Raw genomic sequence first — 56,594 nt, forward strand, 5'->3', positions numbered from 1 at the left:
AAAATGCCTGTTTTTCTTCATCCAACGCCGCAAAAACCCGATTGGCACATTCTTTCATCATATGATGAAATCTGAAAGTCACACCATCTGCCAGACATTTCACAAAAGCATTCTGCTCAGTCAGAATATCCACCATGGCTCTTACTTCCTCATCTTCTGTAACAAAAACGGCCATTTCTGCCGAAAACTCGTCCGCAATCCCCATAACAGCCAGAAATTCCCGTTGCTTTGCAGAAAGCGGTTCAATCATCGCCCTGGTAAATGCCGCATAAATATCCGAAGCCCCATCCGGCAGCACGCCTCTCTCCAAAAATATCTGCAAATTCAGATAAACTGCTGAGAACCATCCCTCACTGGAATAAAAAAGTGTTTCTGTCTGTTTCTCAGACAGTTTTATTCCACAGCGCTTCACATAAACCGCAAGCTCTTTACGATTCAGTCGCAGCTGTTCTACACCAATCTGGTAAACTTTGCCGCCCAGACACAAAATATCTGCCGACGAAAGAAATTGATTTCTCCCTGCAACAATCAAATGGACATTTCCCGACAGTCGCCTGGCAAGCATACACAAAAAAGCAGATGCACGGCTATCCGTCAACAGATGAAAATCATCAATAAAAATGTAACAACTGCCCGTTTTCGACAATTCATGACACATATCCTCTATCAGCAATCCTGCTCCTGCAACATCCTCCGGACAGGCATAATCCTCCAGAAAATCAAAACCCGCCCGTTTAAAAGCCACCTGTACACTTTTCCAGAAAATAGCCAGATTGTCCGAATACACACTGATACGGATCAGACACAGTGCATCCATTTTTCCCTGTTCATCCAAAAACCAGTTGATGGCTGTTGTCTTTCCATATCCCATGGGAGCCACCACCGTTGTCAGCGCACAACAGGTAACCGGACGCAGACACGCCTTCAGCCGTTCTGATATATAAATTGTATTCAGATTCCATTTTTGTCTTGCCACTGCGCCGCCTCCCAATATATGTAAAAAAATCTCCGTTATGTACTGCTCTGATTATATTCCCTGCAATACATCTATCTTTTCTTTCAATACCTCTAAATCCTTATCTGATGATGCCGATTTTAATGCCTCAAAATACTTTTTGGCCGCCTGATACATTTTCACTTTCTTTTCACTGTACCATCAGAATTTTTTACTGCAATTTCCCCATACCTTGATGAATATACAAGAATTATAAATCAAAGAGAGGAGGGACACAACATTTTTCATAACTTGTTTGTGCCTTGAGCGAAGCGAAAGGAATGATAAGAACTATGTAATATAAGCAGATGATGTCCCTCAACATATCTAATTTCCTTTTTTCCAATTCAGTAGGAATTTTGTTTTTGATTCCGGTCTCCCAGATGTATACCGGTACTTCCATTCTTTTAATCGCGCTATACGGATACGGTACATTTAATGTTTTAGTTGCTCTAGTTTTTGAAGTTACGGTGCTTGAATGCTTGTCAGAACTGCTGCCGGAACTATCTTCCTCTTTTAATACACAAGAAACAATAATGATGCCAATCAATAAAATCCAGAACATTTTTATTCACCTTTTCCTTTTATAATCTATAGAACACCTGAACTGTAGGCGTATACACATAACCCGCTGAATTTTTCTTCTTAAAAATTTTTTCACCAAATGTATGTTCCACACCTGAATACATTAATTTATATTCAATTTGAAAACCATCCTTTTCCGCTTTTGCCTTAAAATCTTTCAAAAAACGTTCACCTAAAGAAGTCATTTTCGCAACATAATAATCTGTGAAAAGTCCCTTGTTTTTCCATTCAAAAGTATACTTCCCCGGAACCAGCATCCTTGGAATTTCCGCTGCATATCCTTTAGAAATTCCTTTATTTGCTGAGTCTTCTACTGTACATATAAACTTAGCATATGTTTTATTTAATGTTTCTTCATAATCATCGACTTTCTCAGTTTTTGTTTTTTTATTCTGTGCTGCCATCTTTCTCATCTCATCTGCTTTTGTCATGATATACTCTCCTTTTTCTAAACACGTATCTGTAATAGCTTTGTTGTCTCTAATATATCATATTTCATACGTGGGAGTATTCCTGGAAAGCCTTATTTTCTCACTATGAGCTTTGCTCATTATCCGCGCAAACCTAAAAAGAGGCGAATTTTCACACTCGCCTCTCAGAACTAATCTAACTCATACTCTACTATTGTCTCCGGATGTTCACCGAACTCATCATACTTTGGCACAATTCCTCTGCACCCTTTATGTTGCACATCAACCATTCTTCCATTAGCATCATAGAACACCGCATTCTCCCAATGCATTTCAAAATTATTTCTGTTTTCAAAACCAAAACCACAATGTAATACAAGCAGATGATTTCCTTCATCATATATGATTTTCTTTGCCAAAATATCCGTCGCAATTTTATTGTTGATTCCGTTCTCCCAGATGTATACCGGTACTTCCATTCTTTTAATCGTGCTATACGGATACGGTACATTTAATGTTTTAGCTGCTTGAGCTTTTGAAGTTGTGGTGCTTGAACGCTTATTAGAACTGCTGCCGGAATTATCTTCCCCTTTTAATACACAATAAACAATAACGATACCAATTACTAAAATCCAGAACATTTTTCTCCTCCGTTTTCTAAAAATATATTTGCTTTGTTCTTTGTTGTCTCTAATATATCATATGGCATCAGCGGAGGTATTCCCGGAACGTCAAAAAAGCCGCCCAGTCAGCACTTCGCTGACCGGACGGCCTGTCTTATATCACTTCAAATTCAGTTTTACAGCACCTTCGACAGAAATTCCTTCAGTCTCGCATCCTTCGGATTGGCGAAGAATTCCTTCGGCTCTGCCTCTTCCTTGATGACACCTTCATCGATGAAGACGACTCTGGAAGCCACTTCTCTGGCAAATCCCATCTCATGGGTAACAACCACCATGGTCATGCCTTCCTCTGCCAACTGTTTCATCAGCTCCAGAACTTCTCCGACCATTTCAGGGTCCAGGGCAGATGTCGGTTCGTCGAAAAGAATCACATCCGGATTCATGGCCAGGGCACGGACAATGGCAATTCGCTGTTTCTGACCACCGGACAGTGTTGAAGGATAGACATTCGCCTTATCTTCCAGCCCGATACGTTTCAGCAGATTCATGGCCTGTTCTCTGGCTTCTTTCTTAATCTGCTCCTTGGTGGTTGTCACAGGAATCTGTTCTTTCTTGCCAAATGCCGCCAGACGATTATGACGTTTGGCTTTCTTCAGTTCCTGACAACGGGTATAAACAGGTGCCAGCATAATATTCTCAAGAACGGTTTTGTTGTTGAAAAGATTGAAGTGCTGGAATACCATGCCCATCTTTCTTCGGTGAATATTGATATCGACCTTCATATCTGCAATATCCACCCCGTTGAAAATGATCTGTCCCGATGTAGGGTCTTCCATACAGTTCAGGCAGCGGAGAAATGTACTCTTACCGGAACCTGATGGTCCGATGATCGCTACAATATCGCCTTTATTGATGGTCATGTTGATGCCCTTTAAAACTTCGACACTGCCAAAGCTTTTCTTAAGATTAATTACGTCTATCACTCTTCTTCAGGCTCCTTTCCATCAATTTGATTAATAATGAAATAATCAGCACAAGAACGATATAAATCAATGCCATGACAAGATATGGAACCATAAATTCATAGCTGTTGCTGCCGATATAGTTAAATGCTACATAAAGGTCGGCCGCACCGACAAAACTGACAACAGATGTCTCCTTGATCAGGGAAATGAATTCATTGCCCAGTGTCGGGAGAATATTTTTGACTGCCTGTGGGATAACAATTTTGATCATACTCGTACCAAAACTTAAACCCACTGCACGTCCGGCTTCCATCTGTCCCGGATCTACAGACTGAATACCGCTTCGCATAATCTCAGATATGTAGGCTCCGCTGTTCAGACCAAAGACCATCATCGCCACCTGAACACCTGTAATCTTCAAACCGATAATCGGTAAAAGAACATAGTAGAAGACAAGGAGCTGAACAACCATAGGCGTACCGCGGAATAATGCAACATAAAAGCTGCAGATCGCATTCAGCACCTTCGGCAATGTTTTATATTTTGGGAGTACACGGACAGTGGCAATGATCGTACCGATAATAATACCGATGATCAGACCGGCAATGGCAATCATCAAGGTGTTCTGCAGACCCTGAAGCACCTTGTTGTAGCCATTCTGCTCCCAGAATATCTCTATAAACTTGTTAACTTTCTGATCAAAATTTCCCATAATGACTCTTCTTTATCCTTTCAGGCTCGTACAGCATAACAGATGGGTTGTAGGCCCATCTGTTATAAAAGATTACTGCATTGCGTTGATAGATGCTGTAATTGCTGCAGCAGGAGCAGCATCAATGATGACATACTTGATGTTGCCATTTAACATATCCTGAACAGCCAGGGAACCGCTCTTATAAGTTACACATTCAGCAGGAAGACCCGGGAAGTCCCAATCATCGCTGCCTTCAACGTAATACTGACCTGTTGTACCGGCCTGAACACCAATCTTGTCAGAGTTGCTTAATTCACCAAGTTTAGCTGCAACTTCATCAGCTGTCTTGCATTCGTCAAATGTTGTATCTGCACTTGGCACAATCAGTCTCTGGGATGCCTGATAATAAGAATCTGTGAAAGTTACATATTCCTGTCTTTCTTCGTTGATTGTCAGACCTGCCATAGCAATATCACATTTCTGCTGGCTGACAGATAAGCATACAGCGTCGAAATCCATGTTCTGGATAACAAGCTCTTTGCCAAGTTCATCTGCAAGAAGTTTGGCGATTTCCATATCAATACCATAGTACTGGTCACCCTTTGTGTATTCAAAAGGCTCGAAAGCTGCATTTGTAGCTACAACCAACTGGTCTTTGGAACTGTCAAGTTCTGCTGATTCAACAGCTTCAGGTTCACCATCACCGAAATATTTTGCACAGATGGCATCCAGTGTACCGTCATCTTTGATCTTCTGGATAAATGTGTTGGTCTGTTCAAGCAGTTCAGGCTGTGTTTTATCCACACCAAATGCATATTCTTCACTTGTCAGGTCCACATCGATAACCTTTGCTGTGTTGGCACTGCCTGCTGCAGTTTCTCCTGATGCGCCTGTTGTTTCATTCTTGCTGCTGGAACTGCCGCATGCTGCCAGTGAAAGGGTACATGCTGCAACCAGAAGAGCACTTAATACTTTTCTCATTTTCATTTTACTTATCCTCCTTAAAATTATCGTTGCTTCTCGGTGTATGTTTATTCATTATGAATGCATACTGACCTCTTACATATTTTATCATGTTTTTCGCAAAAAACTAGTCTAAATTCTGATTTTCCAGTACATGGGAAGGTGAATGGTTATATTCTTCCAGATATTCCTTGACATATTCCACATCTGTACGGCAATCCGCATAGATCGTGCCGTATTTCTGTCGTGTCTCATTTCCCTTGCCGGTAATCAGAAGAACGGTAGGCCGCTTGCACTCCATAATGGCTTTGTGGATAGCCACACCTCTGTCTTCGATAATCTCATACGGACAATTCTTCTGAGCCACATACTGGGCAATGTCCTCTGAAATCTGCTGTACAGGCTCCTTGCCGGGATCCTCAGCCACGAGATAAACCTTCTTGGAATATTCTCCGGCAATGAGACCAAGGTCCTTACGGCGGATATATGCCTTATAGCCCGGGCATCCGAAAATAGCCACGATATCATGATCCGGATATTCTTCTCTTGTGGAACCGAATAACTTCTCAAAGCTCAGTTTATTGTGGGCATAGTCCACAACCGCTGTCACGCGCTTGTCGGCACTTGTATACAGTTCCATACGGCCACTGGATCTTGCCCTGTGAAGACCGGACTTGATGTATTCAAGAGGAATGTTCAGCAGTGTCGCTGCAGCCACAACGGCAACGGCATTCTCCACATTGAATAAGCCCGGCATGGTCAGTGAAAATGTCTCATCAAACTTATCGCATTTCACAGAGAAAATGATTTCTCCATCTTCTTTGTGAATATTGTAGCCATAAAAATCCGCAGACGGATCCTTCAGACTGAATGTCTTGAAGCTGCCGGCATCCTCTGCAGCCTTTAAGGCACGCTCCACAAAATCCGCATCCAGATTGACAACTGCCTGTTTAGCCAGCGCAAACATCTTCATCTTAGATGAAATATAATCTTCAAAATCCTTATGCTCGATCGGACTGATATGGTCCTCTGAAATATTCAGATAAACCGCCACATCAAACTGCATATTATTCACACGGTCATACTTTAACGCCTGACTGGAAACTTCCATCTCCAGATAAGTAATACCACTGTCTACCGCATGGCGCATATGCTCATGTAATTCCACCGATTCCGGTGTTGTAATATGGGATTCCTGTCGAATCACACCATCGTATATGTCGATGGATGATAAAACAGCACTTTCTTTGCCCCCTGTGGCTGCCATATAATCATCCACAATGGCTTTCATATAATAAGCAGATGTGGATTTTCCCTTCGTACCGCCAAAACCGATGACCGTCAATTCCTGCCATGCTTTGTTGAAATACATCTCAGCAAGCGGCGGCATGGCTTTACGGATATCCTTCACAATCAGACACGGCACCTTGGTCTCTGTTTCATATTGTACTTCAGAAACATAAGCCACAGCACCTGCCCGGATCGCATTTTCCAGATACTGTTCTTTAAAGGCTGCACCTTTGCAGATGAAAAGGGTTCCCGGTGTCACTGCCCTTGAATCATACGTCAGATATGTAATGACCGTCTCATCCCTTCCCATCATTTCCGCCTCTGCCAGCATATCGACAGAAGACAGCAAATCTGCATATTCTTTTAATGTATAATTTTTCATACGTATTTCCTCCTTGCAATTAACTGCATACGTATAGGTTCAAATTCAAACATCTGTGCAAGTGAATGGTATAATTATTTCGAAAACGATGTACTAGCTATAGTACTTCTTATACTTTTCAAAATGACTCAGATGGGTTTTGATCATACGGGCCAGTCTCGGCATACCGAGATCTCCCTTCATGAAGCTTGGATTCACGACTTTCTTCTCTTTGATCAGCTTTTTCATCTTTGCCTTCAGAGCAGGATCCTTGACATACTTAAAGGCAACGGCTTTTGGAACAACCATCCAGAGATGCTCTTCTTTGGCGTAACGCAGCGGCAGTTCCTTGCCGTAAACAAAGTCTTCCACAATATATTCTGCCACATTAAATCCGGAACCGGTCACATAATAATTGCTTCGGCCCTGTCTTGTATTGATTTCAAAGAACTTGAACTTGCCGTCTCTTCTGTCGTATTTGATATCGAAATTGGAAAATCCCACATAATGCAGTTCTTCGAGCAAATCTTTGACACGCATCATCAGTTCCTTATTCGGCTCTGTGATAATGACTGCATGATTGCCCAATCCGTGCGGTGTATGCTCTTCAAGAAGCACATGACCGAGGCACATCATTTTCACCTTGCCGTTGTGATCCGAATAGGATGTCAGCACACGCATATACTCATCATTACCCGGAATCATATCCTGAATGATCAGTTTGCCTGTATAACCGGCCCCGTAAATGTCATCCAGCACCTGATCCAGTTCCTTCTTATCTTTAATCGTGTACACCTTCTTCTGTGTATCAAAAGGATGCTCCCAGTACTGAATGCTGTCGGATGGCTTCAAGATCACAGGGAATGGGAAATTCATCTCAAAATCATGTCCCATCTCTTTGTTGTGAATAATGGTTCCCGGATAATCCACGCCATGTTTCTCACAAAGTTTATAGAATGTCTCTTTCTGCTGGAGACTGTTCATCAAATCAAAATCAATATATGGTGCAATGGTATTCTTCGGCAGTTCATTCTTATGCTTGCTGATCAATGCCACATAGCTGTCACCGCAGCCCACCAGAACAACGGTCTTGTCTGCATGCTTGGAGCAGAAGCTCTTCACTGTCTTCATAAAAACTTCATCTGTGTCAATCTTCGGGTTTGGTGTATATTCAATAATTCTGCTCTGGTAACTCGGACCTGTGGCAAACTTACCAAATGTATAGGATTTCACTTTATAACGTTCATAAAATGCACGGGCAACACTGTATGTATTGATGTCCCCGCCAAACAGCATCGGTATAAAATCTCTTTCTTTGAAATTCATTGCTAATCGCCTTTCTTTCTATTTACAGTACCTTTCATTATAACTTAACCCTTTTTCCCTGTCAACGGCTGTCAAACAGCCTGTTTCCCTTCGTTTCTCAGTTTCTGCTTATTGAAACGAAATCTTTCATATAATCTTATCTTTTGTTTAACCGATTATCAATTTTGACAATCGTATCCCTGATATCTGATTCATATTTCTCCATTTCAATCTCAACAGGAGAGGGTGCCTTTCTCTTTGCCGCCGAAACAAAAGGATTAAAAAACAGCAGAATACCTGCAGCCACACCAAAAGCATAAGCAGCCTCAAGAATCCCGGGCTGTGTCGGCACATGGCCCACAAACAGCTGATAAATCCGACCAAACACCCCCGCCACATCCACATCCTGATCATAAGTCATGATGGTAAAAGCCGAACCCGTCAGAATGATCAGACTCACGCATACCGTCTTCAAAATCGTCACCCACCACGGTGCCGTCTTTTTGCCTCCCCATTCAACAATCAACTGTTCCGCTCCCAGCAACACACACTGGCACTGGATACCTGCAAATTGCTTCCGGACCTGCACTGTGATTACTTCCACCAACATTAAAACAGAGATGACACTCCGCCCCGTCTCTTGAGGCTGCAGGCCTGTCACCGACATCTGTTTGACAAAATCTGCCACCTTCCTGTCCGTTCCCACAATTTCACATAGATCTCCCATAGTCAACGGCTGCACCTCAACTTCAATATAATCATCCGCCAGCAAGTAGATTACAACCTGTTTCTGAGTCTTTGCTGTCTCATCTCCTGTTGTTGATTCTGCTTTCATTGTCTCATCTCCTGTTTTCAACTCTGTTTTCATTGTCTCATCCTCTGTTTTCGCCTCTGCTTTTCAACATTTCTCCGATACCGGTTTCTTCGCCCTACCTCTTTAATGGATTCCACATCCGATAGTATCTCAAAAACAAACAGCACTATGCATCAGCAAATATACATCTTCATTTTTCTGAGTATCCGCTTCTCCAGCCTGGATACCTGTACCTGAGATACCCCCATCCTTTTTGCAATCTGTGACTGCGTCTGATCATAATAAAATCTGAGAACAATAATTTCTCTCTCCCTCTGATCCAGTGCAGACAATGAATCCGCCAGCATCATCCGATCCAGGGCCGCATCTCCCTCTCCGCTTCGGGCAGACAGTTTGTCCATCAATCGGATACTACTGCCGTCACCGTCATAGATTGTCTGCTGCAGCGATGCCACCTCCTGCCCTGAATTGACCGCCAGCAATACATCTTCCATAGACATCCCAACATCCTTCACGATTTCGCTGAGGGTCGGTTCCCTTCCCAGCTTTTCCAGCAACTGTTCTCTACTACGATTCACTGCCGCCCGATTATCTTTAATCGACCGACTGACCTTAATGGCACCATTATCCCTCATAAAACGACGAATTTCGCCGGCAATCATCGGTACAGCATAAGTCGAAAAACGCACATCATAACTCAGGTCAAAATAGTCAATGGCCTTCAGAAGCCCGATCATCCCTATCTGAAATAAATCTTCTTTCTCCACTCCTCTGGCCGTATATCGGCTGATAATATGTTTTACAAGCCCGATGTTCTCCTGTACCAGATAATTTCTGGCCTCCTTGTCCCCTGCCTGTGCCCTTTGAAGCTGCTCACGGACATCTGTCACCTGACGGACCTCTTTTTGCTGCGAAGAACTGCAGGCCTTTCAATCTTCTTCCTCATTTTCACCTTTGTCCCCTGTCCCGATGTCGATGTCACTTCCAGCTCATCCATAAACGCCTCCATAAATGTAAAGCCCATGCCGGCATGATTTGTTTCCGGACGCGATGTGTATAAAGGCTCCATGGCCAGTTTCACATCATCCATCCCGATTCCATCGTCCTCAATTTCAACTTCCAGCCATTCATCCTGAATTTCCGCTCTGATCTCTACGCTTCCGCCTTTACCGTCATAACCGTGTACGACTGCATTCGTGACGGCTTCCGAAACAGCTGTCTTAATATCTGACAATTCTTCCATCGTCGGATCCATTTTTGCTGAAAAAGCAGCCACCGTCACCCGTGCAAAATACTCATTTTCCGCAATGGCATTCATTGTCAGACGCATTTTATCTCTCATCCCCGGCTCCGCCTCCTTCCACTGCTGCCAAAAACTGCGCTTCATCTTCATAACACGGAATAATTTTATGCAGCCCAGCCATCCGGTAAATCCTCCGAACCCCGCTCTGCATGCGAATGATATAAACAGCACCGCCCCATGCCCTGATTTCCCGATAAAGTCCAATCATCATGCCTACACCGGCACTATCCATAAAGACTGTATCCGCCAGATCAAAAACCAACAGCCGGAAGCACTGCTGCCTGAGCAGCCCTTCCGTGTACCTGATAATTGTTTCCGCCTGAAAATGATCAATTTCCCGGCCGGGCACCACAAACAAAATGCTGCGGACAATACGATATTCCATAAAAATCTCCTCCCCATCTGAGGTTGGTGTCTATCCTTCATAAAACAATTTCGTTATTTATTTTTATTAAGGTACCTAACTATTGATTTTTTCAAAAATGTATTCTTGTTTCAATTTATAATTGTATAGGGATTTGCCACTAGTCTTTACCAACAGCAAGACCTCATACCAGCATAGGCCTTGCCGCATTTTCCACATGAATAAGAAAAAGCATGTCCTCCCTACAATTAGAAAGTCATGCTTTTCTTTTGTGTTTTCACTATTTATTTAGTCCTAAGACCTATTCTCAATCACAAGAAAATTATTCTCCGCTGCCGTCACCATTATCTGACAAACCATCGCCTGTATTGTCACCGGTGTTATCGCTGCTGTTATTGCCATTATCGCTGCTGTCACTGCTATTATCGCTACTGTCACTGCTATTATCGCTGCTGTCACTGCTATTATCGCTGCTGTCGGTGGTATCAGATGTATCTGAACTGCTGATGTCAACGGCATCGATGCTTGATGTGTCGCCCAACTGGTTCAGATATTTTCTTGCATCATCGATCAGATCTGAGTTTGGATAAGACTGAATCAAACGTTTATAATAGCCGGCTGCATTACCGGTATCGCCCAGCAGCTGATAGCTTCGTCCCATGTAGAACACAGCATAGGAATAGCTGTCGTCCATCCGCAGGACTTTAGTCATACCATCGATAGCTCCGACATAGTCTTTCTTATCAAAACTGTCCTTTCCGTTCGCATACAGCGTTTCCGTCACAGAACTCTTTGTTGCTTCCTTGATAATATTATAAATCTTCTTCTCCTGGGCATTCGTAATGGCTGCAGGTTCGATTTCAGCGATCAGCATACCTGCATCCTGAAGATTCTGCTGCAGATAATTGCTGGCAGCTTCTATCAGTTTCTGCTCACTGGCACCGGCATCATCCACTGTATTGCTGGCAGTTGTCTCATACTGAGCTAACTGGCTCTTCAGATCGGTAATCTGATTCTGCAGATCGTCAATATTCTTATTGCGCTCGGAAATCTGGGCACTGTATTCCACAACTGCCTGATTGTATTCAAATGCCTTGGTTTTGGTGATTGAAGGCACGATCAACAGCCAGATAACGGCCGCACCGATAACAATACCGATCAAAATGTTGATAAAAGACAAAAATCCTGTGTTGTAATCTGCATAATTCTGACCTGACCCTTCCTCTATAACGATAGGATTCGGGTCATTGATCTGCATAAATTCTTCCTTACGTCCATGCTGATTTTTCTCAGGTTTGCCATGAAGGCGGTTAACCTCCTTCAGATACCGCAGTGTGGTCATATTATTTCTGTCAACCTTGACTGCACGCATCAGTACCTTTCTGGCCGCCGCATACTGCTTTCTCTGCATATAAAGCAGCCCCAACAGCTGATAGGCCCGGATATATGTAGGGCTCATATTCACCACACGTTTCAGCTCAATGATCGCCAGATCCGCATTATTCTCCTGCATATAGCTCAGCGCCAGATTATACTTCTGGATCACCTTATTGGTAGCCTTTAACTTGGCCGGATTGTTCTGAATGGCTTGAATATAGTCAGCCGCAATATTGTTGCGCTCCTGAAAATGGACACTGATGACCCATTCACTGAGGGCTGCCACAATCTCTCCCATCTGATAATAAATCAGCCCCAGAAGATTACGTGCGTCTGTATTTCGTTTGTTATATTTCAATGACTGACTCAGTGATGTCACAGCACCGCTCAGATCTCGTACCTTTGCCTTGGCCAGTCCCTGGTTATAATGCCAGTTGGATGAATATATGATCTTCTTGGCCACCTTGTCCACATGACCGCAATGTGGGCATACATAGACATTTTCCAGGGGCATATTACACTTTATGCAATTCATCTGCTATCCCCCTAAAAGCGCTTGTTTCCTGATGCAATTTTAACTTCCTTCATCATATCCTCCAGGATGTCCGTTACATCCCGGAGATCATTCTTGTAAATCGCCTCTTCCGCCTGATCAATTTCAAGGCTTGGCTTAAATTTCTTCAATTCTTCTTCAAAATTAATCATCTGTCCGTCCTTCCTGCATCGTCTCTCCCTGTCGATGCACCATCTACCGCTGCAGTGCTTCGATCACACTGCCTGCCAGATACAGCGATCCCGCACAAATAAGTACCGCATTCGGATACTTCGCCGCCTGCTGCTCACTTGTGGTGATTGCTTCATTTATATTATATGAATGACCCACATATCCATGCCAGTTCTTTCTAAATATTGATGCAACTGTCTCAAGATCTGTCCGTCGATAATTCTCAATCTCAGTCACTGTCACGCCCTTCAGTTCAGGGATCGTGCAGAGAATTCGTATCATTTCCCCGTAATCCTTGTCACTGGCCACTGCAAAAAGCAGCCATACCGGTCTGCCCGCAAAACTAGCCGCAATGGACTCACGGAGTTTCCTGATGCCGCCTACATTGTGTGCGCCATCCACATAGACCCCCGGAAGCAGTTCTTCCAGTCTTCCCGGCCAGTGCATATGCGCCATGCCCTCCAGAAAAACACCATCTTCCGTCTGCTGCAGTTCTGAATCCTGCTTCTGCAGCTCCTTTACAGCCATCCATGCCAGAGAACCATTCATGGTCTGATAAACCGCCTCTGTCTGCACATGAATCCTGTAACTCTTATTATCATACCTATCCTGCAATAAAAAATCAATGTTTTTGCCCCGATTTAAGAGAATTTTAACCTGTTCCGGTTCAATCACTTTCAATGGGCAGTGTAAAATCGCCGCTCTCTTACGAATAACAGCCATCGCTTCCGGTTCACTGCCGTCACAAATGACCGGCACGCCTGATTTCAAAATGCCCGCCTTCTCCCCTGCAATTTCCGTCAGGGTTGAGCCAAGAATTTCCATATGATCATAGCTGATGGATGTAATGATGGTTAAAACAGGCTGCGCGATATGATTGGTGGCATCCAGTCTGCCACCAAGTCCGGTTTCAATGATACCATACTCAATCCCCTGTCTGCCAAACCAGAGCATTGCCATCAGATAAAGCCACTCAAAATACGTCGGATGCAGATGTCCTGCCTTTTCGCGCACTTTGACAACATGGAGCAATTCCTCAAAAATTTCAGTAAACGCTTCTTCCGATATATTCTGGCCATTAATCTTCATCCGTTCCGTTGTCGTGATCAGATGCGGTGACGTAAAGAGCCCCGTCTTCTTTCCTGCCATCCGGAGCATACTGTCCAAAAATGCACAGACAGATCCTTTTCCATTGGTTCCGGCCACATGGATATAAGCGAACTTTTTCTCCGGATGACCAAATAAGGCCAGTATCTCATCCACATTCTCTTCTGATTTCACTTTTGAAAAACGAGGAATCTGATTAATATATTCCTCTGCCTCTGCATAATTCATGCTTATCTCTCCCATCCTGCAAGATTCCCCCCTGACAAAAGTCGATGATGGCCTTGTCTGGGAGGAATCCGGGATAAAACATTGTTTAATTCAAGTAATCGTAAACTCTTATTTCAGTGCTGCCAGACGTTCCTGGATCTGCGCCAGCATCTGTGTATATTTCTCTAACTTATCTTTTTCTGCCTGCACCTTATCAGCAGGTGCTTTATCGACAAACTTCGGATTGGAAAGCATCCCCTGTGCTCTCTTGATCTCTTTGTTCATCTTATCTTCTTCTTTTGTCAGACGTTCAATCTCTTTGTCGATGTCCACAAGATCCGCAAACGGCATGTAAAGAGCTGCCTGATGGATCAGTACAGATACAGCATCTTCAGCGATACCTGTCTTATCAGACTGAACTGCAACTTCGCTGGCATAACCAAGTGTTGCAAAGAAAGCCTTGGAATTCTCGAAAATATTTCTGACTTCTTCAGATTCAGATACAACAAATACTTTGGCTTTTCTGCTTGGCGGAACATTCATGCCTGTACGGGTATTTCTGATACCGCGGACAGCTTCCTTGATCAGCTCAACGGCTTTCTCATCCTCTTCAAAGTTCCATTCATCCTTGTATTCAGGCCACTTGGAGATCATAATGGATTCTTCCTCATTCTGAACATTGCAGAAAATCTCTTCTGTGATGAACGGCATATACGGATGAAGCAGCTTCAGTGCATTGATCAGGACTGTCTTCAGTGTCCAGAGGGCTGCTGCCTTTGTCTTGTCTTCGTCATTGTAAAGTCTTGGCTTCACCATTTCAATGTACCAGTCGCAGAATTCTTCCCAGATGAAATCATAAATCTTGGATACGGCAATACCCAATTCATACTTATCGATGTTCTCTGTGACATCCTTCGTCAGACGGTTCATCTTGGAAAGAATCCACTTGTCAGCCTGTGTCAGATCTGCCAGTGATACACCATCGATGGAAATACCTTTCTCGGCTGCCTGCTCAAAATTCATGAGCATAAATCTGGAAGCATTCCATACTTTATTGGCAAAATTACGGCTGGATTCCACACGCTCCCAGTAGAAACGCATATCATTACCCGGTGCGTTGCCTGTGATCAGTGTCAGTCTCAGGGCATCAGCACCGTATTTGTCGATAACTTCCAGCGGATCGATACCATTGCCAAGAGATTTACTCATCTTACGGCCCTGTGAGTCTCTGACAAGACCATGGATCAGTACAGTGTGGAACGGTGCCTTACCTGTCTGTTCATAACCTGAAAATACCATACGGATAACCCAGAAGAAAATAATATCATAACCGGTAACAAGAACATCTGTCGGATAGAAGTAATCCAGTTCTTCTGTCTTTTCCGGCCAGCCAAGTGTTGAGAATGGCCATAATGCCGATGAGAACCATGTATCCAGTGTATCAGGATCCTGTGTGAAATGTGTGCATCCGCATTTCGGGCATACAGAAGGCATACCTTTGGATACTACGATCTCACCGCATTCATCACAGTAGTATGCAGGGATTCTGTGGCCCCACCAGAGCTGTCTGGAGATACACCAGTCACGGATATTCTCAAGCCAGTGAAGATAAGTCTTGCTGTAAGATTCAGGAACAAATTTCAATTCGCCTGTTTTGATTGCATTAATTGCAGGCTTTGCCATTTCTTCCATAGCAACAAACCACTGAGGTTTGATCATCGGCTCTACCGTTGTCTTACATCTGTCATGGGTACCAACCGCATGTGTAATATCTTCGATACCACAGAGATAGCCCTGTGCATCAAGATCTGCGACAATCTGCTTTCTTGCCTCATAACGGTCAAGGCCGGCATATTTGCCGCCAAGTTTGTTGATGGTACCATCATCATTCATCACATTGATCTCCGGCAGATTATGTCTCTTACCAACCTCAAAATCATTAGGGTCATGGGCTGGTGTAATCTTAACAGCACCTGTACCTTTATCCTTATCCGCATGTAAATCGCCTACAACAGGGATTTCTCTGCCAACAAGCGGAAGAATAACATTCTTGCCGATGAGATCCATATAACGCTCATCCTCCGGATGAACAGCAACCGCTGTATCGCCCAGTAATGTCTCAGGACGGGTTGTGGCAATTTCAATAAATCTTCCCGGCTCACCGGCTACCGGATACTTGATATGCCAGAAATGGCCGACCTGTTCTACATGTTCTACCTCTGCATCGGAAATCGATGTCTTGCAGACAGGACACCAGTTGATGATTCGGGAACCTTTGTAAATATAGCCTTTCTCATGCAGCTTGCAGAAAACTTCTTCTACAGCCTTAGAACAGCCTTCATCCATTGTAAAGCGCTCTCTGTCCCAGTCAGCGGAAGAGCCCAGTTTCTTCAACTGTTTGATAATACGGCCGCCGTACTCTTCCTTCCATTCCCATGCTTTCTCAAGGAAACCTTCACGTCCGAGTTCTTCTTTGCTGATACCTTCTTCTTTCAGCTTATTGATGATCTTGACCTCAGTTGCAATGCTGGCATGGTCTGTACCCGGCTGCCATAATGCTTCATAGCCCTGCATTCTCTTGCAACGAATCAGGATATCCTGCATCGTGTTGTCAAGGGCATGACCCATATGAAGCTGTCCTGTAATATTTGGAGGCGGCATCACAATCGTAAAAGGTTTCTTGCTTCTGTCTACCTCTGCATGAAAATACTTCTTCTGAAGCCAGCGGTCATAAATCTTCTCTTCAATGGCCGCAGGATTATAAGTTTTTTCCATTTCCATAATTTTAATCTCCTGTCTTCTTTGTAAAGTGACTGCAAGGCCACATGCAAGCATGGGCTTTGACTCATTATTCGCGTAAAAAAAGAGCCCTCACATCCAAAAAGGGCGAGAGCTCGCGGTACCACCTTTATTCACATATTCCAATGACACACATCCGTCATCGCCTCGATGCGCACAGCAATCTATCCGCTGTCTGATGCATGGCACTTCCATATGCCTTCAGAGCCTTTAACGGAGCCACCCGTTACAGCCTACTAAAACCGGTCGTCAACTCTTCGCCGCCTGTTCCTGTTCAGCCATCCTGTTCAAAAGCTACCTTCAATACACATTGCTCTAAGCGGTCTTCCAGCTGCCAAACCGCTCTCTCTGAAGAGATCCTGTATCTACTCCTCTTTCTCGCCACATTTTCTATTCTCTATATTATAATTACCACGAAAATTTGTCAAGCACGAATCTCAACAAACCGCGCGCCTGACACATTCTTTCTGTCTGAAAAAGCGGCTGTACCTCATCTGCACAGCCGCTTTTTCCTTCTCTAAATATAAATATTCATCTACCTTCCCGATCTCAGTTATCTGACACCTAAGAAAGCTGCTCCATTACCCATTCCAGATCTGAAGTTGTCTTCATTTTCTCAAGAACTTCTTCATCTTCCAGAACCTCACAGATCTTGGATAAAAGTTCCAGATGTTCATCACCGATTCCGGCAATACCAAATACAAGTTCTGCCTTCTCATCACCGAAATCCACACCTTCAGGATACTGCAGGAATACGATACCTGTCTTCTTAACCGTTTCCTTAGCCTGACTGGTACCATGCGGAATAGCAACACCCATACCCATATAAGTTGTCACCAGTTTTTCACGCTCCTGCATGGCATCTACATAAGTTTCATCTACATAACCAAGCTCTGCCAACAGTTCCCCTGCTGCCCGAATGGCTTCTTCTTTAGAAACCGGCTTCTGATTCAGACGGATTCCCTGCTTAACAAGAATCTGCGGCTTATCCGTTTCTGTTGCCTCAGTCTCATTTCCCGCTACTGCGACAGGAACATCTGATGCCGTTTCTGCTTTTTCACTCTCACTGCCGGCATGACATAACTGTTCATAAAGTGCATCCAGTGCCGGGTCTGCCAGGAAATTACCGATGGTCACAAGCTGCGCCTGCGGTGCGGATTTTCTGGCACGCTCTGCCAACGTGGTCTGAACAACGGCAACATCACAATCGGATGGAATATTATCCACTGAAGTATTGCTTACGTGAATTTGAGGACATACTTCTTTGAGACGATTTCTGAATTTCGTTGCTCCCATGGCAGATGAGCCCATTCCCGCATCACACGCAAAGATGATCTTTTTGATCTGAGATGCATCTTTGATCTCAGTCTGTACAGTCTGCCCTTTGGCTTCCGCTTTCATGGCTGCCATCTCAGCCTGTGCAGCTTCCAGACTGTTCTTTCCGCCTGCCATCTTGACAATCGGTGATGCAACTGCAAATGAAACACCTGTCGCAATTCCCACACCCACCAGTACTTTCCATATATCAGAACCCGGTGTCATCATCAGATAAGCGATGATGGAACCCGGAGATGCCGGTCCTACAAGGCCGCAATCCATCATATTAAACCAGAAGATAGAAACCATATTGCCAATAATCGGTGCAATGATTACCAGCGGATTCATCAAAATATACGGAAAATAGATTTCATGGATACCACCCAGCACATGGATGATGATTGCTCCTGGTGCAGACTGCTTGGTCTTCATATCTTTACAGAAGAACATATACGCCAGTAATACACCAAGACCCGGACCCGGATTCGGCTCCAGCATGTACATGATCGACTTGCCGGCCTCCGCCGCCTGTGCTGTTGCCAACGGTGTAAAAATACCATGATTAATGGCATTATTTAAGAACAGGACTTTTGCCGGCTCAATAAAAATAGCAACCAACGGCAACAGACCATGTACAACAAGAATATTGACGCCTGCAGCAAGCACTACCAGAATTGCGCTCATGACCGGACCTACAACGGTGTATCCCAGAATCGCAAGCAGCATACCGATGATACCTGCTGAAAAGTTGTTGATCAGCATCTCAAAACCCGCCGGCATATGGCCGTCCATTGCTTCATCAAACTTCTTGATACAGAAACCACCCAATGGTCCGATGATCATGGCCGCCATCAGCATAGTGATGGATGTATCACTCATAATGGCACCAATAACAGCAATAGCACCAACAACACGACCTCTGTCGCCGCCAACCATCTTACCACCGGTAGATGCGATCAGAATCGGAATTAAATAGGTGAGCATCGGTGATACCATACTGTTTAACTTTTCATTTGGTATCCATCCGGTATCAATAAATAATGCTGCCAGGAAACCAAACGCGATCAAAGCCCCGATATTCGGCATGACCATTCCCGACAAAAACTTACCAAACTGCTGTACTTTATTTTTCACGATATACCTCCCCATAACGTCTTATACGGCGCCGCAATGGGAAATATACATTCTCTCAGCGATTAATAAACAGTAATATGGTGCGTTTCACACGCCAACAGGAATTCCTTCGGCAGATTGCCATCAGATATAATAATGTCCACATCTGCCAGTCCACAAATTGTATAGGTACTCTTAATATCAGTTTTGGAAGCATCCATCAGAACCACCACCTGTTCTGCCTGTTCAATTGCTGTCCTTTTTAACATCGCCTCTTCATTGTTGCCGCAGGTAAAACCTGCTTTCATCGAATAGCCCGTCACCCCAAGAAACGTCTGATGAAAATTAACCTGTTCCAGTTCACGAATGGCTGAAATGCCATATACACTGATACTATAACGGTTCAGCTGACCACCCGGCAGCATAATGACCGGCTTCGTCAGATTCGCCAGCTCAGTGGCACAGGAAAGACCTGTTGTATAGATCAGATTGGACTGATCCGGAAAAATCTTTGCCAACTCTGTTGTCGTACTTCCGGAATCCATGAATATCGCCGTATCCGGCTGAATAAGCTTCAAAGCTTTTCTCGCAATTTCCTGCTTCGCCTGTATATTGCGCACGACACGCCTTGTGAGATAATCATCCGTTCCGATCACCAGCTGTACAGACTTAGCTCCGCCATGGATCCTGACAATTTCCTTTGCCTCATCCAGGGCTTTCAGATCTGTACGCAATGTCATCTCAGACACATTCGAAAACTGTTCCTTAATCTGTGAAAAACTCACTGTTCCATACTTATTTACCAGTTCCACAATCGCATTTCTGCGTATTTCCATTGCATCCATCGTCGCTCCTCCCCGTCAGAATCCTGTTATCCTGACGGAATCAGAGCATTCTGACGGTTTCTATTCTTCTGTAATAAAGTTTGCAAGTAAAAATTCTTCAGCTTCAGGACACCATAATCCCTGATGAGCATCCACAATATCTGCCAGTGCTGCATAGCGGTCATCATTTCTCTCCTCTGCCGCCTTACGTAATTCATCCAGTGCAGTTAAAGGCATGGACAGATGCGTATAGATCAGCTTCTTGCCGCCCGGAATCTTCGGAAGATTCAATGTTGTCTCTGCAGCTGCATCAAGACCACCGATATGTGTGACCATAACTGCCGGATTAATGCGTTTTGCTGCTGTCAGTTCAAGGGATTCAATCATATCTGCTGTATTACCGCCTGTTGTACCCATAACATGTGTTGAATTATAATGAACATCGTAGAAATTCATAGTTGCACTGAAGTTCTTGTCAGTTGGTCCTGCAAAGAAGTTCAGACAGCCATCTCTGCCAAGAATGTCACTGGACTGTTTCACAACTGCAGCAACCGGTGCATAGCAGAAAACATCATCGTAGCCTGTGCCACCGGAGATTCTGATCAGTTCTGCAACAGGATCTTCCAATTTGCCTGTGTTTACAAAATGAAGTTCAATACCTTCCTTCTTATATGTCTCAACAGGGAACAGCTCTTCTGCACGATCCAGACGATCCTGATTCAGATCTGTAACAACAACCATGGAAGGGCGTACATCACGATGCAGCGCATAGGTCAGTGCACCAAGTCCCATAGGACCTGCACCTGCCATAATGGCCAGCTTGCCGTTTTCCTTGATGCCCATCTCATGTGTATAAACACCCATCTGTGTATGATAAGCTGCGTGGAAAGCACCAATACTGCAGGACATCGGCTCTGCCAGGGAAGCCTCATAGTAAGCACGGCCTTTGTACTCTAACAGACATCCCAGTTCCATAACCTCAGCAGGAATCACACAGTAAGTTGTATCTCCGCCAAAGAATTCATAGGAGTAGCCAGGGCTCCACATTGTTCCTTTGTAGTTCAGAGCCGGCTGAAGTGTAAATTTCATGCCTGGTTTGAACTGATCCTGATGGTTCTTACCTACCTTTACAATATCACCTGCAAATTCATGTCCCATGATGGCCGGATGCTCTGCAACATCCTCATGTACTCTCTTGTGCTCTGTTCCCAGAATCGCACATTTGTAAGTTGACATACAAATGCTGTCTGAAACGACCTTTACAAGGATCTCATCATCTGTAATCTCAGGAAGTTCAAACTCCTCCAGTCTCAAATCATTTGCTGCGTGTAATCTTACGCCTCTTGCCTTCATAATAAAAGCTCCTTTCTACTATGTTATTCCCGTTTTTTGACTTTTGCAACAACAAAGTTGAAAATTTATTGCTGCTGATATGACTTTTGTTTGATTGTTGTTTTAAAAGTTTATTACTTTTATTTCAACAGCTGTTACACTTATAATATGCCTCTATCTCCTAAAAGTCAACGGTTATTTTCTCATAAAAGTGCACAAATTTTTGCCGTATTTTTTTACTTCAAAAGTTTTGACTTTTGAATTGACAGTTTGTTTTTTCTATGTTAAATTGTTGGGATAACACTGCAAAAAGCTCCGGCCTTTCTTAGTTAAAAGAAAAGCCGGAGCTTTTGCGTCTTATAAGGATGTTATTAATCAACAAGAAACGGCAGGAAATAACGGATCTGCTTTTTCCACCACGGCCAGTCATGATCCACATCATATCCCCAGAAATCGGTCCATCCGTGGATCCCTTTTCTGTAGAAGATGTCTGCCATCTGACCCGTTGTACGGATTCCCTCACTCTCCCAGTTGCCCTGTCCTACGCAGAGAATGATTTTTCTTTCATTATACAGCTGGATATATGGATGATCTGAAGGCATATTCTCCAGAAAATGAACAGGAGAATTATTATACAGATTCTCATCGCACCATCCATCTGTGAAATAGGTGGCATCATAACAGCCGGACATGCCAAGCACACCGCCGAACAGATCCGGTCTTCTGAAGAATACAATGGCTGCGTGAGTTGCGCCCAGGCTACAGCCCAATGTCAACGGCAACTGTCCTGTACCGTTGATCTCATGTACCATCGGAAGGACTTCATCTACGATATAACGATAATAGCATTCCTGCACCCAGGCACGATAGCCCTTATCACCCCATGTGTCGGACCAGCTCTCCTTATCCACCGTATCAACAGAAAAGAGCTGAATTTTTCCACCATCAATATAATCCTGAATCACATCGATCATGCCGAAATTCTCAAAATTGTCACACATACTGTCCTGACATGGAAATACGATGATCGGCACCCCTGTATAACCATAAACCAATACATGCATCTCTCTCTGAAGATGCTCGCTGTACTGTGTATAATAATGTCGTTCCATTTTATTCAAACCTCTCTATCTTCCTACGCTGAGACATTCCCGACGCATTCTGTACCTTTTATGTCAAATCATAGTTTTTCTTCTGCCGGTTGAGATAATCTCTGACAAAATCCCAATATTTTGCAGTTGTCTGACCATTTCCCAATGTCAGACCATCCTGTATCTTCCGGTTCTCCTCCGAATGCTCACACAGATGCTCGGCCTCTTTATAGCGATTGAGAACCGCATCACTGATATCCGTCGGGATATCTTCCTGACGGATCAAGGTCAGAATCTTCTCATGATCTCCCAGCAGCTCCAGCACATACATATACGGTGCCAGAAAATCCTGGGTTTTCACCAGTTCAAAGGCCCGCTTCATACATTCCGCCGCACATTTGATATTGTGAAGCCGCAGAAAAACCATGCCCATATTGTGCCATGTGTCAGCCTTGAACTGTCTCGTCATCTCACTGTCATAATCATGCGTCATCTGATAGACAACATGGTGATAATTCTTCAAAGCAGCCATATAATGTCCGTATCGGTTATAGTTGTCCGCCGCAAGGCGCATCTGCTCTAAAGGATTCTGATGCTCCATCTCCGTGAGCTTATTGTAGATCCGGGCAATTTCCCCATTATCCAGATAATCAACCGCATTCAGAAGCAGACGTACAATCTCTTTTAATGGTTTGCCGGCGGATTTGTAATTAAATAGTGCCAGCGCCAGAGAATGGCTACCTGTAATCTTATCCATCCAGAAAAACATCTTCTCATCGAAAAGATCATAGGTCGTTATATAAACATTCTTCGACAAATACCAGCATAATTCCTCCAGCGAGAAAATACGAGTTCCGGACATCTTCATATCCAGCGGAAAAACTTCCTGAGGAATGGTTGCCTCAATGACAGCCTCCTTCGCAGACTGCACGGATGCCTCCGAAGCCTCCCCTATATCAAAATGCATCTCCCACACTTTGCCTGTCGCCGCAAAAATCTCGCCAAATCCCATATCTGTCACACGGATATGGCAGTCTGTCTCTGATTGAAAAGAAGTCTCGATCAATAACTTCGTTGTCTTCGGCGGACGCTGCGGCAGAGCATCCAGTGTCATCACCGCCGTCTGCTCAAAATTCGTCAGCGGATCCCGCATTCTGATTATCAACTGTTCCTGACCGTCTATAATGATCGCTTTTCTTGAAACAGCACTGTACCAGGGTGTCCCAGCCGCTGCCAGTATCAGCTTCTGTGGTGCATGCTTATGTACCGACCGCAGATAGATATCTTTCGTCAGCAGACCGGCATTCGCTGCAATAAATCCCGGTTTTCTTCCAAAGCTTCCCTGATCAAAACTGTGATAGCAGGCACCTCGGGCATAGAGATTCTGTCCCGCAAAAACATGCCGTTTCATGGCACATAACTGTTTCAGCGAAAGATTCATCCAGCTCTTGCCGGATTCTGCCCCAGAGAATCCCTCACCCATCAGATAATAGGTTGAGATCATTCTTCTGGCTGATACTTCCTTAATCGCTTCAAGAAACTGTCTGTCCATCTCAGGCGGTACCGGATCTGCCAGTTCATGACCATCCAGATACTGGTTCAGCACCGTTGTCTCGGCTGTTACCACCGGCGGATGATGCTTCCAGGATACAGACAGATGATGATACCGCAGCCCTCGGCGATCATATTCAAACAAGCCCACATCATGGGTCCATAATTCCCGTCGCTGGGACAATGCATAATATTCATAACTCAATCGATGGCTTTCCAGCGCCAGCAACTGTGCGCCGATTCCCATTGAAGCCGCTGCACGCTTCAGCGCATCCGCTGTTGCCAGATCCACGTCTTCCATGGTAATCGTGATAAATCCGACCTCCGCACCCTCACACACAGTCTCAAGAGCCTTCAGCGTTTTCTGGAAAAATATGCCTATGAGTCCGGCCTTTTCCATACGCTCACCAGCCACATCCACCATTGGATCGTCAGCAATGCGTACAATAAAATCGCGCACCAAAACACCGTTGCCTGCCTCCGCCGCTTTTAGGGCCTGCTGCCCGGCAAGCCATTCACCATTGGAAAACAGCCTGCACAGCACTGTCGGGATTTCGTTCTGTCCATCAAAATTGACCGAATCCGGTTCTTCTTTTTCTGTATTGTAATAACTGATCTGTGAATAGTCCGCACACAGATCGTATCCAACCATTAACCTTTGTCTTTCCATGCTCTGTGTCACTCCTATTTCAGTTCAAATAACTGCTCTGTCATTTCATTGATTCTCTCATACGAACAGATCATTTCATTCACTGCCTGGCTGTCCTCTGTCTGGATTGCATGATTCATCCGGTTCAGCAGTTCCACACCGGTTTCCGGCCATGCATCCATGGCCTCTTCCCTTTGCAGTAAATGTTTCTCACCGGTTTTCTCCCCATTTTCATCCTGCTCTGAGATATAGTATTCTATCTCCTCACCTGCAAACAGTCTGAAGGTTCTGATGAAAATACCCCCAAGAATATGGCGCATCGGCTCATTGATCCACTCCGTCTCAAACTCCTGATGCAGACGGTAATGAATTGTCACCGCTGCTTTCGGACTGGTATGATATTCTGCATAGAGAAAATCAGCCAATTCCTCCGGCACCTCGGCATTCCCGGCATATTTTCTGAAAAACGGCAGAAGGATTCCCTTATCCATAAAGGCAGCTACCTCCTGCTGCAGTTTCTCATAAAATTCCGGTTCTACATGGTCTGCCTCCGAATAATACTGCAGCAGCGCCAGAGCGCATACATCTCGGGCATTCTCCACCTGATCCAGCTCTATCTCCATAATCTGGAAAATCTTCTCTCCGGATGTCTGTCCATGAACCAGATAATGATAGCCATAATATCCGAGAAATGCCCGGATCAACCGATGTCCCGGATGTGTATGATAATAAGAAACAAAAACGTCACAGCCCTCGGCCACATGATTCTCCGTAAACAATATCTCACAAAGCAGACGCTCCTCCAGCTGTTCCGCCGGCACTTCAAAATCACCGGCTGCCTTCCATATCGCATACAGCTGCTCTGTGGTTCCTGCATAAAACATGATCAGATACTGCAGAATCGTCTCGTCGTACTTGCCGTTGGAAAATGCAAAATAGGCTAATTCCACCAACAGTTCATCCTTTGCGAAATTCTTTTCCCGGATGACTCTGGAACAAAGCCGCATGATCCGTTTATCCTGAATGCCTTCGTATCCGTATTCCCGGATAGCTTCATAAGCCTTGTCAAACAGCCCTCTCTGAATAAAATATTCAATAATATGGCTGCGCTCTGAATGGCCCAGAAGCTGGATATCCAGCTGAAGCAAATATTTCTCAAGGGTCTCTCCCTCATAATTATCATAATAATAATCGATCAGATTCTTCAGGATCGTCTTCTGATAATGTCTGCTTACATCCGGCAGGCTCAGAACGCATTTGTATGTTTCAATGGATACATCATCCATCATCTGATATTTCAATGCACGTTCACTTCTGTTGAGTACCAGCATCTTATTATCCCGCCCCTGCTCATAGCAGATCCTGATATAACGGCCGGCATCCATCAGTCTGTCAATCGTATAAGGGATTGTTGACATATAGCGTCCGCCCCGGGTATCCACAAGTACAATCCGATAATCATCCATATAAAGATCCACATAAGCATCCCCCTGATTCAGCGGATAATACTTCTCCTCACCCAGCTCGGAATAATCAATAATCACACCCACGATTCCCGGATGATCACAATGAATATGATGCTTAAAAATAATCGCCGGCATCGCCTTCACAACATGCGGCGTCATCGCTTCCTTCGTCAGATAATGATGATACAAAACGGCAATGTCCTCATTAATAACACCCTTCTGCAGCTGTTCAAAAGTAAAGGCTTTGATAATACCGTCATATGCCTCGAACAATTTGCCCAGCCATTGCTCATGCTCGATCACATATCTGAACAGAAATGCCTTCTGTTTCAGTTGCAGCCGATTATCATACTGAAAATAAATCAGTACCGGAACCGGCAATTCCCTGCAATTCTTCATATCCAGTGTCGCCATATAGTATTCGTACAGTCCCTGCATCTTGATGGAAGATTTAATGCCCAGCTGATACCACTGATGGTAGATCGGATCCTTCTTCTCACCGAGAATCAGCAGATGCAGGACTGCTGAAAGAAGGTTCTTTGTCTCATACAATGAACACATCTCGATCATCGCATGCAGACACTGTCCGTGATATACATGCATGCGCAGGACAAGATCCGCAAATCTGAAAATCGTTTCGCGATTCAGGCAATCATGACGTATTCCCCAAAGGAACAGACTGATCTCAAAAGCACCCATTTCCCGGATCAGCGATGGATCCTTATTGATTATCTTAACAGCCTCCAAATACATGAGCCCGCCCATCAGATGCCTGTCATAGAGCGCTTTCGTCTGTCTGAGTACCTTAAGCTGGTGCTGTTCTTCCCTTGCATCCAGCTTCATCAGCATATAGACCAGTTCCCATCGGTCATGATATTGACCTTCCTCATAAAACTGAATAGAATCACGGACGTACTCCGTATAATGTTCATCCTGTCTGCACAGCGCATTCACATAGAGAAAATAACTGTATGCGACTGCAGAACGATATCTCAGCTCACGGCCATTGATACCATCCAGAATCTTCTGTGCTTCCTCGTTCTTGCCTTCCTCACGCAGAAAATCCGCTTCAACAACCTTGAAAAGAATATCCCTGCTGTTATTCAGACAGCCATTAATATCCTCTCTGGCATAACCAATCATCTGATTCCTGTCAATCTGATGCAGCGCATACTTCAAATACAGCCTGCACAAATGCATCCACGAAGCCTTCAACGTCTTTCTCTCAATAAAATCCACATCTCTGGCTTTCTCACGTCTGCAGCATACCGGCACCACAATACGCTGATTCAGCGTCTCAAGAATGATCTTGCCGGAAGCCACAGTATGCATTCCCGGCACAATATTGTACTCCAACTGATAATAGCTTCCCAAAAAATCCTCATCCGTCACAGTCTTCTTATAAACGCTTAAGAAATCCCCCTCTGTTGAAACGTGAATATTCACATGTCCCCACTGGTTCTTCTCGATCAGCAGATGTTCGCTGACGGGATGCTCAAGATTATCGAATTCAATCAAATCCTGTGACACACTCATCTGTACCGCCTGTTTCCGCTTCACTGTACACAGAAATTCTTCCATTGCCAGTGACATATCACTGCCCTTAATAAGTGCCGCATAAATCCGTCGATTCTTCTTATTATGCAAAAAAACACGCCCAAATTCCGGTGTCTTAAATATCTTCAGTGCCTCCGACCAATTGTCTCTGGCCAGGGATGCGAACTGATCCAGGTCATTCATCGGGCCCATGCTGGAATCGCAAAAAGGCGCGCATACCTTTACTCTGTACGGAATCGTGATCTCACCGCCATTGCTCACAATATAAAAGCATCCTTCGCACACTTCACCTGTTTCCAATGCCTGTGTATCAAAAACATAATGAATACATCCCGTTGTTCCGATCACTGTAGACTCCAGGCACTGCATCCATTTATTCGATGAGAAAATCATGGCGCGTATTTCAATATGATTGCGGCTGTTCAATTGAATCGTACCCGAATAGTGGCTGCCCGCCTCAACTTCCAGAGCAATCTCCTTCTCTGATACTTCAATTTCCGGATTCTCATACTCAAATACGCCTCTTGACAATAACTGAATCTTTTCTTTCACGTTCTCTCACCTTCTTCTCAAAATCTATCATAACTTTTTCTCTTTCTAATTCGCATAATGTATTTTATCACTAAATGCGGTTCTCTTCAATCTATAGACGACAAAAAAGATGCTCTGCGGCTGTCAGATTCTGTCAACAGCCACAGAACATCCTCTTATCACTTGCCTATGCAAATTCCGGAAGCAAGCACTGGTGCTTCTGTTTAATTCCTGTCATTCGATAAATAAATCCCGGCAATTCTGCCATCTGCTTATAGGTCACAACCACACGATTCTGCTCCAGACGTTCTGTCTGCTCCAACAGAGGACTCAAAACCGTATCCTTTGTAAAAAGATAAGTTGAACGAATAGAGAGGTCAAAAATCATATATTCCTTCTTACTGTTCATCCTAAAGGCCTGACGCTCATAATCTACAACGACGCCCGGTCTCAGCTGGTTGATGGTCAGCTGCAAATAAAAATCTCTGAAAATCGACTCTCTGGCGGAGGCCATCCATTCATAATCACCATCCAGGATCCGTTCAAACTCTTCTTCCGACAACCGTGTATAGCTCTTCGAAATAAGCCCTTCCCGCTTACTCTTCTTCTCAAGGATCAGATGGTCTGTATCCCAATCAGTCATCATCACGCAATAGCTGTCCGTATTCTCCTGATTCACACTGACGGCATCTGTCAGATAGTTGATCTCTCTGTTAAAAAATACCTTCCGGACAACCGAAATCCTGGCCGGACGGAACTTCTTCTCCTTATGTAAAGTATCGATAATATGCTTATATTCTTCCTTTGGAATAATATTGTTCTCTTCATAATACATTTCGTCAAACACCGATCTTCTCACCTTTCCCTTTCACGCTAATGGATTCCCCCTTCCATCAGCCTTCTTTGTTCTTCATTTGACTCTCTTATTGTACGATATAATTGTGTATTTATGATGAGAAAAGCCTAAAATGTTTCTAAAAAAATAAAGACTGTCGAAACAGTCTTTATCTTATAATTTATAAATATTTCATTAGTTTATTTACGCTTGATAATCTCATGACGACCAGGGCCATTGGATACCATTGTAATCGGAACTTCCAGCTCCTTCTCAATGAACTCAATATAGTTACGGCAATTCTCTGGAAGATCTTCATACTTCGTGATGCCGCGGATATCACATTTCCAACCTGGTAATGTTGTATAGACCGGTTTTGCTTTCTTGAGGAGACGTGTTGTTGGGAAGTCTCTTGTCACTTCACCATCGATCTCATATCCGATACATACAGGCAGTTCATCAAGGTAACCCAGTACATCCAGTACTGTCAAGGCTACTTCTGTTGCACCCTGTACACGGCAGCCGTATCTTGAAGCAACCGCATCAAACCAACCCATACGTCTTGGACGTCCTGTTGTAGCGCCGAATTCGCCGCCGTCACCGCCGCGCTTTCTGAGTTCATCAGCTTCTTCGCCAAAAATCTCAGATACAAATTCACCGGCACCAACTGCACTGGAATAAGCCTTAACAACTGTAATAACATCCTTGATCTCGTATCCAGGAATACCTGCACCAATTGCACCATAAGAGGCCAATGTAGATGAAGATGTAACCATAGGATAAATGCCAAAATCCGGATCCTTCAGAGAACCAAGCTGACCTTCAAGAAGAATTCTCTTATTCTCTTTCAATGCCTGATGTAAAAATGCAGATGTATCACATATATAAGGCTTGATCATATCTCTGTATCCAAGCAATGTCTGATAAATCTCTTCCGGATCAAGCTTCTCCTTGTGGTACAGATGCTCAATCAGGACATTCTTCGTCTCTACAACACGATAAACTTTCTCTTTGAGGCCTTCCTCATCAAAAAGTTCACTGACCTGAAAACCAATCTTTGCATATTTATCAGAATAAAATGGCGCAATACCTGACTTTGTTGAGCCAAAGGACTTACCGCCAAGTCTTTCTTCTTCATAAGCGTCTAATAACATGTGATATGGCATCAAAATCTGTGCACGATCTGAAACAAGGATCTTCGGCATTGGCACATTTCTTGATGTCAGACTCTCCAGTTCCTCAACAAGATATGGGATATTCAATGCAACACCATTACCGATGACACTTGTTGTATGATTATAAAAAACACCAGATGGCAGAAGATGTAATGCAAACTTGCCATAGTCATTGATAATCGTATGTCCGGCATTACTGCCGCCCTGGAAACGGATAATAATATCTGAATCCTCGGCCAACATATCTGTAATCTTGCCTTTACCTTCATCTCCCCAGTTCGCTCCAACGACTGCTCTAACCATAAACTTACTCAGCTCCTTATATATTTTTACATGCTTGATGCATGTATTTCTTGTAAATCCTGTCGATAATACTCTATTATTTTATGCTATATTCCAACAAAAGTAAATAGCAGATTTACATTTTATTACTCTTTCAGTAAATCTTCCAACTGAACATTGAGACAATCTGCCAAAACCATCATAACGCTGAGTGTGGGATTGCATTTTGCATTCTCAAGATCTGATATATACGTTCTATGCAGACCACACATATCTGCCAGGGCCTGTTGCGAAACACGGCTAAGCTTGCGATAACGCTTGATGTTATAGCTTAACCGCTGTTTCATCCTTTCTATTTCACCTTCTAGTTCTAGTCTTCGTTCATTCATGTGAAATGTCCTCCATTATATCTATATCGTCTATCAATTTGGCGCAATTAACGAAAATCACTTTGACTTTTGTTAATGATTGAATCATTTTCCCATTCAATGTTACCAAAAACCGGGGCTCATTTCAATAGTCTATTTACAAAAAGTAACTTTTTTTGCCAGACATTTTCTCCTTACAGGCATACAAAAACTGCTGTATATTCAGCGCCAAATCCGAATATACAGCAGCTATTATTTGATCAATAATCTGAACCGGTCCTAAAGGCCTGTCAACATATTACACCGATCAATGATAATTAGTCATATTTGTAGAAACCTTCGCCAGTTTTCTGACCAAGTTTACCACCACGAACCATCTTTCTTAACAGTGGATGAGGACGATATTTGGAATCGCCTGTCTCTGTGTAAAGAACATTCATGATTGCAAGACAGATATCAAGACCAACTAAGTCACCTAATGCAAGAGGTCCCATTGGATGGTTTGCACCAAGTTTCATAGCTGTATCAATACCTTCAATATCAGCAACACCGTCAGCATAGATACCAACTGCTTCATTGATCATAGGAATAAGAATTCTGTTTACAACGAAACCAGCAGCTTCTTTAACCTGTACAGGTGTCTTACCGATAGAAACTGAAATCTCTTTAATCTTCTCAACTGTTTCATCAGGTGTATTAAGACCTGCAATAACTTCGATCAGTCTCATAACCGGTGCCGGATTGAAGAAATGCATACCAACAACTGGTCTGTTAACGCCTGCTCCGATTTCTGTGATAGAAAGGGAAGATGTATTAGATGCGAAGATTGTTTCTGGTTTGCAGATAACGTCTAATTCTTTGAACATTTCATGTTTAACGCCAAGATCCTCGTATGCAGCTTCAACGATCAGATCACAATCTGCACATTTATCCATAAGACCTGTTGTGATCTTACCTAAAATAGCGTCTGCTGCTTCCTGAGTCATCTTACCTTTAGCTACTTTCTTGTTAAGAGCTTTCGCGATCTTCGCTTTACCGCCTTCTGCAAGTCTCTCAGAAATATCACATAATACAACTTCATAACCATCTGTCTGTGCAAATGTCTGCGCGATACCTGAACCCATTGTACCTGCGCCAATAACTCCTACTTTCATTGGACTAATACCTCCTGTAACAAATATATAACACACTACGGCTGTGCAGCAGCACAGCCGCTCTAATTATGTACTTAATAAATTAAGCGTTGATGAAGTTTTTCTCTTTACGTTTTGTAAGGAATGCATCCATACCTTCGATCTGGTCATGTGTCTTGAAGCAGCTGCCGAACAGTTTCTCTTCAACTACAATAGCTTCATCCATAGGAAGATCAAGACCTTCGTTGATAGCTTTCTTACAAGCACGAACAGCGATTGGTGCATTCTTAGCAATCTTATTAGCAAGCTTTTCAGCTGCTGGAAGTAATTCATCCTGTGTATAAACTTCGTTTACAAGACCTACTTCTTTAGCCTTTGCAGCATCGATATTCTTTGTTGAGTAGATGATTTCCTTAGCTAAGCCAGGAGCGATGATACGAGCAAGTCTCTGTGTACCACCGAATCCAGGTGTAATACCAAGTCCAGCTTCTGGCTGACCAAAGATTGCATTGTCAGAACAGATACGGATATCACAGCTCATGCAGATTTCATTACCGCCGCCTAATGCGAAACCATTAACTGCAGCAATTACTGGAATAGGGAATGTTTCAATCTTTCTGAATACGTCATTACCTTTCTTACCGAAAGCTTCGCCTTCTTCTGGTGTTAATGTGCTCATTTCACCGATATCTGCACCAGCTACGAAAGATTTCTTGCCGGCACCTGTGATGATCAGTGCTCTTACAGCGTTAACATCTACAGCATCAAGAGCTGCATTCAGATCATTCAGAACTTCTGAATTTAAAGCGTTAAGTGCTTTTTCACGGCTGATAGTAAGAATAGCGATATTACCTTTTACTTCATATAATACGGTTGACATTTTTTTAACTCCCTTTCTGTGTTGAATTTTTATCTTCATCCCTATTCTACAACACATTTACTAATAAGTAAATAGCTAATCTTTAATTTTACCAAATTTTTTAGATACTTCTTTTAAAAATTCAGATTCTTTGTTTTCATTTTACAGACATTTTACCCATTTACAAATTTCAAAAAGCAGAGGCTCAACCAATCCAAAAGTTAAGTATTTGTCAATTTCTGAGGTTACATACGATCAAAGTGCCTTTCTTCCAGCATTTCATCGACAAAATCCGGTGCCAGATACGGCATCACATCCTCCTCAGCATACCCTGCTGTCCTCAGATAATCCAGCCACTGCAAATAAGGCACAACCTTAACATTTCCATCATTTTCATCTGTGCAGGCCTTTGTAAAGCAGATCGCTGTATTCAGATTTTCCTCCATCAGATGCTTTCTGACACAAATAACGGTATCGTATTGATTGTCGATTTTTAACCACAAAATAATCCGATTGTCTGTCATTTTATTATCGAATACGATTTCATTGCCATCCAACAGGGCAATGCTGATTTCTTCTTCTGCCAATGCATCCATCATCTCAGCTTCATTGTCATACATATAGATTACCGGAATGAAGTTCTGATCCTCAAATCTGTCTTCTTCCAGCCCATAGCTGACCAGCCGGCTGCCGCCTTCCGCACAGTATCCAATAGAGATCCTCATAATTTCCTGCTCAATACCATCACTCTCAAGCATGGATAGCACAAGCAGAAAGACCGCCAGAGCCCTCAGGCGTTTCCAAACCACTGCCATCCCTCTTACTTCTCTTTCTTCATTTTCCACCGGCTGTCACCTTCTCTCTTATCGCATATCTGCTCAAAATTCTAATATACGGATAGTGTATCATAATTTCCGGTACTTCCACCATAGTTATCAGCGAAATATATAAAAAGAAGCAGAAAATGCTTCTGCTTCTTGCCTTGCATACTGCGGATAACAGGAATCGAACCTGCACGGGGTACCCCACCAGATCCTAAGTCTCAGACAGCCTAAAATAGTCATGTCAAAATCCGCCTTATTTTTATTATGTTTTTTTGCCCTCAAATCCAGTAAAATCAAGGGGTTCAGGATTTTTTCAAAATTAAAATGTGATTTTTTCCATATATTCCTTGCAGAATAAAAGATGTAACTTTTGGTGGAATTTTGGTGGAAATTTTTTGCCATCAAATTGCCAATACCGATCCCATCTTTTCAGCAATCTTCTTCATTCGTTCCTCATCAATATGACCATAAATATCTACCGTTGTTGTGATGGTGCTGTGTCCCAACATCTTCGAGATATCAGCTGTCTCATAACCATGATTCATCAGCAATGATGCACAGGTGTGTCTTAAATCATGGAATCGAATATGCCGCAAACCATTCTTCTTCAGCATCTGATTAAATGTCTGTGAAATATAGTTAGGCTTTAATTGCTGACCATATTCATCAATGCACACATAGTCAGTGTATACGTATTGCTCACCTTGCTTTAACTGAATCTCTCGCTGTTGCTTCTTCACACCTTTCAAATATGAAGCCATCTCATCGGTCATGTATAATGTACGATTGCTTGATTCATTCTTTGTTCTATTGACATTTACGGCTGCATTACCAACCAAAACACATGTATGATTGATTTTCAGTGTTCTTTTTGAAAAGTCAATAGCTGACCATCTCAATCCCAACACTTCCTCACGCCTCAATCCAAACATTGTTGCTAGCTTGACCGGGACTTCCATCTTCGTTCCTTCCACCGCCTTAAACAAAGCTTCTGCTTCTTCTGCCGTATAAGGATTTATCTTCGATTTCTGCTTTTTCGGCAAAATTGCTTTATCTGATGGATTCGCCGGAATCAGTTCATCCCTTACAGCCTCATCCAGAGCTTTATGGATGTTCGCATGGTACTTTTTAACGCTTGATGCGCTCATTCCCTGTTCTAACTCATAATTGTAATATTGCTGTATATCCCGATACTTTAAGTTTCGCAATAAAATATGCTTCTGCTTGAAGTATGGCAGCACATGATTGTCCATCTGCGCCCTGTATGTTTCATATGTATTCTCGCGTACCTCTTTTTTGATTCGCTCCATCCACTTTTCCAAATAGTCCTCAAAATAAATCTTCTCTGCTACAGCGTCCAAAGAATATGCATTACGGTATTCGTTCAACCGTTCATCTAAAATCTCCTGAGCTAACTTCTTGTTACCTCTTTTAACATCAAGACCAGTGGCTTTTTCTTTCGTTCTTCTCTTGCCACTAGAATCTATATAGTGAATCACCGTGTAGTATCTGCCATTTTTATTTCTTAGGCATCCATCAACCTTATTCAAATTATCTCCTTCCTCAAAAGTTCAAGCATATATATTATACCATATATTCAGACAGCAGGACAGATTAACATGAACATTTGTTTCATCAATCGGATCAATCCTATCAATCAATCCATCCTGTTCATCTATCATATCTTCTCTCTGATAGATTGATATGATAGATATAATTATAATCAGTATAATTATATATTGTTCTAATTAGGGTTAAATTTTTTAACTTCTAGAAGTTAAACTTCTTTACCTCTAGAAGTTAATTTTTTTGACTTCTTATATCAATCCTGCTGCCGTCAATTTCTACTCCTTATATCCTATTTTTTCCCTATCCAGTACCATATTAATCACCCATGCAGCTGCCCCGGAAACTATCATCCCAATCAGTCCAAAGGGTATACCGCAAATGATACCAATAAACTGTCTGTCTCTACCGATCATCTTATGCACTGATCCCATTGCCATCGGGTATTAAATAACCTCTTCGTTCTCTTTCCCCACTAACCTTATCCGGAATGCACTCAAGTGGTTTATTAAATATATTCATTCTTGCATACATTGTCTGAAATGGATGCAGCACCGATAAACCATCTAATATTTGCTTACTCTCTTCAACAGGCACCGTAAACTCTTTCCAATTATCTATTCTGAAAAGCATAAATTCCTGACCAACAACCTCTCTCAGATGCACATTCATATCATGATACGCAAATTCAACAACATCTTCAAATTTCAGCGTCGGATACGCTTTATGGTATCTTTCTCTTGCACAATATACGAATTCATATGTTGCCAGTATATGCTGCATCGTCTCTTTGCTCATATCCGTAAACTCTTCATTCTTGTAAAGTGTATACAACGTATCACGCATATGAGCTTCATCTTCTGTAAACGGTTCGTCAAAAGCGCCTTCAGCTAATAGAGTTGATATATGCTTCTGAAGAATATTTCCGTAATTGTTCTTATCCTGCTGCTCATAGCTTGAATCTTCACCTATGAGTATCTTGCCGTCATAGCCGATCTGAATCATCGTATCTATGGCTAATGGTGTCCCATCATCATCATTAAAAAACAAGACACGGTACGGCGTAATCTTATACATATATCTCTTTCCTTCATCCAACACGAAAGAATCATCTGCCGCATTGCCAAGGTACAAAACTTCATTGATATCCTTTTGATTCTTCTTCAAGATGATGCAGTTATCGTTCAGCAAACCTCTATAAAATTTCAGGGTTTCCATAATATCATCCTTCATGTGGTATGAATCGTTGCTGATAGAGATTGATACAATCTGTCGCATATGTTTTTTGCTCAGTTTTTTGCTGTAATTGTCAGCTACATACTTACCTATCTTATTAAAACTTTCCGCTATTCGCTTATCCCGTATCGTACCATTGGTGACAACATCAATCTTATTAATCGGAATGTTACGTTTGATGATGGCATCAAAGATATAATCTATCATCTCTGGTTCTAAAAACGGTTCACCTCCTGTTAGTAGCAGTCTTGCTACAACTGACACCTCTTCAAACAATCTGTCAATTACTTCTTTAGATATTGTATGATTTTCGGCAGGTCCTCGCATACAATGGCTGCACTGCATGTTGCATCGTCTTGTCACTTCTATTGCCAGTTCCTTGTATGACAATTTAAAAAGTTGGTCGCTATCTGTATTTGTCATTAATCCTCCTTACTGTCCGGCAGCAGAATTTTCACCGCCGGACGATTGTTGTTTAGTTGTTCTTCTTCTTTCTGACTTCCGGGTAATACTTGAATCCTATCAGATGTCCTTTCACATTGAATACCGTGTATCCGCCTTGAGACTTCAGCGGCTTCTTCTTACCTTTGTTGGCCAGTAAGATGTCCTCTAACTTCAACCCGGTATCATATACCACATCAAGTGGGTTCTTGTATTCAATGATTTGATTATCCTTGAACAGTACCATCTTTTTAATCTTATGAATAGCTGCATGCAAATGTGTAGGCAACAGGATTATGTTATGATAGTTATTGTTCATCTTGTTCCCGTCGATATGATGAGCTTCAAATTTGCCCTTCTTCCAGAAATTCGGACAGAATATATCTGCAACCGCACGATGAGCGCCGATCGTTGTCGGATACCCCTTCATCGAGAACGTATAATATAGATACTGCCTGTCAGGTTGACCACCTGGGATAGCCCCTAACAGCTTCACACGGTCACCTTTGATGCTGATGACTCTTCCATATTGTGAGCAATAATAATCCGTACATGTCGGATGCTGAACAAATACTTCTGATTCGTCAAGCTTCTTGATACCTGCTATCTGTATAACATCCTCATCCAATGCATGTGCAATGATATATTCTTTGTTCCATTTGAATTCTTTGATGTTTGTCATAATCTTTCACCGTAAACCGGCAGCATTCGATTAGCCAGAATAATGACAAACGTTCTCTCTTTTCGTTCAGTTCTAAGATAATCCAATCCAAAAAACTAAGTGCTAACATTGCTGCCAGCTCCTTTCATAAATAATAATTTTTTTGGACATGTCTATCTCCTTTTAACTCATTTCTTACTTATCTTAACTGTAGTCCGTTCCAATGATAAATAAGCTCCAACATGCTCTTCGGCATATTAGACAGACTGCAATGTACGTGCCATGTATCTCATGCAATCATGCCTTCTCAGAGATATGTACACATACATTTGTTTCTGGATGCTTCTTCTGATTCTATTCCTTCATCTTTATTCTTCTGGGGATAATGTCAGATTTGACTTTAGAAATTGTATGAATTTTCATAATTCATTTGACAACTACATAACTTTTGTGTATAGTATCTTTTGATATTATTTTCTAAAAGTCCAATCATCCATAATCCTGTGCCTTTCTGAGTGCTGGGTTTACATGTAACCGTTAGTGTAGATGCGGCAACATCTGCACTAACAACTGGACAATAAAAATATAAAAATATTTTTTATCATCCTATAAGCATAATTCTCTATTTTTTCTACATTTTTCTCTCTATTTTTACACCAAAAAAATATTTTTTCGTGCCAAAAAATAGAAAATCCTCAATAAATCCCGCAAAAAAATATATTTTTATAAACCCTTACTGCAATCAGCAATAAAAGTATACAAATTTCTACATTTTTTTGTACAATATTTTATTTATTTTTTAAATATTCTTGGGATTTTTTCATAGAATAAATCTTGATGGATATTTAGATATAGTTTAAAGAATTATACTACTATAAGTATAATATATCATGTTTTTCATGCCGTGTCAACATATTTTCAGAATATTTTTAAATATTTTTTTATTTTTTAAAATATATAAAATATTCACTCTTCACTGCCAGATTATGCCGAATGACGTTTCTCAATATATCTTCGCCAAGCAGACTTATCGTCAGAATTAAGAATGCTCAAAACATCATCATCATCTACATCAGCTTTGATTACTTCAGGATTCGACGGTACTTGTCCTGCTGCATTATCATCTACATTATCTTCAGCGGCGGCGTTGTCTGGATATTCTTCATCATCACCTTCAACGAACATCTCATACCAGTGGTCTGTTATAACATTGACATCAATGTATTCTGGCTCTGGCGGATTATCACCATCATTAACAGCTTGCTCCCACTCTTTTTTCAGCAGTTCGTTTTTATTGTCAGCCCAAACAAAAATCTTTTTAAGTGTATCACCGTCATATTCTTTACCATTGCACAGAGCATTATATTTTTGTGCCAGGCTTCTGTTCTCATTGGCCTGCTTAACTTTAATGCCCTTCTTCGCCTCAAAGAACTTATATCCATGCTCCGTCTCAGCGAAATACTCAACAAGTTTTTTGTCTTTATGACGGCCGTATGTGTTCGGAAATTCTCTCAATGAGCTTTGACCTGTTTCGTCTCTGTATTGCACAAAATCTTTATGACGTATGATGAATAAAAGCTTATTCTCTTCAAGGATTCGATTGAATGAGACTATCGTTGGTTTCGAGTAACCTAAAGTCGTAACGAAATGTTCTAATGGCATTCCACCAATCTTCCCTTTTAAGTGATCTGGTACACTATTGCCACGATTAAATGACCCAACCATACAAGCAAAAAATCTCAGCAGCTTACATTTGTCATGTCTTCCTTTGATGCCCATAATCTTATGCATCTCTTCATCTGTCATATCAGAGAAGTATTCTTTGCCCTGCTCAAAATAAAGAGCAGTCAAATCAACGACAAAATCATTCGTGCCATATGATTCTATTTCCCGGACATAACCCTTGTCCTTTAACTCAGAGAATCCACGCTTAATAGAGGACATCTCTGAACGATTTGCCGGACACTGCATCAGACAATATGCTATCATATTGTAGGAGACAAAGTATTTCTTTACATCTTTATGCATCAGATTTCTTAGTGCACACCATACCGCAAATGCCTCACTTGATAACTCTTTGTCCTCGATAATTCTTTTAACAACAAATAAATTCTTCAGCAATTTCAACCTTCTTTCTGTATTTTTTATTTTATTTTTTTCTGGGGTAAAAGTTACGACATTTCTTTGCATTCTAACTTAAGTGTTTTCGATAAAAGTTCGACATATTTTTGTCGTAACCTTGACAGTTTTAAATAGAAGATAATAAATAAGTAATAAATAATAATTATGACTCTTAAAAAGAATTATATTTTAATTTTTTAACTGTTCAGGAATTATACTTTTTCGAAATGACTCTTTCTGATGAATGGAATGAAAAGAACTGTAATATTTACTGTTATAGTTATTATAACACAAGCAAAATACTATGTCAATACAAAAGCAAACAAAAGTTCTAATTTAAACCATAAAAAATACAGGTGTATCACCCCCGTTATACACCCGTACTCTCTTACTCACACTCTCTCAGTTCATCCAGACTCTTAACCACAACATCTCCTGCTGCCGCTTCAGTCATAGATTTATTGAGCATATTCATATATTCTTTGTTCTGTTTGGCTCTGTCCAGCTCCTGCTGAATCTTTATCTTCTGAAACTGTAACTTCATTACTTCATGTCTCTTCTTGAATAAACGTTTCTCCAACCATTTATATATGAACTCCATCTGATCACCTCTCTCTCTGTTAAATACCGTTGATTGAATTAGTAATATTAATTCAAAAATCTTATCTTATGATGTATTGAAAATCGAGTCAGTGTGTGGATACATCAGCTATCATGGTTCTGGGAATTTTTATCTGATTTACCAGTTTTATCCACCCCTGATACGCTGTTGTCTTCATCTGGAATATATTCGATTAAGTCACCGGGCTGACAATTCAGCAGTTTACAAAGTGTGTTCAATGTTTCCTTGCTGGCAATCTCACCAGTTCTAATTTTCTGAATCTGTGCTTCACCCATTATTTTGTCTTTTCTTAATTTATAGGCCGAAAATCCTATTGTTTTCAATTCCTGCAATACATCCATTTTATATCTTAACAATTTTATACACCTCTTCATAAATATGGTCAGTCTAATTTTATCATATGAATACACTTGTTTCAAGTGTTCTATGTTATTAATATGCACTTGTTTAAAGTGTATATTTTAAGCACTTGTTTTAGGTGCATATTTGTGTATTTTGTCAATAGACATACACACATTTCAAGTGTATACTTAACTCATCAAAACAAAGGAACAACACAAACAAACACAAGAAAGAAAAGAGGTATTCAACATGAAGCAAACCACAAATATGTCAAGAGTAATTGGTGAAATTCAGAGCATTGGAAGAAAGATTAACAAAGACTGGTTCAATGGCGAGCTGGATATGGACAGAGTTATCTGGACAGTACAATCAACACCAAAAGCTTATGGTCACTTTACACCGTACTTATCTTATAGAGTCCATGACAAAGAAGGTGAAAGAGGAGCCGTTGAAATCAACTTGGGTGGAGGTACATTAGACCGTAATATTGAGTTAATTATTTCCACAATGTGTCACGAACTTACGCATTACTACAACTGGTGTCACGGTGTAAAAGATTGTAGCCGCTCTGGTGGACAATATCATTCAAAGAAATTCAAATTAGAAGCAGAAAAACACGGCCTGCACATTGAGTATGATTCACGTATTGGTTGGAGCATCACAGAACCAACTGAAGAATTGATAGAATGGGTAATTGAGAATGGTTTCGAAGATTTCAGACTGGGACGAAATGAATTTCAACAAGCAATCATTGGCATTGGTGGACAATCAGGAACAGCACCAAAGTTCCCTAAAAAGAACAACTCCATCAAAATGATCTGCCCTTGCTGTGGAAACATTGCAAGAGTTACGAAAACAACTAATCTGATTTGTGGCGACTGCATCGAAAAGATGATTGAAGTTTAAACAGATACATAAGCGGTGGCCGTTACTGGCCACTGCATCAGATAAAACAATAGCAAACAAAGAAAAGTGAGGTACAAGGACTATGACAAGCAGAAGAATGAACAAAGTATTGGCAGAACTCAAGGAATACAACCAGATGAAGAAAGAATTAGATTCACAGATTAAAGCTTTACAAGATGAGTGTAAAGAGTACATGACTGAACATGAACTGTCTGAACTGTTCAACGATGATAACAGCATTGTAGCCAGATACTCTGAGGTGATCAGTACCAAGTTTGATACCACAGCGTTTAAAAAATCTGAGTGGGCTGAACTGTATCAGGAATACACTAAGAAGGTAACATCAATGAGATTTACACTCAATTAACAACTAATCAATACCAATCATTCAGGATGTGTGGGGCATCTTCCCATGTTGGGCATCTGCTCCACCGCCTGACACACATAAGAAAGAAGGAATACACATGATGAACAATGATTTCACAGTTTCTACACTTTGTACAGATGGTAGCATTTACAAGGTTATCAAGTATGCTTCAGGTAAACAGGTTAAGCTTCCGATCAATGCCGATGGTTCAATTAAATGGTACGATGATAACAAACTTCTGAAGAAGAATTAAACACAGTATTTCAAAAGTCGACTTTATTGACTTTAGAAATCGACTTCACCGATATCCGACACTAACAGCACCATTTGCATCCTTCACGCTGAAGGTGCCAAACATTAATATATAGAAGAAAGAAGAGGTATTTAACATGAAGTACAACATTAACGAATTCAACATCGTAACTGCCAACACTGCATTAATGATTAACCCAATCAGCCGTGAAGCCATTCAGATGGCGATTAACTATCAGTTCGACCAATTTGAATACAATGGTTTTTCTGATGATGTTACACCGCCTGCACCATCTGAACTAACTGTTATCATTGTTCCTCTGCTGAATGACTATCTAGTGATGATTAGAGCCAATGATCCTGCATCTAACATCATCATGACTGATAGTCTCAATGCATGGATTCAAACAGTTAAAGAAGACATTGATATCTGGGGTAATGATTAATATAGAAAGAAGGGGACAGGTTATGCATATATTGGTATTCATCACATCATTTATCATTATGTCCATAGTCGCTGCATCTGATGGCGATTGGTCAGGGATTATATTTATAGCCAAGGTAATTGGATTTATAGCATTTCTGCTTGTATTCGCATTGATATTCTGTCAGAAATAAAGGGGTTTTACATATGAACAAAGAATTTATGAATCAAATTTTTGAAGCGTTATATACTGATCCTGTATATGAGATTGTCGCCAGCACCAATATGGAATACAAGGACTTAAACAGAATCCGAAGTAAACTACATGATAAACTTATAGCTGCCATTCCAGACCCATCACAACATGAACTGATTGATAAGTTCAACGACTGTGTCAGTCAGCAAACGGACATCATAGCCAAAGAGCTTTATTTACAAGGGATGGAAGACAGAGATAAGATGTTGCAGTAGAATTTGATTCTAAAGTGACTATTAGTCTCATTTCGGCTGTGCATACTATGCATTTTAGAATAAAAATTTAGATGTCCGAGATAAGGACATCCAAACAGAAAGACAAATACCAGATGAAATCCGAATTTCTTCTGAAAAGTAACATCAATAAAATCCTTATTTTACAAGGAATTTGAAAAACAGAACATCACCGCCTGCTGCTGAAATTCATACATAGGCAGCAGGCCATCAGTAAAAATTAACATTGAAAATACGTAAAAAATTAGATATACTATTTGTGTACCACTTTTCTAAAAAGTTTGGTTCTTTTGTTTGTGAGAAAAGGCTATCAGTATCAGTTTACTGGTAGTCTTTTTTCATTGCTTTCTATCGTTTATGTCAAAAATCACGACATCCCTTCAAAGGGAATTCGCTAAACTCCTTTGTTTAAAATGGATTTTGAATATTGAGATTCAATATTGCTCAAATATCAGATTATCTCTCAAATCGGTGTCAGAATAATCCTACCTGACCAATTTATCATCCAAAAATCCAAAACGCAAATTTGCTCTCTCAGATGATATTTAAGCCTTATTTGCTACCCTTAGAATGATGGCAGGTGTTAGATGTATATGAGTGTATGTGAGGTCATATGGAACCTATCCCCTTCCTTGATTAGCCCAAACGGGCGAAACATGTAGAATATGCTTGTTTGGACTGATTTGTCCGATCAAATGATTATGGACTTTTGGACAAATCTGTCCAGAACTCTCTATATATGTGACAGCAGATGTACAAAAAATAAAAATGAAGATCCTTCCTTTTGGTATAAAGTAAATCTTCATTTCTATCGTAAAAAAAGTGGATAAACTCCTTTGGATGCAAGGGATAATCTACATTTTTATTTGATTGAAGATAGGGGTCTTTTAACGACCATAGGCAAAAAAGCCTGTAAATATAGGTGGTTCAGAATCATTTTAAGAGGTTGGTTCCTGCTGCCAGAAAATCTCATAAATGCGACCTGAGTACCCAAATTGAGTACTATGCGAGATATACGCAAATGCAACTACATAATATATATAGTCCTGCCCCGTGAGTATACGATTTATGTACTTCTCTCGCATATGCAAATCATCTTCCATCAAAAGTACCATTTCGGTAGTTTTCTCGTTTATGCGAGTTATTGATATTCCTGCAGCAATTCCCTCTTATACTTATAATAACTGTTCCGGGCTATCCCAATAACCTTCATCAAGTCCTTATCAGAGTATGTTCCGCCAAATGCTTTTGATTTTTTCAGGATCTCTTGTTTTGCTTCGATGCTTTTCTTTGTTTCAAAGGTTGCTCCGGTCTTCTGTCCAATCTGTCTACCTTTTAACCGTGCTGTCTGAAGTCCTTCTTTTGTTCTCTGACGTAAATCATCAACTTCTTTTTGAGCTTGAATAAACGCAAGTCTGATTTGCTCCTTAGCTAGACACATAAGGTATTTATTTACACCATCAAGAATATAGTCAACGTCTGTTCCTGTAAGCTGTACATTGTTTGTCAGAGCTTTTTTATAGGTCTCTGTATCAATATGATGTTCTTTCAGAAACACAAGATTGATACCTTTGTTGTACAGCTGTTCATACAAGGTAAAGCCTTCTTCAGCGTTACGACTCATACGTGATACCGAGTCAAATATAATTGTATCATCTGGTTGTACCTTCTTCAGTAAGGATTCTAACTCTTTACGGCCTTGATATTTCGTTCCTGTGTATATCTCCTGAACAATCTTTGCGTCCGGGTATTCTTTTAAGATGTTCCGAATCTGTCTATCAATGCTCTGCTTCTTGGTGCTGATTCTACAATATCCGTATTCCATACGTTTCACTCCCATCATTATGTATTAAATTTATCGACCGTCAAAATCTATATTTAAAATATAGCAGAATCGCACCAAATAGTCAATATTTTTAATACTTTTTGCGATAGGTTAAATTTAATACTTTTATTTATCGTGTCATGCATCGCTGTTAATACTACTTGATACGTCCGATTGGAAGAATCATATGCAAACAAAGCGATTCTTCAATGTCCAGTCATATTCCCGTCCTCTGGCATCTGTTTAAATCTCTTCATATGCAGCAGGATTTCAGTCATCGTTAAAAGCCTTTTGATGCAAGGGATTTATGAATATTGAGGTTCAAAATAGTTAGCCTTATATAACTCTTGTTTCTTGTTGATATTGTTGGGGTTTTGTTGATTCTGGATGATGTGAAGAAATATCGTGATATTATGATGACTGCTGCCGGAACTGATTAGCAAACAATCCATCTATTCAGTTTTGCTTATTTTTACGCTCGTTCCATTTGCAGATACGCCAATAGAATTATTGCTAAACACTACAATTTGAAAACTAACACCGATGATTGCATTTCCACCTGTTTTTGCTGTTTCAGTAATCAATTCATCTATTGCATACTGCTTAGCTTTTCTCATTTTATCACCAAAAGCTCCTGATTTCATACCGAATGCATCCGTAACTGAAGATGATAATTCACTTAAAAATCCAGTGCCAAGAACTGCTTCCCCGCTAACAATACCAAAATACTCATCAATTTTATATCCTTCGAAATTATACCCTGTTGTCAATTTACAAGTAGCTTTTAAATAATCCATATTTTTGGCAATTTCTTCTCTTTTTAAACGTTTATCTCTTTCAGTAAATGCTTTTTCTCTTATATAATTAGCTACAATATCACTATATTCCTTGTTCTTACATTTTTCTTCAAATGTACTCTTCACTTCGTCATATTCTTCAGCAGTAGAATTTTTAATTATCATCATTTCCCTATGAATATAATTAGAGCAATTTTCACATACTTCATAACTCTTGTCTCCAATCATAATTTCAGGAACAACTGAAATAAAGGATATCTTCTTTCCGCAATTAATACATTGCTTTGCCATAATATAAACCTCCTATTTTATGACCATTATAGCACTTTCCGGCTCTTGATACATATTAAAAAAACAGCTGTCGTTCAACCTTTATCAGATAAACGACAGCCATCTGCTTCAATTAATTACCTAAACTGATCGGATCAGAAACATGTCCATCAACACTAACTGATACCGTATTACATTCTTCAGGTACTAAAAATGGTAACGATACTCTCTTCTTAGAACCAATATCAAAAATTGCCCCAACTTCATACTTACCATCATCACCACCGCTAATATCATAAAATTCTAATGCAAATCCATCCTCATCCAATAATGACACCCCAGAATTTACAATTTCATAGTACTGTATTTTATTATCTTTGTATCCCGAATAACTGATATTCTCTACTTCTGCTTGAATTGTGACAACTTTCATTCCCGCGTTATCAACTTTCCAGTCAACGGTATGAACATTTTGTACATCAATATTAAAATCGCCATCTGATGTCTGAATCTTTGTTGTTCCTTCAGATTTCAATTTACTTGTTTCTGATTCTGTGGAAACCGTCGCCGAACCACTATCCTTCTCACTAATGCCTAAATTATCTTCCAATTTACTTTGATAATTCTCCACACTACTTTTAAAAGAATCTACACCACTTTTCACATCACTTAAAGATTTTTCTATGGATAATGCATCTGAATTGTAGAACCCACGCAATGTATCACAGTAATCCTGCAAAACTGTATAATAATCTTCATTATATTTTGGATTATCAATTAATTGTATTTGCCCCATTTCCTGTTCTGCATCATCTATGTATTTTTGAAAAGACTCTAATCTGCCACCATCAGCTTTATAGGCCGTTGAAACCGCCAATACACATATCTGATATACTTTATAATCACCTGACAAAACAGTAACCGCCATATCAGCATTTTCACGTATATAATCAACTGTTTCTTGCTTTGCATCATCCCAGCCTGTTGTATACAGATACATATCATCCATAAAGCCATCTATTAATTTTTGTTCAGTAAGACCACTTAATAATCTACTTACTTGTTCAAACGAAAAATCATCCTCATGTTTTACGCTATATTCCCATGCCGCGCATACATCATGACTCCAGTTATGTAAAACGGCATATGCTGAATTAAAATTTTCATATGCTTTTGTAGCATGTTCTATGTTCTGGGCATATTGCTCTTTATACTTTGAAGTTCCGCATCCACTTACGGATAAAATTAATACCATAATGATTACTATGCTAGTTATTTGTTTGTGTTTCATATTTTCCCCTTGCCTACTTATTTTTGTTTACAGCTGCAATTATCCAATAAATTATCCCAATTCCAATTATCCCTAACGAAATCCAGAACGTTGCCTCTAGCAACGCATTATAGACAGGATATAGATTTCTTTTACCCGTTACATACGCTGCCGCTAAAGACAACCTCTTATCATATGTAGCTGAAGCCACAATAAATGAAATTACAAATACCATAATTCCTGCAATTGTAAATGCTCTTGCTTTACCCTTATAATCCTTTTTAACAATAATAATCTTTTCTTGTTTTATAGGACAGCCACATTTCGGACAGGAATATGCTTTATCTGAAATCTCATTTCCGCATTCCGGGCATTTGATTAATGCCATAACATCGTCTCCTCTTTTTTGTATATTTTTAATAATATTATATATTATAAAGTATTACTTTTCAATATTTTGTATTAATTTCACATGCTTTATCTTACAAAGTGGTATTTTAATAGTAAAAAAGGAGATACCCCACAATGAAACCATTGAAAAATAGATACAGTCTCACTCTGGATGAAGACGTTGCTGAAAAAATCAAGGAAATGGCCGAAAATGATGACCGCAGCTTCAGCCAGTACATCAATATAATTCTCAAGGAATGGATTAAGAATCAGGAAGATGGAGCAAATAAATAAGATAAAAAAATAGAAGTATCGCAACTGGCGGTACTTTTTGTGTCAATTAGTTCAAAAATAGCACCCAAGCTAATGAGTGCTATTGATTTCAGATATTTAGTTTAACTAGCACTTGCCTTAGTTTTCTCATCAAGCACCGCAACTCTCTTATCACTCTCTACAATCTCTTCTGGTGTAAAAAGTTCCTTCTCAAGGTCATCCCATGATCTACCTTTAGGACTAATTTTTTCTTCCGAAAACCTTTTAGCAATCAATTCATACTCCGGTTGTATCTTCTCCCATTCTTTCTTAAACTCAGGATCTTGTAACTGTTCTTTTAAATAATCATCAAATTTCATTCCCATGTCCTCTTCAATTAAAATAGCACCCTTTGCGTTTGGGTGCTGGTGTGCCATTTTCCTGATGTCACGAAAATGGTTTAGTTTAAGTTTTCTAATTTTTTTTGAAGTTCTGCCATCTGGGCAGCTATTTTATCTTTCTCTTTCTGCTTTCTCTTCTCAACATAATCTTCATCAAATATGATTTCCATTACATCATTCGGTTGACATCCAAAATATTCACAGATTTTACCTATGGTTTCTGTTGTGACATAACCATTTGCTCGGAGTCGAGTTGTTACACTTCCACTTATACCTATATTTTCTCTAAAAGATTTAAGACTCATGTTTTCATCTTTTAATTTATCCCAAAGTTTTTTATAACTCAATTTCATATTTCCGTATGCCTCCAATCATATCACCTCCATCTTAGCATATAATCAAAAAAATGGCAAAATAAAGTCGAATGATTTTTTAATATTATTTCAAAAATAGAGGGCTACCATAAAGCAGGGTATACCTAACAAACAGGGCTACGGTGAATACCAGTACCCGTCACCTGCTGCCACACATTCATAAAGGAGCGTCAAATTCTCAGCACCTTTAAACACCTTTAATCTCTTCATCTTATCTCACCTAACTAAAAATATACTACTTTAATCGCTCTCACAGTCAAAATTAGACGTTCTATTTTCTAAAGGTATAAGTTTACCTCTAAATCATTTTGACGCGAATTTGAGCTTGTAGTGAATATTTAAGCTAATGTTGTTACCCTAAAAATGCAGCAGGTGAATTTGAGAGATTGTATGGAAATTTTGGATAGATTTTGGATGATGAAAAACTAATAAATGACTGGTAGAATTGCCGTAATATGACAATAGCTGACAAAAAATAAGAAGCAGAAAAACCTTCTACTTCTTACCTTTTTGCTTGCCTGTAACTTTTGGTGGAAATCTGGTGGAACTGATGTATTTTTCCACCTGTTATCAAGTACCAAAAACCCTTACAAACATTAAATACTGCGGATAACAGGAATCGAACCTGCACGGGGTACCCCACCAGATCCTAAGTCTGGCGCGTCTGCCAGTTCCGCCATATCCGCATAATCTATTCAATTCTTCTTCCGGAAACAATAAGTCCGGAAAGAAAAACAAGCCTTCTCAGGCTTGCTCAAATGAGACATCCGGGGCTCGAACCCGGGACACCTAGATTAAAAGTCTAGTGCTCTACCAACTGAGCTAATATCCCATATCTTATTCAATTCACCCAATTAGCTGGGCTAGTTGGATTCGAACCAACGTAATGCAGGAGTCAAAGTCCTGTGCCTTACCGCTTGGCGATAGCCCAAAGTCCTGCATAAAACTTACATCAGTTCTATGAAGGTGGATACAGGGATTCGAACCCTGGGCCTCCAGAGCCACAATCTGGCGCGCTAACCAACTGCGCTATACCCACCATATCACTTCGCAATTAAGCAAAGAGAAACGAGCCTGAAGGGATTCGAACCCCCGACCCACGGCTTAGAAGGCCGTTGCTCTATCCAGCTGAGCTACAGACTCATATTCAAAAAACAATGTTTTGTTTTGATGTAAATCATACATCGTCGGGGTGACAGGATTCGAACCTGCGACCTCTTGATCCCAAATCAAGCGCTCTAGCCAAGCTGAGCCACACCCCGTTTCATCAACAGCATTTCATCCGTGACGCAAGATATATTCTATATTACAAACAGCAAAATGTCAACCCTTTTTTTTAATTTTTTTAAATTTTTTATTTTGCATATGTAATTCAACAAAAATGGCTGCTATCCGACTTCAAAAACCGCAGAATCCTCCCTAGAGATAATAGATTTCGATGTCAAAATCTCCCTTTCGGTTGACATCCAGGATCGCATAGGATGGTCTTCGATTATCCTGTCTTGGAAGAGAAATGCTTCCTGGATTGACAACAGTTACTTCTTCCGTATCATCCAACACAGGCCTGTGAATATGGCCAAAGAAAGCATAATCGCACCCTCTTGATTTTGCTGCTGCCCTTAATTCCCCATAGCCATAATTCACATAGTAATTATGGCCATGCGTCATAAAGATCTGATGCCTGCCAATCGTAATGACCTTCTCCCTCGGAAGCCTTGAAAAGAAGTCATTGTTACCGGCCACCATCTCTACCGGACAGGGTGCGATTGCCTCCAGATAGCCCTCACTGCCCTCCAGATCCCCCAGATGGATCAGAAGGTCAACGGGACTGACTTTTCTGATAACCTTTTCCATATTCTGATTTCTTCCATGTGAATCACTGACAAGAAGTACTCTCATTATATCCCCTTTGTATCAAGATAAGCGCCTATAACAGGCTTAATCAGCTGCAATGCCTTTCCTCTGTGACTAATGGCATTCTTCGTCTCCGAAGACATAGATGCCGTTGTACAACCATATTCCGGTACATAAAAGATCGGATCATAGCCGAAGCCATTTTCCCCTTCCTCTTTATAGCCTATACGGCCTTCAATTGTTCCCCGGACAACTTCTGTTTTTCTGTCCGGGAAAGCCGCTGCCACACAACACACGAATCTGGCCGTCCGCTTTCCATCCGGAACGCCTGTTAATCTTTCTATCAGATTGACATTTTTGATGTGATACGAAGTCTCCTCACCCATGTAACGTGCAGAATAAATTCCCGGTTCACCGTTTAAATAATCAATCTCGAGTCCTGAATCATCTGCCAACACAATCGCACCAGTCATTCTTTCGATGGCCTCCGCTTTAATTGCCGCATTTTCTTCAAAACTGCTGCCATTTTCATCAATGTCCGCCTGAATACCGGCTTCTTTAAGAGACAGGATTTCTACCGGAAAATCCGCCAGAATCTCTCTGATCTCTTTCATTTTATTCTCATTGGTTGTTGCAAATATAATGCGCTGCATAATTATCTCTCCTCATTCTCCCAACGAATACCCGTCACAATTCATCCCCGTCTTATTGATCCGGAGTTAAATCTGTATAAGCTTTGAGACAGGCATTGCATGCGGATGCTTCCTCCATATGGCTCCATAAACTGCCATTATAGCTCATATAGCTCTCACCATCAGAAATATCGGCCTCCACCGTCAGCTCGTTGGATACATATTCTATCGCGATTGGATGCATGGAGTCCCTGGTGTATATCTGCACGATCACCGCAAAGCGCTGGTCTGCCTCCAAGGGCTGTGGATTCTCCAATGGAATGGTATAATAGCCTTTATCTTTAATATAGCCACTCTGTAAAAAAACTCTGCGGTCCATATCTTCAATGCCCTCAAAATCTCTCACCAGATAAATATCATAATATGTCTCTGCATCCGTGGCATAAAAACCTGCCGCCCGAAGCGTGTTCTTACTGTCCGTCTGATAAACGCTCGAAAACCAGGCCATTGGTTCATTATATCCAATAGATCCCGTCCATCCAAGCAAATCCGTCTGATAGATCCGGTCATAATTATCTGCATCTTCCACACCCGTATAGGATACACCATAGACACCAATATTCGGGTCTTCGTAGGATATATAGAAAAATCCATTCTGACCGAAATCGGCCCCCCAGCTGTTCTTGCAGATAAAAGCGCCGTCCTTCTCCGGCTCTGTAACAAAATTTTCTTTCGGATAGGTGTCATCCCATCCGATAATATCAATATCATGGTTGCATTCCTGACTTTCGGGATAATAATAAGCGGCGTTTTCCTCATTATAATAGGCGCTGAGTGAACGAATATCCGGCTGGGAATAGATTGCCGACTGCACAGCTCCGTATTGCATAATCAACTGCTTAATCTGCGAATAATCCCTTTCGTTGATAATCACCGCATCCTGAAGATGTACCGCCGCACTGAGGCCATCTTCATATTTCCCATCGCCATAAGGATCCTGCGCCTCCGTCACAGGGCCCCTCCAGCTTGTCATATACGCCAATGCCATATTATAATCTCCGCCATCGTCCAGATCCACATTAAATCCGTTATTCATCGCCAAATGATCGACAGAAAACTCACATTTCTCATCCGGCAGCAGAGAAGATTCCAATGCAGACAAAGCAGCGAAAGCCCAACAGGTTCCCCAGCTTCCCTGGTCCCTTACTTCAGAAACTCTTCCATAATCACGCAGATCATATCTGACCGGCAGTGACACCGGTTCATCTTCCGGTGTCGCCAGCATTGCCGTGTTATTTTCATCATCCCACTGATAATCATAATCAAAATAATCTGCAAGATAGTTCGCAGAAAGACAGATATTGCCATGCCGATCAAATTCTGCTATCCTGGCCTCTGTCCATCCGTCATCCGTCCGAACCCGATTTTTTTGAATGTCAATCTCACAGGTTTTCTGACCTTTGATCAGTTTGATGATATCACCATCCATCCTGGCCGCTGTACATTGAAAGAGATCATTAACCATCGTTTCCGGAATCATTAATGTCATATCATCTGACATCCAGATTTGGTCGTTGCCGTCCGTTTCCACTTTCCGGTCATCACTATAGAGGCTAATTGTTCTACTGTTAATGTCCTTTGCTTTAATTAAATTGTAATGTCTGGTCAGTTCCTGAGAATCCTGCCCGCGAAACTGTGTGGCAGGTACCCGCATCAAAAGAATACCTCCTATGCCAAGTACCATTGCCAGAGCAATGAAACGCTTTAAGTGTTTCAATTGAACCTCCTGTTATCCACTCTTTTTGGTGGCTTTGGTCCCATAAATTGATAAAAATAAGTCTTAATCATACCATTATAAATCTTACGATTCTTATCTGCCTTTCGCCCAATATATCGTTCGGCATCCTCATAAGAAGTCAGTACATAGTAGGACCAGCTGTCCAAATGTCTGAACGCATTACCGATATCTGTATAAAGAGCCGGCAAAGCTTCCTTCTCCTCCAGTCGTTCACCGTACGGCGGATTTGTAATCACAAAACCATACTTCTTCGGATGACGCAGTTCGCTGACCGGACGCTGCTGGAAATGGATCAGATGATCCACACCTGCTTCTCTGGCATTGGCCATCGCAACCTTGATAACTTCACCATCAATATCATATCCCTGTATACGCATCTCCACGTCATTGCAGATCAGGTCATTAGCCTCTGTCACTGCATCATACCACCCCTTCATCGGAAGAAGATGTTTCCATGCCTCAGCCGTAAATTCACGATTCATACCCGGTGCAATATTGGCGCCGATCATTGCTGCCTCAATTGGAAATGTTCCGCTGCCACAGAAGGGATCCACCAGAATTCGATCCTTATTCCATGGTGTCAGCATAATCAATGCCGCCGCCAATGTTTCAGACACCGGTGCCTTACCGGTCAATTTTCTATAACCTCTCTTGTGAAGTGATTCACCTGTGGTATCCAGTGCAAGCGTTACTTCATCCTTCAGGATAAAAACTCTTAACGGATATTCATCTCCGTCTTCTTTGAACCAATCTACTCTGTATGTCATCTTCAGACGTTCAACGATTGCCTTCTTCACAATTGACTGAATGTCCGAACTGCTGAATAACTGACTCTTGGCTGTTGAAGCCTTTTTGACCCAGAATTTTCCGTTGACCGGGATATAATCTCCCCATGGAATCGCCTTCGTTGCCTCAAAAAGTTCATCAAAAGTCCTTGCTTTAAATCTGCCTACACAGAGCAGAACTCTTTCTGCTGTTCTTAAAAAAATATTCGCCCGTGCAATGGCTTTTTCATCTCCTCTAAAGGTAACTCTGCCATCTGCCACATTGACGATTTCGTATCCCAGTGCCATAATTTCTCTTTTAAGTACGGCTTCCATGCCAAAATGACATGGTACAACATATTCAAATGTATTATTCTCCATTATTCTTCTCCTCTGTCCGTTCGGCTTCAATCTTTAGTATATACTTTTTATAAATCTCAGGCAAGACACGCCTTACGTAATTTATTATTTTTGACTTTTTATACAAATAAGCGACCCCTGTATGATAAAATTCCACCACTTATACTTAAAACATCCAACCCCTGTTCTGACATCCTCCTGCCGGCGAGCATACTGGTTCCGCCATGGCTGCAATAAAGGATATATCGCCTGCTTTTGGGAAGTTTTTCTATATAATGATCCAGAAATTCATAGGGAAGATTGAGAGCTCCCTGCATATGACCTTTTCTGTAATCTCTGTCATTCCGAAGATCAATAACAACATACTCCCAATGATTCATCAGGCTTTCGGCTTCCCTTGCGGAAATTAATTGAAATGCCATGACTTTCAAATACTCCTTTTATTTATATTATATGCGAAAAAACTGCCGCAGTCGAATAGACTGCGGCAGCTGTCAAATTATTTTTATTCTTCTATCGTTCCCTACTGTTTTTGTATGCGTTTTTATAAGTGTTCTTCTGTGAATACTCATCTTCCGAATCTTCACTGTTTTTCATGCTATCTACGGTATTTTTGTATGCGCTCTTCGCTGCATGCCCTGCCTTATCACTTGCGCTGTTTCTGCAGTTTGTGCTATTAGTACTATTCGTACTGTTACTGCAGTCGGATGTTTTATTATTGTAGCTTGTTTTATTCTTTGCCATACGATTAACCTCCTTTAATTATGGTACGTCAATAGTATGACCCGGATTTGTTTTTTTATGTGTTTCTCAATATGTTTTTTTAACTCTGATCAGATATCGCAAATAGCGGTATACTTCATCCTCGCCTTTAACTGCCAGCATTTTGAGCAAGCGTTCCAAAAGCTTACGTGTTTCCGGATGAATTGTAATATACTCTTTCGTTCTCTTATAGTATCTCCACGGACTCATCGTTGTATACCTGTCTTTTTCATAAGTTTTGCAGGCAGCTACGCGATCCGCAAACATTTCAGCTACATATTTAACCGGCATCTTAATTCCGACAATACCAAGACTGCGATCCTTCGTCACATCCGTCCAATATTCATAATGATGACGGTTTCTGCCCTTATGGTGCAGCCAGGACTCTGAATAGCCCTTTGCTTCCCTCTCTGCAGCATTCGGGCTCTTGTCTCCTTGATAATACTGAACGCCTGTTTTAAATTCCGTTGGGGAATACTTCGAAAGATCATGTGTCAACCCCTGCCAGTACAACCCCATCTTGAAACATCCCTGCATCACCAGAATTCTATGCATCGTAATCGTCTTAAAATGATGCCATGCCACCAAAAGCTTACTCATATCTGAAGTACCTCCTAAAAAAATCTATATAACTATGCACAAAACGCATCCAAAATTATTGAAAACCTATAATTTCTATATTACGCTCCATCTGATATCAATTATCAGTGCGTGAGAGGTTGCTAGGCGCCAGTGGCGCCTGTTTAGCAACGACCGAGCCAGAGGCGAGACCGCTGGAAGTCCAGTGGACTTCCGCTAGCAACGACCGAGCCGGAGGCGAGATACGAATCCGTGAATAATCACGGGTTCGTATCATCCGCCTCGGCTCGTAACAAAAAGAGACAGAACATCTAGTCCTGTCTCTTTTTGTTACTAACGTGCGTGAGAGGATTCGAACCCCCGACACCTTGGTCCGTAGCCAAGTGCTCTATCCAGCTGAGCTACACACACATATTTTGTTTTAAATGCCGGCGACCGGAATCGAACCGGTACGGACGATTAGGTCCGCAGGATTTTAAGTCCTGTGCGTCTGCCAGTTCCGCCACGCCGGCATTCCTCAATGCCTGCAAAGGCATAAATGCGAATTGCTTCACATTGAATGGAACCTATAGGGCTCGAACCTATGACCCTCTGCTTGTAAGGCAGATGCTCTCCCAGCTGAGCTAAGATTCCATATAAACGACCCAGATCGGGCTCGAACCGACGACCTCCGCCGTGACAGGGCGGCGCTCTAACCAACTGAGCCACTAGGCCATATGTCGTTTTCAATCATTTCTTCATACCCGGGTAAAATGGACCTTCAGGGACTCGAACCCGGGACCGACCGGTTATGAGCCGGTTGCTCTAACCAACTGAGCTAAAGGTCCAAAAAGCCGATGATCGGACTCGAACCGATAACCTGCTGATTACAAATCAGCTGCTCTGCCAATTGAGCCACATCGGCACGAAAATATAATGATTGAATGACCTCGACGGGATTCGAACCCGTGTTACCGCCGTGAAAGGGCGGTGTCTTAACCGCTTGACCACGAGGCCATCAACTCCCCGAGCGGGGCTCGAACCTGCAACAACTCGGTTAACAGCCGA

55 protein-coding genes, 14 tRNA genes and 1 other annotated feature (1 of these 70 running past the window's edge) are annotated in these 56,594 nt (G+C 41.5%); of the genes, 6 read left to right on the forward strand and 63 right to left on the reverse strand.

The genetic code is table 11. From position 1 onward, the window contains the following. The 37 genes from NBH03_RS11110 to NBH03_RS11290 form a co-directional block, all read right to left on the reverse strand. Window positions 1-976 carry the 5' end (the start) of a helix-turn-helix transcriptional regulator gene (locus NBH03_RS11110; RefSeq protein WP_250799618.1) on the reverse strand. Its footprint begins 1,523 nt before the window's first position, so the window shows 976 of its 2,499 coding nt (coding positions 1-976); the start codon lies at window positions 974-976; the stop codon falls past the left edge of the window. A 229-nt stretch (window positions 977-1,205) separates the two neighbouring features. After that, window positions 1,206-1,559, reverse strand: a complete 354-nt coding sequence (locus NBH03_RS11115; protein ID WP_250799619.1) for a glutamate--tRNA ligase — start codon at window positions 1,557-1,559, stop codon at window positions 1,206-1,208. Window positions 1,560-1,578: 19 nt separating this feature from the next. Beyond that, complete coding sequence (locus tag NBH03_RS11120) at window positions 1,579-2,010, reverse strand: hypothetical protein (RefSeq protein WP_215689047.1); 432 nt, start codon at window positions 2,008-2,010, stop codon at window positions 1,579-1,581. A 170-nt stretch (window positions 2,011-2,180) separates the two neighbouring features. Further along, the gene (locus tag NBH03_RS11125; protein WP_215689046.1) at window positions 2,181-2,630 is read right to left on the reverse strand and encodes a hypothetical protein; all 450 of its coding nucleotides are present in this window, start codon (window positions 2,628-2,630) and stop codon (window positions 2,181-2,183) included. Window positions 2,631-2,788: 158 nt separating this feature from the next. Beyond that, a complete protein-coding gene (locus tag NBH03_RS11130) occupies window positions 2,789-3,595 on the reverse strand; it encodes an amino acid ABC transporter ATP-binding protein (protein WP_178440542.1) in 807 nt (268 codons plus the stop codon). Then, a complete protein-coding gene (locus NBH03_RS11135) occupies window positions 3,579-4,289 on the reverse strand; it encodes an amino acid ABC transporter permease (protein WP_015513794.1) in 711 nt (236 codons plus the stop codon). The genes NBH03_RS11130 and NBH03_RS11135 overlap by 17 nt, the downstream gene beginning before the upstream one ends. A 72-nt stretch (window positions 4,290-4,361) precedes the next feature. Beyond that, window positions 4,362-5,258 (reverse strand): transporter substrate-binding domain-containing protein, encoded by an 897-nt coding sequence (locus NBH03_RS11140; protein ID WP_250799620.1) that lies wholly within the window; start codon window positions 5,256-5,258, stop codon window positions 4,362-4,364. A gap of 103 nt (window positions 5,259-5,361) precedes the next feature. Continuing rightward, window positions 5,362-6,906: a Mur ligase family protein gene (locus tag NBH03_RS11145; RefSeq protein WP_015513796.1), complete on the reverse strand. Its 1,545-nt coding sequence runs from the start codon at window positions 6,904-6,906 to the stop codon at window positions 5,362-5,364. 93 nt (window positions 6,907-6,999) lie between these two features. Next, the gene (locus NBH03_RS11150) at window positions 7,000-8,211 is read right to left on the reverse strand and encodes a carboxylate--amine ligase (protein ID WP_117527620.1); all 1,212 of its coding nucleotides are present in this window, start codon (window positions 8,209-8,211) and stop codon (window positions 7,000-7,002) included. A gap of 136 nt (window positions 8,212-8,347) precedes the next feature. Further along, entirely contained in the window at window positions 8,348-9,058 is a 711-nt protein-coding gene (locus NBH03_RS11155; protein ID WP_250799621.1) for a stage V sporulation protein AA, read from the reverse strand. A 119-nt stretch (window positions 9,059-9,177) separates the two neighbouring features. Beyond that, window positions 9,178-9,894: a SigB/SigF/SigG family RNA polymerase sigma factor gene (locus NBH03_RS11160; RefSeq protein ID WP_250799622.1), complete on the reverse strand. Its 717-nt coding sequence runs from the start codon at window positions 9,892-9,894 to the stop codon at window positions 9,178-9,180. Continuing rightward, the gene (spoIIAB, locus tag NBH03_RS11165) at window positions 9,891-10,346 is read right to left on the reverse strand and encodes an anti-sigma F factor (RefSeq protein WP_250799623.1); all 456 of its coding nucleotides are present in this window, start codon (window positions 10,344-10,346) and stop codon (window positions 9,891-9,893) included. The genes NBH03_RS11160 and spoIIAB overlap by 4 nt, the downstream gene beginning before the upstream one ends. After that, on the reverse strand, window positions 10,336-10,692 hold the full coding sequence (locus NBH03_RS11170) for an STAS domain-containing protein (RefSeq protein WP_015513800.1): 357 nt from the start codon (window positions 10,690-10,692) through the stop codon (window positions 10,336-10,338). Before NBH03_RS11170 ends, spoIIAB begins: the two co-directional genes overlap by 11 nt. 301 nt (window positions 10,693-10,993) lie before the next feature. After that, window positions 10,994-12,583, reverse strand: coding sequence for a tetratricopeptide repeat protein (locus tag NBH03_RS11175; RefSeq protein WP_250799624.1), 1,590 nt, complete (start codon window positions 12,581-12,583; stop codon window positions 10,994-10,996). Window positions 12,584-12,594: 11 nt separating this feature from the next. Continuing rightward, complete coding sequence (locus tag NBH03_RS11180) at window positions 12,595-12,753, reverse strand: hypothetical protein (protein WP_015513803.1); 159 nt, start codon at window positions 12,751-12,753, stop codon at window positions 12,595-12,597. Window positions 12,754-12,796: 43 nt separating this feature from the next. After that, window positions 12,797-14,107 (reverse strand): bifunctional folylpolyglutamate synthase/dihydrofolate synthase, encoded by a 1,311-nt coding sequence (locus tag NBH03_RS11185; protein ID WP_250799625.1) that lies wholly within the window; start codon window positions 14,105-14,107, stop codon window positions 12,797-12,799. A gap of 108 nt (window positions 14,108-14,215) precedes the next feature. Continuing rightward, window positions 14,216-16,867 (reverse strand): valine--tRNA ligase, encoded by a 2,652-nt coding sequence (locus NBH03_RS11190; RefSeq protein WP_015513805.1) that lies wholly within the window; start codon window positions 16,865-16,867, stop codon window positions 14,216-14,218. A 98-nt stretch (window positions 16,868-16,965) separates the two neighbouring features. Further along, window positions 16,966-17,276: a binding site (T-box leader), on the reverse strand. A gap of 173 nt (window positions 17,277-17,449) precedes the next feature. Further along, on the reverse strand, window positions 17,450-19,336 hold the full coding sequence (locus NBH03_RS11195) for a PTS mannitol transporter subunit IICBA (protein WP_331476123.1): 1,887 nt from the start codon (window positions 19,334-19,336) through the stop codon (window positions 17,450-17,452). A 62-nt stretch (window positions 19,337-19,398) separates the two neighbouring features. Next, complete coding sequence (locus NBH03_RS11200) at window positions 19,399-20,160, reverse strand: DeoR/GlpR family DNA-binding transcription regulator (protein WP_250799627.1); 762 nt, start codon at window positions 20,158-20,160, stop codon at window positions 19,399-19,401. A 60-nt stretch (window positions 20,161-20,220) separates the two neighbouring features. Further along, window positions 20,221-21,492 (reverse strand): zinc-binding dehydrogenase, encoded by a 1,272-nt coding sequence (locus NBH03_RS11205; protein WP_227083149.1) that lies wholly within the window; start codon window positions 21,490-21,492, stop codon window positions 20,221-20,223. Window positions 21,493-21,842: 350 nt separating this feature from the next. Then, window positions 21,843-22,583, reverse strand: a complete 741-nt coding sequence (locus NBH03_RS11210) for an esterase family protein (protein ID WP_117540884.1) — start codon at window positions 22,581-22,583, stop codon at window positions 21,843-21,845. A 58-nt stretch (window positions 22,584-22,641) separates the two neighbouring features. Continuing rightward, window positions 22,642-24,783 carry a DUF5716 family protein gene (locus NBH03_RS11215; RefSeq protein WP_250799628.1) on the reverse strand — a complete coding sequence of 714 codons (2,142 nt, stop codon included), beginning with the start codon at window positions 24,781-24,783 and terminating at the stop codon, window positions 22,642-22,644. Window positions 24,784-24,797: 14 nt separating this feature from the next. Beyond that, complete coding sequence (locus NBH03_RS11220) at window positions 24,798-28,337, reverse strand: DUF5717 family protein (RefSeq protein ID WP_250799629.1); 3,540 nt, start codon at window positions 28,335-28,337, stop codon at window positions 24,798-24,800. 166 nt (window positions 28,338-28,503) lie between these two features. After that, window positions 28,504-29,163, reverse strand: coding sequence for a VTC domain-containing protein (locus NBH03_RS11225; protein WP_215689036.1), 660 nt, complete (start codon window positions 29,161-29,163; stop codon window positions 28,504-28,506). A gap of 188 nt (window positions 29,164-29,351) precedes the next feature. Next, entirely contained in the window at window positions 29,352-30,629 is a 1,278-nt protein-coding gene (locus NBH03_RS11230; RefSeq protein ID WP_250799630.1) for an adenylosuccinate synthase, read from the reverse strand. A gap of 125 nt (window positions 30,630-30,754) precedes the next feature. After that, entirely contained in the window at window positions 30,755-30,997 is a 243-nt protein-coding gene (locus NBH03_RS11235) for a helix-turn-helix transcriptional regulator (RefSeq protein WP_117527590.1), read from the reverse strand. Window positions 30,998-31,293: 296 nt separating this feature from the next. Further along, the gene (locus NBH03_RS11240) at window positions 31,294-32,130 is read right to left on the reverse strand and encodes a 3-hydroxyacyl-CoA dehydrogenase family protein (protein ID WP_250799631.1); all 837 of its coding nucleotides are present in this window, start codon (window positions 32,128-32,130) and stop codon (window positions 31,294-31,296) included. An 82-nt stretch (window positions 32,131-32,212) separates the two neighbouring features. Beyond that, window positions 32,213-32,989, reverse strand: coding sequence for an enoyl-CoA hydratase-related protein (locus NBH03_RS11245; RefSeq protein WP_215689034.1), 777 nt, complete (start codon window positions 32,987-32,989; stop codon window positions 32,213-32,215). A gap of 224 nt (window positions 32,990-33,213) precedes the next feature. After that, window positions 33,214-33,813: a hypothetical protein gene (locus tag NBH03_RS11250; RefSeq protein WP_250799632.1), complete on the reverse strand. Its 600-nt coding sequence runs from the start codon at window positions 33,811-33,813 to the stop codon at window positions 33,214-33,216. 145 nt (window positions 33,814-33,958) lie between these two features. After that, window positions 33,959-34,044, reverse strand: a tRNA-Leu gene (locus tag NBH03_RS11255). Window positions 34,045-34,193: 149 nt separating this feature from the next. Beyond that, a complete protein-coding gene (locus NBH03_RS11260) occupies window positions 34,194-35,342 on the reverse strand; it encodes a tyrosine-type recombinase/integrase (RefSeq protein ID WP_250799633.1) in 1,149 nt (382 codons plus the stop codon). Between the two features lie 294 nt (window positions 35,343-35,636). After that, a complete protein-coding gene (locus NBH03_RS11265) occupies window positions 35,637-35,798 on the reverse strand; it encodes a hypothetical protein (RefSeq protein ID WP_250799634.1) in 162 nt (53 codons plus the stop codon). Next, a complete protein-coding gene (locus NBH03_RS11270; RefSeq protein WP_250799635.1) occupies window positions 35,776-37,017 on the reverse strand; it encodes a radical SAM protein in 1,242 nt (413 codons plus the stop codon). Before NBH03_RS11270 ends, NBH03_RS11265 begins: the two co-directional genes overlap by 23 nt. Window positions 37,018-37,069: 52 nt before the next feature. After that, window positions 37,070-37,717, reverse strand: a complete 648-nt coding sequence (locus tag NBH03_RS11275; protein WP_250799636.1) for a hypothetical protein — start codon at window positions 37,715-37,717, stop codon at window positions 37,070-37,072. Between the two features lie 963 nt (window positions 37,718-38,680). Next, window positions 38,681-39,817 carry a helix-turn-helix domain-containing protein gene (locus NBH03_RS11280; RefSeq protein WP_250799637.1) on the reverse strand — a complete coding sequence of 379 codons (1,137 nt, stop codon included), beginning with the start codon at window positions 39,815-39,817 and terminating at the stop codon, window positions 38,681-38,683. Between the two features lie 388 nt (window positions 39,818-40,205). Then, complete coding sequence (locus NBH03_RS11285) at window positions 40,206-40,418, reverse strand: hypothetical protein (RefSeq protein WP_250799638.1); 213 nt, start codon at window positions 40,416-40,418, stop codon at window positions 40,206-40,208. A gap of 104 nt (window positions 40,419-40,522) precedes the next feature. After that, window positions 40,523-40,795: a helix-turn-helix domain-containing protein gene (locus NBH03_RS11290; protein ID WP_250799639.1), complete on the reverse strand. Its 273-nt coding sequence runs from the start codon at window positions 40,793-40,795 to the stop codon at window positions 40,523-40,525. A 235-nt stretch (window positions 40,796-41,030) separates the two neighbouring features. Here NBH03_RS11290 and NBH03_RS11295 point away from each other — a divergent pair, with 235 nt between their 5' ends. The 5 genes from NBH03_RS11295 (at window position 41,031) to NBH03_RS11315 (ending at window position 43,201) form a co-directional block, all read left to right on the forward strand. Beyond that, window positions 41,031-41,687, forward strand: a complete 657-nt coding sequence (locus NBH03_RS11295) for a SprT-like family protein (RefSeq protein ID WP_250799640.1) — start codon at window positions 41,031-41,033, stop codon at window positions 41,685-41,687. An 82-nt stretch (window positions 41,688-41,769) separates the two neighbouring features. Then, window positions 41,770-42,054, forward strand: coding sequence for a hypothetical protein (locus NBH03_RS11300; RefSeq protein ID WP_250799641.1), 285 nt, complete (start codon window positions 41,770-41,772; stop codon window positions 42,052-42,054). A gap of 97 nt (window positions 42,055-42,151) precedes the next feature. Beyond that, window positions 42,152-42,307: a hypothetical protein gene (locus NBH03_RS11305; protein ID WP_250799642.1), complete on the forward strand. Its 156-nt coding sequence runs from the start codon at window positions 42,152-42,154 to the stop codon at window positions 42,305-42,307. A gap of 136 nt (window positions 42,308-42,443) precedes the next feature. After that, window positions 42,444-42,752 carry a hypothetical protein gene (locus tag NBH03_RS11310; RefSeq protein WP_250799643.1) on the forward strand — a complete coding sequence of 103 codons (309 nt, stop codon included), beginning with the start codon at window positions 42,444-42,446 and terminating at the stop codon, window positions 42,750-42,752. Between the two features lie 185 nt (window positions 42,753-42,937). Then, entirely contained in the window at window positions 42,938-43,201 is a 264-nt protein-coding gene (locus NBH03_RS11315; protein WP_250799644.1) for a hypothetical protein, read from the forward strand. A 1,159-nt stretch (window positions 43,202-44,360) separates the two neighbouring features. Here the strand turns inward: NBH03_RS11315 and NBH03_RS11320 are convergent. From NBH03_RS11320 to NBH03_RS11335, 4 genes are all read right to left on the reverse strand, one after another. Next, a complete protein-coding gene (locus NBH03_RS11320; RefSeq protein WP_250799645.1) occupies window positions 44,361-45,044 on the reverse strand; it encodes a recombinase family protein in 684 nt (227 codons plus the stop codon). Window positions 45,045-45,496: 452 nt separating this feature from the next. Further along, window positions 45,497-46,132 carry a YbjQ family protein gene (locus tag NBH03_RS11325; protein WP_250799646.1) on the reverse strand — a complete coding sequence of 212 codons (636 nt, stop codon included), beginning with the start codon at window positions 46,130-46,132 and terminating at the stop codon, window positions 45,497-45,499. A 112-nt stretch (window positions 46,133-46,244) separates the two neighbouring features. After that, window positions 46,245-47,402 (reverse strand): hypothetical protein, encoded by a 1,158-nt coding sequence (locus NBH03_RS11330; protein ID WP_250799647.1) that lies wholly within the window; start codon window positions 47,400-47,402, stop codon window positions 46,245-46,247. 13 nt (window positions 47,403-47,415) lie between these two features. Beyond that, window positions 47,416-47,769: a zinc ribbon domain-containing protein gene (locus tag NBH03_RS11335; RefSeq protein WP_250799648.1), complete on the reverse strand. Its 354-nt coding sequence runs from the start codon at window positions 47,767-47,769 to the stop codon at window positions 47,416-47,418. A 137-nt stretch (window positions 47,770-47,906) separates the two neighbouring features. Here NBH03_RS11335 and NBH03_RS11340 point away from each other — a divergent pair, with 137 nt between their 5' ends. Then, window positions 47,907-48,065, forward strand: a complete 159-nt coding sequence (locus NBH03_RS11340; RefSeq protein ID WP_250799649.1) for a toxin-antitoxin system protein — start codon at window positions 47,907-47,909, stop codon at window positions 48,063-48,065. 101 nt (window positions 48,066-48,166) lie between these two features. On the opposite strand, the gene NBH03_RS11345 is transcribed toward NBH03_RS11340, so the two are convergent. From NBH03_RS11345 to NBH03_RS11450, 22 genes are all read right to left on the reverse strand, one after another. Beyond that, entirely contained in the window at window positions 48,167-48,403 is a 237-nt protein-coding gene (locus NBH03_RS11345) for a hypothetical protein (RefSeq protein WP_250799650.1), read from the reverse strand. Window positions 48,404-48,483: 80 nt separating this feature from the next. Continuing rightward, window positions 48,484-48,795 (reverse strand): helix-turn-helix domain-containing protein, encoded by a 312-nt coding sequence (locus NBH03_RS11350; protein ID WP_250799651.1) that lies wholly within the window; start codon window positions 48,793-48,795, stop codon window positions 48,484-48,486. A gap of 607 nt (window positions 48,796-49,402) precedes the next feature. Then, window positions 49,403-49,484, reverse strand: a tRNA-Leu gene (locus NBH03_RS11355). A gap of 73 nt (window positions 49,485-49,557) precedes the next feature. Further along, window positions 49,558-49,630 (reverse strand) — tRNA-Lys (locus NBH03_RS11360). 26 nt (window positions 49,631-49,656) lie between these two features. Beyond that, a tRNA-Gln gene (locus tag NBH03_RS11365) sits at window positions 49,657-49,729 on the reverse strand. Between the two features lie 34 nt (window positions 49,730-49,763). Next, window positions 49,764-49,837: transfer RNA gene (locus NBH03_RS11370), tRNA-His, on the reverse strand. A gap of 30 nt (window positions 49,838-49,867) precedes the next feature. Beyond that, window positions 49,868-49,941 (reverse strand) — tRNA-Arg (locus NBH03_RS11375). A 44-nt stretch (window positions 49,942-49,985) separates the two neighbouring features. Then, window positions 49,986-50,060 (reverse strand) — tRNA-Pro (locus NBH03_RS11380). Window positions 50,061-50,217: 157 nt separating this feature from the next. Further along, the gene (locus tag NBH03_RS11385) at window positions 50,218-50,697 is read right to left on the reverse strand and encodes a metallophosphoesterase (protein ID WP_215689032.1); all 480 of its coding nucleotides are present in this window, start codon (window positions 50,695-50,697) and stop codon (window positions 50,218-50,220) included. Continuing rightward, window positions 50,697-51,305, reverse strand: coding sequence for an XTP/dITP diphosphatase (locus NBH03_RS11390; protein ID WP_250799652.1), 609 nt, complete (start codon window positions 51,303-51,305; stop codon window positions 50,697-50,699). Before NBH03_RS11390 ends, NBH03_RS11385 begins: the two co-directional genes overlap by 1 nt. 52 nt (window positions 51,306-51,357) lie before the next feature. Beyond that, a complete protein-coding gene (locus NBH03_RS11395; RefSeq protein ID WP_227083160.1) occupies window positions 51,358-53,061 on the reverse strand; it encodes a lectin like domain-containing protein in 1,704 nt (567 codons plus the stop codon). After that, on the reverse strand, window positions 53,058-54,227 hold the full coding sequence (locus tag NBH03_RS11400; RefSeq protein ID WP_227083162.1) for a THUMP domain-containing class I SAM-dependent RNA methyltransferase: 1,170 nt from the start codon (window positions 54,225-54,227) through the stop codon (window positions 53,058-53,060). Before NBH03_RS11400 ends, NBH03_RS11395 begins: the two co-directional genes overlap by 4 nt. A gap of 98 nt (window positions 54,228-54,325) precedes the next feature. Beyond that, entirely contained in the window at window positions 54,326-54,628 is a 303-nt protein-coding gene (locus tag NBH03_RS11405; RefSeq protein WP_250799653.1) for a rhodanese-like domain-containing protein, read from the reverse strand. Between the two features lie 91 nt (window positions 54,629-54,719). Then, window positions 54,720-54,950, reverse strand: a complete 231-nt coding sequence (locus NBH03_RS11410) for a hypothetical protein (RefSeq protein WP_227083166.1) — start codon at window positions 54,948-54,950, stop codon at window positions 54,720-54,722. 66 nt (window positions 54,951-55,016) lie between these two features. Further along, window positions 55,017-55,568, reverse strand: coding sequence for a DUF5662 family protein (locus NBH03_RS11415; RefSeq protein ID WP_250799654.1), 552 nt, complete (start codon window positions 55,566-55,568; stop codon window positions 55,017-55,019). A gap of 316 nt (window positions 55,569-55,884) precedes the next feature. Then, window positions 55,885-55,958: transfer RNA gene (locus NBH03_RS11420), tRNA-Arg, on the reverse strand. Window positions 55,959-55,973: 15 nt separating this feature from the next. Beyond that, window positions 55,974-56,059 (reverse strand) — tRNA-Leu (locus NBH03_RS11425). 48 nt (window positions 56,060-56,107) lie between these two features. Then, window positions 56,108-56,180, reverse strand: a tRNA-Val gene (locus tag NBH03_RS11430). A gap of 7 nt (window positions 56,181-56,187) precedes the next feature. After that, window positions 56,188-56,261, reverse strand: a tRNA-Asp gene (locus tag NBH03_RS11435). A 39-nt stretch (window positions 56,262-56,300) separates the two neighbouring features. After that, window positions 56,301-56,374: transfer RNA gene (locus NBH03_RS11440), tRNA-Ile, on the reverse strand. A 4-nt stretch (window positions 56,375-56,378) separates the two neighbouring features. After that, window positions 56,379-56,451 (reverse strand) — tRNA-Thr (locus tag NBH03_RS11445). Between the two features lie 20 nt (window positions 56,452-56,471). Then, window positions 56,472-56,543, reverse strand: a tRNA-Glu gene (locus tag NBH03_RS11450). Window positions 56,544-56,594: the final 51 nt, after the last annotated feature.

The organism is Coprococcus intestinalis (assembly GCF_023656595.1).
GTDB lineage: Bacteria > Bacillota > Clostridia > Lachnospirales > Lachnospiraceae > Coprococcus_A > Coprococcus_A intestinihominis.

What these genes read in the sequence shown, in the direction of transcription:
- NBH03_RS11235 (WP_117527590.1), bottom strand. Translation starts at nt 30,997, where the DNA reads ATGAATGAACGAAGACTAGAACTAGAAGGTGAAATAGAAAGGATGAAA.
- NBH03_RS11295 (WP_250799640.1), top strand. Translation starts at nt 41,031, where the DNA reads ATGAAGCAAACCACAAATATGTCAAGAGTAATTGGTGAAATTCAGAGC.
- NBH03_RS11155 (WP_250799621.1), bottom strand. Translation starts at nt 9,058, where the DNA reads ATGAAAACAGAGTTGAAAACAGGAGATGAGACAATGAAAGCAGAATCA.
- NBH03_RS11200 (WP_250799627.1), bottom strand. Translation starts at nt 20,160, where the DNA reads ATGGATGCAATGGAAATACGCAGAAATGCGATTGTGGAACTGGTAAAT.
- NBH03_RS11315 (WP_250799644.1), top strand. Translation starts at nt 42,938, where the DNA reads ATGAACAAAGAATTTATGAATCAAATTTTTGAAGCGTTATATACTGAT.
- NBH03_RS11265 (WP_250799634.1), bottom strand. Translation starts at nt 35,798, where the DNA reads ATGGCAATGGGATCAGTGCATAAGATGATCGGTAGAGACAGACAGTTT.
- NBH03_RS11405 (WP_250799653.1), bottom strand. Translation starts at nt 54,628, where the DNA reads ATGGCATTTCAATTAATTTCCGCAAGGGAAGCCGAAAGCCTGATGAAT.
- NBH03_RS11345 (WP_250799650.1), bottom strand. Translation starts at nt 48,403, where the DNA reads ATGAAATTTGATGATTATTTAAAAGAACAGTTACAAGATCCTGAGTTT.
- NBH03_RS11115 (WP_250799619.1), bottom strand. Translation starts at nt 1,559, where the DNA reads ATGTTCTGGATTTTATTGATTGGCATCATTATTGTTTCTTGTGTATTA.
- NBH03_RS11330 (WP_250799647.1), bottom strand. Translation starts at nt 47,402, where the DNA reads ATGAAACACAAACAAATAACTAGCATAGTAATCATTATGGTATTAATT.
- NBH03_RS11240 (WP_250799631.1), bottom strand. Translation starts at nt 32,130, where the DNA reads ATGAAAGTAGGAGTTATTGGCGCAGGTACAATGGGTTCAGGTATCGCG.
- NBH03_RS11175 (WP_250799624.1), bottom strand. Translation starts at nt 12,583, where the DNA reads ATGAATTGCATAAAGTGTAATATGCCCCTGGAAAATGTCTATGTATGC.
- NBH03_RS11150 (WP_117527620.1), bottom strand. Translation starts at nt 8,211, where the DNA reads ATGAATTTCAAAGAAAGAGATTTTATACCGATGCTGTTTGGCGGGGAC.
- NBH03_RS11335 (WP_250799648.1), bottom strand. Translation starts at nt 47,769, where the DNA reads ATGGCATTAATCAAATGCCCGGAATGCGGAAATGAGATTTCAGATAAA.
- NBH03_RS11415 (WP_250799654.1), bottom strand. Translation starts at nt 55,568, where the DNA reads ATGAGTAAGCTTTTGGTGGCATGGCATCATTTTAAGACGATTACGATG.
- NBH03_RS11140 (WP_250799620.1), bottom strand. Translation starts at nt 5,258, where the DNA reads ATGAAAATGAGAAAAGTATTAAGTGCTCTTCTGGTTGCAGCATGTACC.
- NBH03_RS11410 (WP_227083166.1), bottom strand. Translation starts at nt 54,950, where the DNA reads ATGGCAAAGAATAAAACAAGCTACAATAATAAAACATCCGACTGCAGT.
- NBH03_RS11190 (WP_015513805.1), bottom strand. Translation starts at nt 16,867, where the DNA reads ATGGAAATGGAAAAAACTTATAATCCTGCGGCCATTGAAGAGAAGATT.
- NBH03_RS11230 (WP_250799630.1), bottom strand. Translation starts at nt 30,629, where the DNA reads ATGGTTAGAGCAGTCGTTGGAGCGAACTGGGGAGATGAAGGTAAAGGC.
- NBH03_RS11310 (WP_250799643.1), top strand. Translation starts at nt 42,444, where the DNA reads ATGAAGTACAACATTAACGAATTCAACATCGTAACTGCCAACACTGCA.
- NBH03_RS11120 (WP_215689047.1), bottom strand. Translation starts at nt 2,010, where the DNA reads ATGACAAAAGCAGATGAGATGAGAAAGATGGCAGCACAGAATAAAAAA.
- NBH03_RS11215 (WP_250799628.1), bottom strand. Translation starts at nt 24,783, where the DNA reads ATGGAAAGACAAAGGTTAATGGTTGGATACGATCTGTGTGCGGACTAT.
- NBH03_RS11305 (WP_250799642.1), top strand. Translation starts at nt 42,152, where the DNA reads ATGATGAACAATGATTTCACAGTTTCTACACTTTGTACAGATGGTAGC.
- spoIIAB (WP_250799623.1), bottom strand. Translation starts at nt 10,346, where the DNA reads ATGAGAGATAAAATGCGTCTGACAATGAATGCCATTGCGGAAAATGAG.
- NBH03_RS11145 (WP_015513796.1), bottom strand. Translation starts at nt 6,906, where the DNA reads ATGAAAAATTATACATTAAAAGAATATGCAGATTTGCTGTCTTCTGTC.
- NBH03_RS11270 (WP_250799635.1), bottom strand. Translation starts at nt 37,017, where the DNA reads ATGACAAATACAGATAGCGACCAACTTTTTAAATTGTCATACAAGGAA.
- NBH03_RS11400 (WP_227083162.1), bottom strand. Translation starts at nt 54,227, where the DNA reads ATGGAGAATAATACATTTGAATATGTTGTACCATGTCATTTTGGCATG.
- NBH03_RS11385 (WP_215689032.1), bottom strand. Translation starts at nt 50,697, where the DNA reads ATGAGAGTACTTCTTGTCAGTGATTCACATGGAAGAAATCAGAATATG.
- NBH03_RS11125 (WP_215689046.1), bottom strand. Translation starts at nt 2,630, where the DNA reads ATGTTCTGGATTTTAGTAATTGGTATCGTTATTGTTTATTGTGTATTA.
- NBH03_RS11300 (WP_250799641.1), top strand. Translation starts at nt 41,770, where the DNA reads ATGACAAGCAGAAGAATGAACAAAGTATTGGCAGAACTCAAGGAATAC.
- NBH03_RS11210 (WP_117540884.1), bottom strand. Translation starts at nt 22,583, where the DNA reads ATGGAACGACATTATTATACACAGTACAGCGAGCATCTTCAGAGAGAG.
- NBH03_RS11325 (WP_250799646.1), bottom strand. Translation starts at nt 46,132, where the DNA reads ATGGCAAAGCAATGTATTAATTGCGGAAAGAAGATATCCTTTATTTCA.
- NBH03_RS11245 (WP_215689034.1), bottom strand. Translation starts at nt 32,989, where the DNA reads ATGTCAACCGTATTATATGAAGTAAAAGGTAATATCGCTATTCTTACT.
- NBH03_RS11205 (WP_227083149.1), bottom strand. Translation starts at nt 21,492, where the DNA reads ATGAAGGCAAGAGGCGTAAGATTACACGCAGCAAATGATTTGAGACTG.
- NBH03_RS11285 (WP_250799638.1), bottom strand. Translation starts at nt 40,418, where the DNA reads ATGGAGTTCATATATAAATGGTTGGAGAAACGTTTATTCAAGAAGAGA.
- NBH03_RS11320 (WP_250799645.1), bottom strand. Translation starts at nt 45,044, where the DNA reads ATGGAATACGGATATTGTAGAATCAGCACCAAGAAGCAGAGCATTGAT.
- NBH03_RS11275 (WP_250799636.1), bottom strand. Translation starts at nt 37,717, where the DNA reads ATGACAAACATCAAAGAATTCAAATGGAACAAAGAATATATCATTGCA.
- NBH03_RS11170 (WP_015513800.1), bottom strand. Translation starts at nt 10,692, where the DNA reads ATGGAATATCGTATTGTCCGCAGCATTTTGTTTGTGGTGCCCGGCCGG.
- NBH03_RS11180 (WP_015513803.1), bottom strand. Translation starts at nt 12,753, where the DNA reads ATGATTAATTTTGAAGAAGAATTGAAGAAATTTAAGCCAAGCCTTGAA.
- NBH03_RS11135 (WP_015513794.1), bottom strand. Translation starts at nt 4,289, where the DNA reads ATGGGAAATTTTGATCAGAAAGTTAACAAGTTTATAGAGATATTCTGG.
- NBH03_RS11340 (WP_250799649.1), top strand. Translation starts at nt 47,907, where the DNA reads ATGAAACCATTGAAAAATAGATACAGTCTCACTCTGGATGAAGACGTT.
- NBH03_RS11390 (WP_250799652.1), bottom strand. Translation starts at nt 51,305, where the DNA reads ATGCAGCGCATTATATTTGCAACAACCAATGAGAATAAAATGAAAGAG.
- NBH03_RS11185 (WP_250799625.1), bottom strand. Translation starts at nt 14,107, where the DNA reads ATGAATTATGCAGAGGCAGAGGAATATATTAATCAGATTCCTCGTTTT.